56 protein-coding genes and 2 pseudogenes (1 of these 58 only partly in view) are annotated in these 56,252 nt (G+C 72.0%); 36 read left to right on the forward strand and 22 right to left on the reverse strand.

Annotated elements, in window-relative coordinates; all coding sequences use genetic code 11:
• Positions 1-447: 447 nt before the first annotated feature.
• On the reverse strand, positions 448-1,152 hold the full coding sequence (locus tag GBN72_RS31870) for a bifunctional DNA primase/polymerase (protein WP_151775460.1): 705 nt from the start codon (positions 1,150-1,152) through the stop codon (positions 448-450).
• 586 nt (positions 1,153-1,738) lie between these two features.
• Between GBN72_RS31870 and nsdA the strand changes: the two genes are divergently transcribed.
• From nsdA to ffh, 5 genes are all read left to right on the forward strand, one after another.
• Positions 1,739-3,205, forward strand: coding sequence for a transcriptional repressor NsdA (gene nsdA / locus GBN72_RS31875; protein ID WP_151775461.1), 1,467 nt, complete (start codon positions 1,739-1,741; stop codon positions 3,203-3,205).
• Between the two features lie 474 nt (positions 3,206-3,679).
• A complete protein-coding gene (locus GBN72_RS31880; RefSeq protein WP_151775462.1) occupies positions 3,680-5,005 on the forward strand; it encodes an ammonium transporter in 1,326 nt (441 codons plus the stop codon).
• The gene (locus GBN72_RS31885) at positions 5,002-5,340 is read left to right on the forward strand and encodes a P-II family nitrogen regulator (RefSeq protein WP_108954190.1); all 339 of its coding nucleotides are present in this window, start codon (positions 5,002-5,004) and stop codon (positions 5,338-5,340) included. The genes GBN72_RS31880 and GBN72_RS31885 overlap by 4 nt, the downstream gene beginning before the upstream one ends.
• Before the next feature lie 138 nt (positions 5,341-5,478).
• Entirely contained in the window at positions 5,479-7,944 is a 2,466-nt protein-coding gene (locus GBN72_RS31890) for a [protein-PII] uridylyltransferase (RefSeq protein WP_151775463.1), read from the forward strand.
• 337 nt (positions 7,945-8,281) lie between these two features.
• Complete coding sequence (ffh, locus tag GBN72_RS31895; protein WP_151775464.1) at positions 8,282-9,832, forward strand: signal recognition particle protein; 1,551 nt, start codon at positions 8,282-8,284, stop codon at positions 9,830-9,832.
• 84 nt (positions 9,833-9,916) lie between these two features.
• On the opposite strand, the gene GBN72_RS31900 is transcribed toward ffh, so the two are convergent.
• Entirely contained in the window at positions 9,917-10,768 is an 852-nt protein-coding gene (locus GBN72_RS31900) for an SAM-dependent methyltransferase (protein WP_151775465.1), read from the reverse strand.
• Between the two features lie 547 nt (positions 10,769-11,315).
• Between GBN72_RS31900 and GBN72_RS31905 the strand changes: the two genes are divergently transcribed.
• The 17 genes and pseudogenes from GBN72_RS31905 (at position 11,316) to GBN72_RS31990 (ending at position 25,190) form a co-directional block, all read left to right on the forward strand.
• The gene (locus GBN72_RS31905) at positions 11,316-11,915 is read left to right on the forward strand and encodes a hypothetical protein (RefSeq protein WP_151775466.1); all 600 of its coding nucleotides are present in this window, start codon (positions 11,316-11,318) and stop codon (positions 11,913-11,915) included.
• Positions 11,916-12,157: 242 nt separating this feature from the next.
• Positions 12,158-12,586: a 30S ribosomal protein S16 gene (gene rpsP / locus GBN72_RS31910; protein WP_151775467.1), complete on the forward strand. Its 429-nt coding sequence runs from the start codon at positions 12,158-12,160 to the stop codon at positions 12,584-12,586.
• Between the two features lie 2 nt (positions 12,587-12,588).
• Positions 12,589-12,828, forward strand: a complete 240-nt coding sequence (locus GBN72_RS31915) for an RNA-binding protein (RefSeq protein ID WP_151775468.1) — start codon at positions 12,589-12,591, stop codon at positions 12,826-12,828.
• A 178-nt stretch (positions 12,829-13,006) separates the two neighbouring features.
• Positions 13,007-13,666, forward strand: a complete 660-nt coding sequence (gene rimM / locus GBN72_RS31920; protein WP_151775469.1) for a ribosome maturation factor RimM — start codon at positions 13,007-13,009, stop codon at positions 13,664-13,666.
• The gene (trmD, locus tag GBN72_RS31925; protein WP_151775470.1) at positions 13,666-14,499 is read left to right on the forward strand and encodes a tRNA (guanosine(37)-N1)-methyltransferase TrmD; all 834 of its coding nucleotides are present in this window, start codon (positions 13,666-13,668) and stop codon (positions 14,497-14,499) included. The genes rimM and trmD overlap by 1 nt, the downstream gene beginning before the upstream one ends.
• Positions 14,500-14,635: 136 nt before the next feature.
• Positions 14,636-14,986, forward strand: coding sequence for a 50S ribosomal protein L19 (gene rplS / locus GBN72_RS31930; RefSeq protein ID WP_020138756.1), 351 nt, complete (start codon positions 14,636-14,638; stop codon positions 14,984-14,986).
• 45 nt (positions 14,987-15,031) lie between these two features.
• Positions 15,032-15,751, forward strand: coding sequence for a signal peptidase I (lepB, locus tag GBN72_RS31935; RefSeq protein ID WP_151775471.1), 720 nt, complete (start codon positions 15,032-15,034; stop codon positions 15,749-15,751).
• Positions 15,744-16,816, forward strand: a pseudogene (gene lepB, locus GBN72_RS31940) (signal peptidase I); the annotation flags it as partial. The gene lepB (GBN72_RS31935) and the pseudogene lepB (GBN72_RS31940), both read left to right, overlap by 8 nt.
• The gene (gene lepB / locus GBN72_RS31950) at positions 16,725-17,579 is read left to right on the forward strand and encodes a signal peptidase I (protein WP_164540999.1); all 855 of its coding nucleotides are present in this window, start codon (positions 16,725-16,727) and stop codon (positions 17,577-17,579) included. The pseudogene lepB (GBN72_RS31940) and the gene lepB (GBN72_RS31950), both read left to right, overlap by 92 nt.
• 334 nt (positions 17,580-17,913) lie before the next feature.
• Positions 17,914-18,696, forward strand: coding sequence for a signal peptidase I (lepB, locus tag GBN72_RS31955; RefSeq protein WP_151775474.1), 783 nt, complete (start codon positions 17,914-17,916; stop codon positions 18,694-18,696).
• Positions 18,689-19,183, forward strand: a complete 495-nt coding sequence (locus GBN72_RS31960) for an NUDIX hydrolase (protein ID WP_151775475.1) — start codon at positions 18,689-18,691, stop codon at positions 19,181-19,183. The genes lepB (GBN72_RS31955) and GBN72_RS31960 overlap by 8 nt, the downstream gene beginning before the upstream one ends.
• Before the next feature lie 56 nt (positions 19,184-19,239).
• Entirely contained in the window at positions 19,240-19,548 is a 309-nt protein-coding gene (locus GBN72_RS31965; RefSeq protein ID WP_108954178.1) for a DUF2469 domain-containing protein, read from the forward strand.
• 428 nt (positions 19,549-19,976) lie between these two features.
• Positions 19,977-20,357: pseudogene (locus GBN72_RS31970) on the forward strand (YraN family protein); the annotation flags it as partial.
• A 1-nt stretch (position 20,358) separates the two neighbouring features.
• On the forward strand, positions 20,359-21,978 hold the full coding sequence (locus tag GBN72_RS31975) for a YifB family Mg chelatase-like AAA ATPase (protein ID WP_151775476.1): 1,620 nt from the start codon (positions 20,359-20,361) through the stop codon (positions 21,976-21,978).
• 266 nt (positions 21,979-22,244) lie between these two features.
• On the forward strand, positions 22,245-23,423 hold the full coding sequence (dprA, locus tag GBN72_RS31980) for a DNA-processing protein DprA (protein WP_246213034.1): 1,179 nt from the start codon (positions 22,245-22,247) through the stop codon (positions 23,421-23,423).
• Positions 23,424-23,684: 261 nt separating this feature from the next.
• A complete protein-coding gene (whiG, locus tag GBN72_RS31985; protein ID WP_151775477.1) occupies positions 23,685-24,524 on the forward strand; it encodes an RNA polymerase sigma factor WhiG in 840 nt (279 codons plus the stop codon).
• A gap of 87 nt (positions 24,525-24,611) precedes the next feature.
• Entirely contained in the window at positions 24,612-25,190 is a 579-nt protein-coding gene (locus tag GBN72_RS31990; protein ID WP_151775478.1) for a TetR/AcrR family transcriptional regulator, read from the forward strand.
• Positions 25,191-25,951: 761 nt separating this feature from the next.
• On the opposite strand, the gene GBN72_RS31995 is transcribed toward GBN72_RS31990, so the two are convergent.
• Positions 25,952-26,608: a M23 family metallopeptidase gene (locus GBN72_RS31995; protein WP_151775479.1), complete on the reverse strand. Its 657-nt coding sequence runs from the start codon at positions 26,606-26,608 to the stop codon at positions 25,952-25,954.
• Positions 26,609-26,889: 281 nt separating this feature from the next.
• Here GBN72_RS31995 and rpsB point away from each other — a divergent pair, with 281 nt between their 5' ends.
• The 5 genes from rpsB (at position 26,890) to GBN72_RS32020 (ending at position 31,826) form a co-directional block, all read left to right on the forward strand.
• Positions 26,890-27,792: a 30S ribosomal protein S2 gene (gene rpsB / locus GBN72_RS32000; protein WP_151775480.1), complete on the forward strand. Its 903-nt coding sequence runs from the start codon at positions 26,890-26,892 to the stop codon at positions 27,790-27,792.
• Positions 27,793-27,980: 188 nt separating this feature from the next.
• Positions 27,981-28,817 (forward strand): translation elongation factor Ts, encoded by an 837-nt coding sequence (gene tsf / locus GBN72_RS32005; RefSeq protein WP_151775481.1) that lies wholly within the window; start codon positions 27,981-27,983, stop codon positions 28,815-28,817.
• Positions 28,818-29,008: 191 nt separating this feature from the next.
• Positions 29,009-29,767 carry a UMP kinase gene (pyrH, locus tag GBN72_RS32010; protein ID WP_151775482.1) on the forward strand — a complete coding sequence of 253 codons (759 nt, stop codon included), beginning with the start codon at positions 29,009-29,011 and terminating at the stop codon, positions 29,765-29,767.
• 188 nt (positions 29,768-29,955) lie between these two features.
• Complete coding sequence (gene frr, locus GBN72_RS32015) at positions 29,956-30,513, forward strand: ribosome recycling factor (RefSeq protein ID WP_151775483.1); 558 nt, start codon at positions 29,956-29,958, stop codon at positions 30,511-30,513.
• Complete coding sequence (locus GBN72_RS32020) at positions 30,513-31,826, forward strand: phosphatidate cytidylyltransferase (RefSeq protein ID WP_151775484.1); 1,314 nt, start codon at positions 30,513-30,515, stop codon at positions 31,824-31,826. Before frr ends, GBN72_RS32020 begins: the two co-directional genes overlap by 1 nt.
• Positions 31,827-32,351: 525 nt before the next feature.
• Here the strand turns inward: GBN72_RS32020 and GBN72_RS32025 are convergent.
• The 13 genes from GBN72_RS32025 to GBN72_RS32085 all read right to left on the reverse strand — a co-directional run bounded on the left by GBN72_RS32025 (position 32,352) and on the right by GBN72_RS32085 (position 40,352).
• Positions 32,352-33,614 carry a tyrosine-type recombinase/integrase gene (locus GBN72_RS32025; protein WP_151775485.1) on the reverse strand — a complete coding sequence of 421 codons (1,263 nt, stop codon included), beginning with the start codon at positions 33,612-33,614 and terminating at the stop codon, positions 32,352-32,354.
• Positions 33,614-33,811, reverse strand: coding sequence for a helix-turn-helix transcriptional regulator (locus GBN72_RS32030; RefSeq protein WP_055573517.1), 198 nt, complete (start codon positions 33,809-33,811; stop codon positions 33,614-33,616). The genes GBN72_RS32025 and GBN72_RS32030 overlap by 1 nt, the downstream gene beginning before the upstream one ends.
• A 2-nt stretch (positions 33,812-33,813) precedes the next feature.
• Positions 33,814-35,190, reverse strand: a complete 1,377-nt coding sequence (gene repSA / locus GBN72_RS32035; RefSeq protein ID WP_151775486.1) for a replication initiator protein RepSA — start codon at positions 35,188-35,190, stop codon at positions 33,814-33,816.
• Positions 35,183-35,368, reverse strand: a complete 186-nt coding sequence (locus GBN72_RS32040; protein ID WP_151775487.1) for a hypothetical protein — start codon at positions 35,366-35,368, stop codon at positions 35,183-35,185. The genes repSA and GBN72_RS32040 overlap by 8 nt, the downstream gene beginning before the upstream one ends.
• An 86-nt stretch (positions 35,369-35,454) precedes the next feature.
• Entirely contained in the window at positions 35,455-36,009 is a 555-nt protein-coding gene (locus tag GBN72_RS32045) for a GGDEF domain-containing protein (protein WP_151775488.1), read from the reverse strand.
• 89 nt (positions 36,010-36,098) lie between these two features.
• Positions 36,099-36,431, reverse strand: coding sequence for a SpdD-like protein (locus tag GBN72_RS32050; RefSeq protein ID WP_151775489.1), 333 nt, complete (start codon positions 36,429-36,431; stop codon positions 36,099-36,101).
• A 12-nt stretch (positions 36,432-36,443) separates the two neighbouring features.
• Complete coding sequence (locus GBN72_RS32055; protein WP_151775490.1) at positions 36,444-36,599, reverse strand: hypothetical protein; 156 nt, start codon at positions 36,597-36,599, stop codon at positions 36,444-36,446.
• Positions 36,600-36,612: 13 nt separating this feature from the next.
• The gene (locus GBN72_RS32060; RefSeq protein WP_151775491.1) at positions 36,613-36,804 is read right to left on the reverse strand and encodes a mobile element transfer protein; all 192 of its coding nucleotides are present in this window, start codon (positions 36,802-36,804) and stop codon (positions 36,613-36,615) included.
• A gap of 1 nt (position 36,805) precedes the next feature.
• Positions 36,806-37,000: a hypothetical protein gene (locus GBN72_RS32065; RefSeq protein WP_151775492.1), complete on the reverse strand. Its 195-nt coding sequence runs from the start codon at positions 36,998-37,000 to the stop codon at positions 36,806-36,808.
• 19 nt (positions 37,001-37,019) lie between these two features.
• Positions 37,020-37,703 (reverse strand): DUF2637 domain-containing protein, encoded by a 684-nt coding sequence (locus GBN72_RS32070; protein ID WP_151775493.1) that lies wholly within the window; start codon positions 37,701-37,703, stop codon positions 37,020-37,022.
• An 18-nt stretch (positions 37,704-37,721) separates the two neighbouring features.
• Entirely contained in the window at positions 37,722-39,077 is a 1,356-nt protein-coding gene (locus tag GBN72_RS32075) for an FtsK/SpoIIIE domain-containing protein (RefSeq protein ID WP_151775494.1), read from the reverse strand.
• A gap of 3 nt (positions 39,078-39,080) precedes the next feature.
• Positions 39,081-39,434 carry an SCO3933 family regulatory protein gene (locus GBN72_RS32080; RefSeq protein WP_151775495.1) on the reverse strand — a complete coding sequence of 118 codons (354 nt, stop codon included), beginning with the start codon at positions 39,432-39,434 and terminating at the stop codon, positions 39,081-39,083.
• A gap of 138 nt (positions 39,435-39,572) precedes the next feature.
• Positions 39,573-40,352 (reverse strand): GntR family transcriptional regulator, encoded by a 780-nt coding sequence (locus GBN72_RS32085; protein WP_151775496.1) that lies wholly within the window; start codon positions 40,350-40,352, stop codon positions 39,573-39,575.
• A gap of 18 nt (positions 40,353-40,370) precedes the next feature.
• Between GBN72_RS32085 and GBN72_RS32090 the strand changes: the two genes are divergently transcribed.
• The gene (locus tag GBN72_RS32090) at positions 40,371-40,835 is read left to right on the forward strand and encodes an NUDIX hydrolase (RefSeq protein ID WP_164541001.1); all 465 of its coding nucleotides are present in this window, start codon (positions 40,371-40,373) and stop codon (positions 40,833-40,835) included.
• A gap of 7 nt (positions 40,836-40,842) precedes the next feature.
• Positions 40,843-41,220 carry a hypothetical protein gene (locus GBN72_RS32095; protein ID WP_174887240.1) on the forward strand — a complete coding sequence of 126 codons (378 nt, stop codon included), beginning with the start codon at positions 40,843-40,845 and terminating at the stop codon, positions 41,218-41,220.
• A gap of 328 nt (positions 41,221-41,548) precedes the next feature.
• On the opposite strand, the gene GBN72_RS32100 is transcribed toward GBN72_RS32095, so the two are convergent.
• Complete coding sequence (locus GBN72_RS32100; protein ID WP_151775497.1) at positions 41,549-42,730, reverse strand: hypothetical protein; 1,182 nt, start codon at positions 42,728-42,730, stop codon at positions 41,549-41,551.
• Between the two features lie 375 nt (positions 42,731-43,105).
• On the opposite strand from GBN72_RS32100, the gene rlmN reads away from it, so the two are divergent.
• From rlmN to GBN72_RS32125, 5 genes are all read left to right on the forward strand, one after another.
• Positions 43,106-44,212: a dual-specificity RNA methyltransferase RlmN gene (rlmN, locus tag GBN72_RS32105; protein ID WP_151775498.1), complete on the forward strand. Its 1,107-nt coding sequence runs from the start codon at positions 43,106-43,108 to the stop codon at positions 44,210-44,212.
• A gap of 269 nt (positions 44,213-44,481) precedes the next feature.
• Positions 44,482-45,564: a thiamine ABC transporter substrate-binding protein gene (locus GBN72_RS32110; protein ID WP_151775499.1), complete on the forward strand. Its 1,083-nt coding sequence runs from the start codon at positions 44,482-44,484 to the stop codon at positions 45,562-45,564.
• On the forward strand, positions 45,543-47,219 hold the full coding sequence (locus tag GBN72_RS32115) for an ABC transporter permease (RefSeq protein WP_439959843.1): 1,677 nt from the start codon (positions 45,543-45,545) through the stop codon (positions 47,217-47,219). The genes GBN72_RS32110 and GBN72_RS32115 overlap by 22 nt, the downstream gene beginning before the upstream one ends.
• A 2-nt stretch (positions 47,220-47,221) precedes the next feature.
• Positions 47,222-48,289 (forward strand): ABC transporter ATP-binding protein, encoded by a 1,068-nt coding sequence (locus GBN72_RS32120; RefSeq protein ID WP_151775500.1) that lies wholly within the window; start codon positions 47,222-47,224, stop codon positions 48,287-48,289.
• A gap of 24 nt (positions 48,290-48,313) precedes the next feature.
• The gene (locus GBN72_RS32125; RefSeq protein WP_151775501.1) at positions 48,314-49,111 is read left to right on the forward strand and encodes a maleylpyruvate isomerase family mycothiol-dependent enzyme; all 798 of its coding nucleotides are present in this window, start codon (positions 48,314-48,316) and stop codon (positions 49,109-49,111) included.
• Between the two features lie 152 nt (positions 49,112-49,263).
• Here the strand turns inward: GBN72_RS32125 and GBN72_RS32135 are convergent, their stop codons facing one another.
• The 5 genes from GBN72_RS32135 to GBN72_RS32155 all read right to left on the reverse strand — a co-directional run bounded on the left by GBN72_RS32135 (position 49,264) and on the right by GBN72_RS32155 (position 54,045).
• Positions 49,264-49,671, reverse strand: coding sequence for a VOC family protein (locus tag GBN72_RS32135; RefSeq protein ID WP_151775502.1), 408 nt, complete (start codon positions 49,669-49,671; stop codon positions 49,264-49,266).
• Positions 49,672-49,799: 128 nt separating this feature from the next.
• On the reverse strand, positions 49,800-51,176 hold the full coding sequence (locus GBN72_RS32140; RefSeq protein ID WP_151775503.1) for a hypothetical protein: 1,377 nt from the start codon (positions 51,174-51,176) through the stop codon (positions 49,800-49,802).
• Complete coding sequence (locus GBN72_RS32145; RefSeq protein WP_151775504.1) at positions 51,158-51,898, reverse strand: ABC transporter ATP-binding protein; 741 nt, start codon at positions 51,896-51,898, stop codon at positions 51,158-51,160. Before GBN72_RS32145 ends, GBN72_RS32140 begins: the two co-directional genes overlap by 19 nt.
• A gap of 267 nt (positions 51,899-52,165) precedes the next feature.
• The gene (locus GBN72_RS32150) at positions 52,166-53,563 is read right to left on the reverse strand and encodes an aspartate aminotransferase family protein (RefSeq protein ID WP_151775505.1); all 1,398 of its coding nucleotides are present in this window, start codon (positions 53,561-53,563) and stop codon (positions 52,166-52,168) included.
• A complete protein-coding gene (locus tag GBN72_RS32155) occupies positions 53,548-54,045 on the reverse strand; it encodes an Lrp/AsnC family transcriptional regulator (RefSeq protein ID WP_151775573.1) in 498 nt (165 codons plus the stop codon). The genes GBN72_RS32150 and GBN72_RS32155 overlap by 16 nt, the downstream gene beginning before the upstream one ends.
• 207 nt (positions 54,046-54,252) lie before the next feature.
• Between GBN72_RS32155 and GBN72_RS32160 the strand changes: the two genes are divergently transcribed.
• Together GBN72_RS32160 and GBN72_RS32165 are read left to right on the forward strand one after the other, a co-directional pair.
• Entirely contained in the window at positions 54,253-55,692 is a 1,440-nt protein-coding gene (locus tag GBN72_RS32160; protein ID WP_151775506.1) for a gamma-aminobutyraldehyde dehydrogenase, read from the forward strand.
• A gap of 167 nt (positions 55,693-55,859) precedes the next feature.
• On the forward strand, positions 55,860-56,252 hold the 5' portion of the coding sequence (locus GBN72_RS32165; protein WP_151775507.1) for a hypothetical protein. Its footprint extends 204 nt past the window's final position; only the first 393 of its 597 coding nucleotides appear in the window; it begins with the start codon at positions 55,860-55,862; its stop codon lies off the right edge, out of view.

Consider the following 56,252-nt stretch of genomic DNA (forward strand, 5'->3'; position numbering starts at 1 on the left):
TGCGCCCGCCCGTGCCGCCCCCTGGGCGACCCAGCCGCCCGCAGAATGGTCGGGCAGAGCCCGCGGGGCGGCGGGGCAGGCGGCCGCGGGGCGGCGGGGCAGGCGGCCGCGGGGCGGCGGGGAAGGCGTCTGTAGAACGGTCGGGCAGGAGCCCGCGGGGCGGTGGAGCAGGAGCCCGCGGGCCGGCGGGGCAGGCGGCCGCGGGGCGGTGGGGAAGGCGTCTGCAGAACGGTTGGGCAGGCGCCCGCGGGGCGGTGGGGCATGTGTCCGCGGGAGGGGGCGAGATGCTTGCCGCGGTGAGGTCAGGTGTGTCTGGCACGGCCCGCTTGCGCGTGGTGGGGGCGGACCGCTCGCCGCCGAGGCCGGGGCCCGCGCGCGGGGCGGCCGGTCAGCCGCCTGCAGGAGGCTCGTGCTGGGCTGGAGGGAGGACCGGACGCCCGCGGGGCGCTACGGGCAGGGGGAGCGGTGGGCCGCGTAGGCGAGGGTGCCGAGGAGGAGCCGCGCGGCAGGCAACCCCGCGGCGGACTCCAACGCCGGATGCCGCAGCCACCGCACCGCCCCCCGCCCCCCACGGTCCGACGGCGGCGCCGTCACGTACGCCCCGGCCCCCAGCGCCCGCACCGCACCGGGCCGCGCCGCGGCGGCCCCCACGTCGTCCAGCCCCATCCGGTACAGCAGCTCCGGCAGCTCCGCGGCGGCCCCGGGGGCGACGAAGAACTGGGCACGCCCCTCGGGCGTGACCGTGACCGGCCCCACCGGCAGCCCCATCCGCTCCAGCCGCACCACGGCCAGCCGCCCGGCCGCCTCCGGCACCTCAAGGACGTCGAACGCCCGCCCGACGGGCAGCATCACGGCGGCTCCGGGGTGTTCGGCCCAGGCCCGGGTCACGTCGTCGAGGGTCGACCCGGCGCGAACCTCGGAGGCGAACTCCAGCGGATGCGCCCCCGGCGCGGCGCACTCGGCGCGCCCGCAGGAGCAGTCCCCGCCACCCGCCGCCACCCGCGCACCCGGCACGACGTCCCAGCCCCAGAGGCCGGTGAACTCGGCGACCGCGGTGCAGTCGGAGGAGCGGCCCCGTCGGCGCGCGCCGACGCGCGCCCCGGACCGCGTGCCGGAACGGATCTCCCGCATACCGCCGATCGTGAAGCCCATGCCCCCTCCAACGGGTCCGCCGCGTGGGTGGTTACGTGCCGGAGGCTCGCCATGACGTGTGGTGACGCTGCGTTGCGACTACCCGCCGTATCGTCCCGGCTCGCCCGGTTCGCGCCGCGCGTGGATGCGAACGAGGTGGCGCGTGCGGCTTCTCGCGCCCCCTGCGCGCATCGAGCTCCTATCCGGGAGCCCGGACAGGTTTCCGACGTCGCGGGTCAAGTGAATCGCGGGCAATGGCGCCAGAGTTCATCCGAAGGGGTGGCGAAAGGTGGCGTTTACCGAACCAGCGTGGCTGGAGCGGTGATCGGAAGGCTACGTTGAGTATGCAAGGCTTGTGGCACATGCCCGCTCGGGGTTGCCGGAAGCACCTTTCGATCGGCGCGTCGGGCGTATTGTCGGTGGAGTCCGGTGACGGAGAGTGACCGCAGGGTCCTTCTCGGAAGGCGTGCGGCGGCGAGGCTCCCGGAATGCGAGGGAATCCCGCCGAACCGAGGGACGGTCCGGCGGCGTTCTGGTAGGGCTGTTTGCAGACATGACAGGGCCTGAGCGGGTCCGACAGGTCTCAGGGATGGATGGGGGCGTTCCAGTGAGCGGCAACGGCGAAGGCGGGACGAACGCTGAGAAGCGCCCCAACGAGCTGCTCAACTCGTGGTTCGTGCGCAGTGGCTGGTCCAAGGGCGAACTGGCCCGCCAGGTGAACCGCCGCGCCCGTCAGCTCGGGGCCAACCACGTCTCCACCGACACCTCGCGGGTCCGCCGCTGGCTGGACGGCGAGAACCCGCGCGAGCCCATCCCGAGGATCCTCTCCGAACTGTTCTCCGAGCGTTTCGGCTGTGTCGTCGCCGTCGAGGACCTGGGCCTGCGCGCCGCCCACCAGGCGCCCTCCGTGGCCGGCGTCGACCTGCCCTGGACCGGCCCGCAGACGGTGGCGCTGCTCGGCGAGTTCTCCCGCAGCGACCTGATGCTGGCCCGCCGCGGCTTCCTCGGCACCTCGCTCGGCCTGGCGGCGGGGCCTTCGCTGATCGAGCCGATGCAGCGCTGGCTGGTGCCCTCCCCGGCCTCCCCCGTGGAGGCGCCCCCGCCCTCCACCCGGCGCGGCGGGCTCTCCGGGCCGGAGCTGGACCAGCTGGCGAGCACCGTCGAGATGTTCCGCCAGTGGGACGCCCAGTGCGGCGGAGGCCTGCGGCGCAAGGCGGTCGTCGGCCAGTTGCACGAGGTCACCGACCTGCTCCAGGAGAGCCACCCCGAGCCGACCGTCCGCCGCCTCTTCGGCTTCGCGGCCGAGCTCGCCGAGCTCGCCGGGTGGATGAGCTACGACGTGGGCCTCCAGCCCACCGCCCAGAAGTACTTCGTGCTGGCCCTGCACGCGGCCAAGGAGGCCGGGGACAAGCCGCTCGGCTCGTACATCCTCTCCTCGATGAGCCGGCAGATGATCCACCTCGGCCGGCCCGACGACGCCCTGGAACTCATCCACCTCGCCCAGTACGGCAGCCGCGACTGCGCGAGCCCCCGCACCCAGGCCATGCTGTATGCGATGGAGGGCCGCGCCTACGCCAACATGGGCCAGCCCGGCAAGTGCAAGCGCGCGGTCCGGATGGCGGAGGACACCTTCGCCGACGCGGCGGACTGGGACGAGCCGGACCCGGACTGGATCGGGTTCTTCACCGAGGCCGAGCTGCACGGCGAGAACTCGCACTCCTTCCGCGACCTCGCCTATGTGGCGGGCCGCAGCCCCATCTACGCCTCCATGGCGGAGCCGCTGATGTTGAAGGCCGTCGACCTCTTCGCCAAGGACCCAGACCACCAGCGCTCCTACGCGCTCAACCTGGTCGGCATGGCCACCGTGCACCTGCTGCAGAGCGAGCCGGAGCAGAGCGCCGTGATGCTGGGTCAGGCGATGAAGGTCGCCAAGAAGGTCCGCTCGGAGCGGGTCAACACCCGGATCCGCAAGACGGCCGACACGGCAGCGCGCGACTACAAGGAACTCCCCGCCGTCCGCGACATCACCCGGATGCTGGCGGAGGAACTCCCGGAGGCCGTCGAAGCGGTCTGACCGGCCCGTACGGCAGTTTGCGGCCGGCCGGTGCGGCATCCCGCCCACCGCCGCCCGCCCAGCGTCACCCCACCGCCCGCGCAGCGCCCCGCCGGTCCTCCGGCCCGCGGTGGGCACAGCACGACCCACCCCGTTCTCCGGCCGCGGCCGGCCCTCCCGAACTGCCCGACTCGGCTCCCCCGCCAGGTCATCGGAAGGCCGCCGCGGCCGGCTTGCATACGCGTCTTCCCCGGCGCGCGCTCCCCCCGCCGCGGGCCGCCGGAGCCCGAGGACGGCCGGGGCGAGCGGCACACCCAGTTCATGGACGCGTAACACGCACAGCTCCTTCGTCACCGGTGCGAAACAACGCGGGGGCATGGCCGAAACGGTGCTGCGTCAATCTCATGGCCAACGGCAGGGCGAACGACAGGCCCACCACCTCCCACTCCGCCCAGGTAGCCCGCACGGGCCGCGACCCACGACGAGGAGACGCCGATGGCACCAGCCATCACCTTTGCGGCTGACGAGATTTCGTCGGCCGACACAGGCTTCATGCTCATCTGTTCCGCCCTGGTGATGCTCATGACCCCGGGTCTGGCCTTCTTCTACGGAGGCATGGTCCGGGTCAAGAGCGCCCTGAACATGCTGATGATGTCCTTCATCAGCCTCGGGATCGTCACCGTCCTGTGGGTGCTGTACGGCTTCTCCCTCGCCTTCGGCACCGACACCGGCAGCCTCATCGGCTGGGACTCCGACTACGTCGGCCTCAGTGGCATCGACAAGGCCGAGGTCTGGAGCGGGTACACCATTCCCACCCTGGTGTTCGCCGTGTTCCAGCTGATGTTCGCCGTCCTCACCCCGGCCCTGATCAGCGGCGCCCTCGCCGACCGGGTCAAGTTCGCCGCCTGGTCCCTGTTCGTCGTGCTCTGGGTCAGCGTCGTCTACTTCCCGGTCGCCCACTGGGTCTGGGGCACCGGCGGCTGGGCCTTCGAGCTCGGAGTGATCGACTTCGCGGGCGGTACCGCCGTCCACATCAACGCGGGCGCCGCGGCACTCGGCGTGATCCTGGTCATCGGCAAGCGCGCCGGCTTCAAGAAGGACCCGATGCGGCCGCACAGCATGCCGCTGGTCATGCTCGGCGCCGGTCTCCTCTGGTTCGGCTGGTTCGGCTTCAACGCCGGCTCCTGGCTCGGCAACAGCGACGGCGTCGGCGCGCTGATGTTCGTCAACACCCAGGTCGCCACCGGCGCGGCCGTCCTCGCCTGGCTCGTCTACGAAAAGGTCCGCCACGGCGCGTGCACCACCCTGGGCGCCGCCTCCGGCGCGGTCGCCGGCCTGGTCGCCATCACCCCGGCGGGCGGCGCGGTCTCCCCGATCGGCGCCATCGCCATCGGTGTCATCGCCGGTGTGCTCTGCGCCATGGCCGTGGGCCTGAAGTACAAGCTGAACTACGACGACTCGCTCGACGTCGTCGGCGTCCACCTGGTCGGCGGTATCGTCGGCTCGCTGCTGATCGGCCTCTTCGCCACCGGCAAGGGCCAGTCCGAGGTGGCCGGCCTCTTCTACGGCGGCGGCCTGGACCAGCTCTGGAAGCAGGCGGCCGGTGTCTTCGGCGTCCTCGCCTACTCCCTGGTCGCCTCCGCCGTCCTCGCCCTGCTGATCCACAAGACCATCGGGATGAGGGTCGACGAGGAGCAGGAGATCTCCGGCATCGACCAGGCCGAGCACGCCGAGACCGCCTACGACTTCAGCGGCGTCGGCAGCAGCTCCGCCAAGCCCACCGTCCCCGCCCGTGCCGAGAGCAACAAGGTTGACGCATGAAGCTGATCACCGCGGTCGTCAAGCCGCACAAGCTCGACGAGATCAAGGAAGCCCTCCAGGCCTTCGGAGTGCACGGCCTCACCGTCACCGAGGCCAGCGGCTACGGCCGTCAGCGCGGCCACACCGAGGTCTACCGGGGCGCCGAGTACACCGTCGACCTGGTCCCCAAGATCCGCATAGAGGTTCTGGTGGACGACGCGGACGCCGACCAGCTCATCGAGGTCGTGGTCAGCGCCGCCCGCACCGGCAAGATCGGTGACGGCAAGGTCTGGGCGGTCCCCGTCGAGACAGCCGTCCGCGTGCGCACCGGCGAGCGCGGACCGGACGCCCTGTAAGGGATCCGCCGCACCGATCCGCCACGGGGCCCGTCGCACGGAATCCTCCGCGACGGGCCCCCGCAAGGGATCCGCACCGCGACGGACCCGCCGCAAGGGACGCCCCCGCAAGGCAGGCAGAGGAACAGGAGTCGCCGGGTGACGAGCACGGACACGCGTGAAGAGACCGAGGACTCGGGACCCGGCGGCTACGCGGCGGCCCGGCTGGGCCTCCTCCAGGAGGAGGCCCGGTCCGGGCCCTCCCGCCGCAGGACGCTCTCCCAGCTCACCGACCGCTGGCTGGCCGGCCTCTTCGCCGCCGCCGCGCCCGCCGCCCGCGGCCTGGCCCTGGTCGCCGTCGGCGGCTACGGCCGCGGGGAACTCTGCCCCCGGAGCGACCTCGACCTGCTGCTCCTGCACGACGGCTCCGACCCGGACGCCGTCGCCGCCGTGGCCGACCGCCTCTGGTACCCCGTCTGGGATCTCGGCCTCGCCCTCGACCACTCCGTCCGCACCCCCGCCGAGGCCGGCAAGACCGCTGCCGACGACCTCAAGGTCCAGCTCGGCCTGCTCGACGCCCGTCACCTGGCCGGCGACCTCACCCTCACCACCGGGCTGCGCACCGCCGTCCTCGCCGACTGGCGCAACCAGGCCCCCCGGCGCCTCCCCGAACTCCGCGACCTGTGCGCCGACCGCGCCCATCGCGCCGGCGAACTGCGGTTCCTCCTCGAACCCGACCTCAAGGAGGCCCACGGTGGCCTGCGCGACGCGACCGTGCTGCGCGCCGTCGCCGCCTCCTGGCTGGCGGACGCCCCGCGCGAGGGCCTGGACGCCGCCCGCCGCACCCTCCTCGACGTCCGCGACGCCCTCCACCTGACCACCGGGCGCGCCACCGACCGCCTCTCCCTCCAGGAACAGGACCAGGTCGCCGCCCGTCTCGGCCTGCTCGACGCCGACATCCTGCTGCGCCAGGTCTACGAGGCGGCCCGCGTCATCTCCTACGCCGGCGACGTCACCTGGCGCGAGGTCGGCCGGGTGCTGCGGGCCCGCTCCGCACGGCCCCGACTGCGCTCCCTGATCGGCGGCGGCCGGCCCGCGCCGGAACGCACCCCGCTCGCCGAGGGCGTCGTGGAACAGGACGGCGAGGTGGTGCTGGCCCGCGCCGCCCGCCCCGACCGCGACCCCGTCCTCCCGCTGCGCGCCGCCGCCGCGGCCGCCGAGGCGGGCCTGCCGCTGTCGCTGCACGCCGTACGGCGGCTGGCCGCCGACACCGCGCCGATGCCGGTGCCCTGGCCGGCCGAGGCACGCGAGCAACTGGTGACGCTGCTCGGCTCCGGGCCCGCCACCGTCGACGTGTGGGACGCCCTGGAGGCCGAAGGGCTGATCACCCGGCTGCTGCCCGACTGGGAACGCGTCCGCTGCCGTCCGCAGCGCAACGCCGTCCACCTCTGGACCGTCGACCGGCACCTGATCGAGACCGCGGTCCGGGCCTCGCGGAACATCCGTCGGGTCGGCCGCCCCGACCTGCTGCTGGTCGCCGCGCTGCTGCACGACATCGGCAAGGGCTGGCCGGGCGACCACTCGGTGGCCGGCGAGACCATCGTCAAGGACGTCGCCGCCCGGATCGGCTTCGACCGGCAGGACGTCGCCGTGCTGGCCGCGCTCGTCCGCCACCACCTGCTCCTGGTGGAGACCGCGACCCGGCGCGACCTCGACGACCCGGCCACCATCCAGCTCGTCGCCGACGCCGTCGGTTCGCCGGCCACGCTGGAACTGCTGCACGCCCTCACCGAGGCCGACGCCCTCGCCACCGGGCCTGCCGCCTGGTCGTCCTGGCGGGCCTCACTCGTCGCCGACCTGGTCCGGCGGGTCGCCGCCGCGCTGGCCGGCGACGCGCCCGCCGACCCGCCGGAGGCGGCCCCCACCGCAGAGCAGGAACGGCTCGCGGTCGAGGCGGTCGTCACCGGGGGGCCGGTCCTGGTGCTGCGGGCCCAGCCCGGCGAGGAGGACGCGGCGGAGGGGGCGAGCGCACCGGAACAGCCCGAACCGCTCGGCGTGGAACTGCGGATCGCGGTGCCCGAACGGGGCGGGGTGCTGCCCGCCGTGGCCGGTGTGCTCGCCATGCACCGGCTGACCGTGCGCACGGCGGAGCTGCGGCCGCTGGAACTGCCGGACATCGCCGCCGCCGGACCGTCCGTGCTGCTGCTCGACTGGCGGGTGGCCGCGGAGTACGGCGCCCTGCCGCAGGCCGCCCGGCTCCGCGCCGACCTGGTCCGGGCGCTGGACGGCTCGCTGGACATCGCGGCCCGGCTCGCCGAGCGGGACGCCGCCTACCCCCGACGGCGCGGCGGGGTCGCGGCGCCGCCGCGGGTGACGGTCGCGGGCGCGGCGTCCCGGCACGCCACGGTCATCGAGGTCCGCGCCCACGACGCGCCGGGGCTGCTGCACCGGATCGGCCGCGCGCTGGAGACGGCGGGCGTGCGGGTGCGCAGCGCGCACGTCAGCACGCTGGGGGCCAACGTGGTCGACAGCTTCTACGTCACCGACGCGAAGGGCGCGCCGCTGCCCGACGCGGAGGCGTCAGCGGTCGCCCAGGCCCTGGAGAGCACACTGCGGGAGGGCTGACACCCCCTGCCCTCCCCGGCCCGCCCGCGACGCCGCGGGAGGCCGGGGCATGCCGCAAGGGCGGGTCGGGGGGCACGGCGGTGCCGTCCGCCCGGGCCGTGCCCGCGGACGCCGAGGTGCGGGGTGAGGTGCGGGGCACCACGGTTCCCGGGGCCGGTGGAGTGGACCGCCGGGCCGCCGGTGCGGGGCGCGCACGGGCCGGCCGGTGCGCGGCGCGCGGCGACGTGAGGCCTCGCGGGCCGGGCCGTTCGCGACCGGCAGGGACCGGCAGCGGTCCGGGCCAGATACCCTGGACACCACATTCATCCGCCCCCGACACCGAGGACCGACGAGCGCCGTGTTCGATACCCTCTCCGACCGCCTCAGCGCGACTTTCAAAAACCTCCGCGGGAAAGGCCGGCTCACCGAGGCGGACATCGACGCCACGGCCCGCGAGATCCGTATCGCGCTCCTCGAGGCGGACGTCGCACTGCCGGTCGTGCGCTCCTTCATCAAGAGCGTCAAGGAGCGGGCCCTCGGTGCCGAGGTCTCGAAGGCCCTGAACCCCGCCCAGCAGGTCATCAAGATCGTCAACGACGAGCTGGTCACCATCCTCGGTGGCGAGACCCGCCGCCTGCGGTTCGCCAAGAACCCGCCGACCGTGATCATGCTCGCCGGCCTCCAGGGCGCCGGCAAGACCACCCTCGCGGGCAAGCTCGGCAAGTGGCTGAAGGACCAGGGACACTCCCCGCTTCTCGTCGCCGCCGACCTCCAGCGCCCCAACGCCGTGAACCAGCTCAGCGTGGTCGCCGAGCGCGCCGGTGTCGCCGTCTACGCGCCGGAGCCGGGCAACGGCGTCGGCGACCCGGTGAAGGTGGCCAAGGACTCCATCGACTTCGCGCGGACCAAGGTCCACGACATCGTGGTCGTGGACACCGCCGGCCGCCTCGGTATCGACGCCGAGATGATGCAGCAGGCCGCCGACATCCGGGACGCCGTCTCGCCCGACGAGATCCTCTTCGTCGTCGACGCGATGATCGGCCAGGACGCGGTGAACACCGCCGAGGCCTTCCGCGACGGCGTCGGCTTCGACGGCGTGGTGCTCTCCAAGCTCGACGGTGACGCCCGAGGCGGTGCCGCGCTGTCGATCGCCTCGATCACCGGCAAGCCGATCATGTTCGCGTCGAACGGTGAGAAGCTCGAGGACTTCGACGCCTTCCACCCTGACCGGATGGCCTCCCGCATCCTCGACATGGGTGACCTGCTCACCCTGATCGAGCAGGCGGAGAAGACGTTCGACCAGGCCGAGGCCGAGAAGATGGCCTCCAAGCTGGCCTCCAAGAAGGGCCAGGAGTTCACCCTCGACGACTTCCTGTCCCAGATGGAGCAGGTCAGGAAGATGGGGTCGATCTCCAAGCTTCTCGGCATGCTCCCGGGCATGGGTCAGATCAAGGACCAGATCAACAACCTCGACGAGCGTGAGGTCGACCGCACTGCCGCGATCATCAAGTCGATGACCCCGGCCGAGCGCACCGACCCGCTGATCATCAACGGATCCCGCCGGGCCCGTATCGCCCGGGGTTCGGGTGTCGAGGTCAGCGCGGTGAAGAACCTGATCGAGCGGTTCCTCGAAGCGCGCAAGATGATGTCGCGGATGGCCCAGGGCGGCGGCATGCCGGGCATGCCGGGGGTGCCCGGCATGGGCGGCGGTCCGGGCCGGCAGAAGAAGCAGCAGAAGAAGGCCAAGGGCAAGCAGCGCTCCGGCAACCCGATGAAGCGCCGGCAGCAGGAGCTGGAGGAGGCCCAGCGGCGCGAGGCCGCGGCGCAGGGCGGCAACGCCTTCGGCCTGCCCCAGCAGGGCTCCAAGGACTTCGAGCTCCCCGACGAGTTCAAGAAGTTCATGGGCTGACGAGGCCGTCCGACCGACGCCGAGCCGGGTGCGCCCCCACTGCGGGGGCCGCCCGGCTCTCGCGTCGCGCGGGGCGTGCCGGCGCTACCGGGTGCGGGCGACGAGATAGCGGAAGACGTTGGGCATCCAGACCGTGCCGTCCGCGCGGACGTAGGGGTGCAGGGCCTCGCGGAGTTCCTTGTCGACCTGGGTGTGGTCCGTGGCGGCCGCCGCCGCGTCGAAGAGGCCGGTCGACCACAGTCCCCGCACCGCGCTGTCGATCCCGGCGTAGCCGAACGGGCACGAGACCCGGCCGGAACCGTCGGGGACCAGACCGGCCCGCCGGGCGACGTCCTCCAGGTCGTCCCGGCCGGTCGGCCGCCAGTGTCCCGGGTGCGGGGAGGGCTCGGCCGGCCGAGCCGCGGCCCGCAGCACCGTCGCGGTGGCGCACCGCTCGGGGGGTCCCCACCCGGCCAGCACCACCGCCGCGCCCCGCCGCGCGAGCGGCGCGGCCTCCCGCAGCCGGGCCACCAGGGCGTCGTCGTCGCCGGTGAGGCAGCCGACCGGCTCCAGCGCGGTCACCACCGTGTACGCGTCCGTCCGGGCGGGCGCCCGTTCCGCCAGCCGGGTCACGCCGCCGCCCACGCCACCGCTCACCCCGTCGGCGTCCGCCGTCAGCCGTTCCCGTGCCAGGTTGAGCCGTTCGGGTGAGTCCGGTTCCACGCCGGTGACGTCGGCACCCCGCCCCGCCGCCATCAGCAGCGCCAGCCCGGAGCCGCAGCCCAGCCCCAGCAGTCGGGTGCCGGGGCCCACGCCCAGCCGCTCGTGGACGGCCTCGTAGAGCGGGACGAGCATGCGCTCCTGGATCTCGGACCAGTCGCGGGCCCGGGTCCGCGGGTCCGCCTCCCTGATGCGGGCCGCAAGGGGAGGGTGACGTCGTACGAGAGTGGATGTCATGTGGAGCGCCCCAATCGCCGAAGAGTTGCCGCCTGTCTGTCCGGCCGTCCGTGGTGGCCGTCGTGCGCGCAGCGCCGGCGCCGTGGTGTGCCCCGGCTTCCCCCCGTATGCCAGATAACTGCGTCGACGCCGCGCCGTCCAGGGCATGTGGACACCGCAATGCCGGATGCGGGCGTATACGGCGAGATTTCACATACCGGTAACCGCCGGGGCAACCGGAGACGGCCGTCGCGCGTCGTGAAAGGCGGGACATCCCGGGACGGGACCCCGGCGGCAGGACCCGGCGCTACGGGGTATAACCTCACGATCACGTCGGAATCGCGCCAACCTGTGGTGTGCGCGGGGGCGTGGGCGGCGCATCGTGCGCCGGTACCGCCGGGTGCGTACGTGCGACTACGTACCGGCTTGTGACGAGACGTCAGGCTTCTGCGCAGATCAGCGCACCCGTCCTCGTCCGGACGCATCAGACTGAACTGACGGGTACGTGCAAATTATTTGGGATGGCCCGGAATAGGAACACAGAGGGCTCCGGCGTCGTTGTCATTACGTGAGCACGACACCACCTGTTCTCGCCGCCGAGCTGGCGCAGGCATGGGCCGACATCCAACGGCACCATCCCGAGCTTCCTGACTTGGCCGCGCCCGAATCACTGATCGGGGAGTCGTCGTCCGCCTGCGGACACGAGCTCTCCTTCGAGCGACTCCTCCACGAGGCAGTCCATGGCATCGCCGCCGCCCGCGGTATCCGCGACACCTCGCGGGCCGGCCGCTACCACAACCGCAGGTTCCTGGCGATCGCCGAGGAGCTCGGGCTCGACCATCCGGAGGAGCCGCATCCCAGCAGCGGCTTCTCGCTGGTCACGCTCAAGCCCGACGCGAAGCGCCGGTACCGGCCCACGATCGACCGGCTGCAGCGTGCGCTCAAGGCGCACGACGCTGCGGTGGCGTCGGACACGGCCGGCACCTTCCGGGGACCCGCGGCCCGGCACGGGTCGTCGGGAGGAGGTGTGCGGGTCAAGGCCGTCTGCGACTGCGGACGCAACGTGCGCGTCGTTCCGTCCGTCCTGGCGCAGGCGCCGATCGTCTGCGGGGGCTGCGGGAAGCCCTTCCGGATTCCCGAGCCCGAGCCGCTGGCCGCGGCGAGCTGAGCGGCCGAGGCGGCGGAGGTGCCGCGCGGAGCCGGCGCATCGTGGACGCCGGCCCTGCGCGGCCCCCGTATGCCCCCGTTCGGATCCATGGCCGGTCGTGTGGCAGAATGGCCAGCTGTACTCGACAGTCGCACAGGACCCCTCTCTCCTCCGGCTGACGCGTCCATCGGGCACTCGGTGCCGCAACCCCACGCGGCTTCCCGTCGCGCCCCACCACGTCAATTCCAGGAGATTCCACTCCCGTGGCAGTCAAGATCAAGCTGAAGCGTCTGGGCAAGATCCGTTCGCCTCACTACCGCATCGTCGTCGCCGACAGCCGTACCCGCCGTGACGGCCGGGCGATCGAGGAGATCGGCAAGTACCACCCGACGTACAACCCGTCGGTGATGGAGGTCGACGCCGAGCGTGTCGCGTACTGGCTCTCCGTCGGCGCCCAGCCGACCGAGCCGGTTCTCGCCATCCTCAAGAAGACCGGCGACTGGCAGAAGTTCAAGGGCGAGCCCGCCCCGGCGCCGCTGCTGCAGCGTGCCGAGAAGCCCGCGCGTCCGTCCTTCGAGGCTCTCGGCGGTGACGACGAGGGCAAGGGCGAGGCCATCACCCAGAAGAAGAAGGCCGAGAAGAAGGACGAGGCCGCCGCCGAGTCCGCTCCGGCTGAGTCGACCGAGGCCTGAGCATGCTCGAGGAGGCTCTCGAGCACCTCGTGAAGGGCATCGTCGACAACCCTGACGATGTGCAGGTCGCCTCGCGCGACCTGCGTCGCGGACGCGTGCTCGAGGTCCGGGTCCACCCGGACGACCTCGGCAAGGTGATCGGCCGTAACGGTCGCACCGCACGCGCCCTGCGTACCGTCGTGGGCGCCATCGGCGGTCGCGGCATCCGCGTCGACCTGGTCGACGTGGACGACGTCCGCTGACACACGCAACACCGGCTCGGGCCGGGGACGGCCTCAGGGCCGTCCCCGGCCCGCGGTCGTTGCGCGACCCGCGTCGTCGCGCGGCCCAGGTCGTTCCCGTCCCCCGCGGCCGGTGTCGACGCACCCCGGGCACCACAGTTCCGGTCATCCGCAGTCCCCGATCAGGAGAGCAAGCACAGTGCAGCTGGTAGTCGCACGGATCGGCCGCGCCCACGGCATCAAGGGCGACGTCACCGTCGAGGTACGTACGGACGAGCCGGAGCTGCGGCTCGCGCCCGGCGCCGTCCTGGCCACCGACCCGCCCTCGGCCGGTCCCCTGACCATCGAGACGGGCCGGGTGCACAGCGGCCGGCTGCTCCTGCGCTTCGAGGGCGTGCGCGACCGCACCGGCGCCGAGGCGCTGCGCAACATCCTCCTGATCGCGGACGTCGACCCGGAGGAGCTGCCCGAGGAGGAGGACGAGTACTACGACCACCAGCTGATGGACCTGGACGTGGTGACCGTCGACGGCGCCGAGGTCGGGCGGATCACCGAGATCTCGCACCTGCCCTCGCAGGACCTGTTCGTGGTCGAGCGTCCTGACGGCAGCGAGGTCTACGTGCCGTTCGTGCAGGAGATCGTCGTGGAGATCGACCTGGAGGAGCAGCGTGCCGTCATCGATCCGCCGCCCGGCCTGATCGACGACCGCGCCGAGATCGCCTCGGCCCGCCAGGCCGCGGAGGAAGCGGCCGAGGCCGCCGGCACGGAGCCGGAGGATCCCGGCGCCGCGGATCCGGCCGAGGGGCGCGCCACCGACGGCGGCTCCTCCGACGACGAGCCGAAGCGGGACCAGGCCTGATGCGTCTCGACGTCGTCACCATCTTCCCGGAGTACCTGGAACCGCTGAACGTCTCGCTCGTGGGCAAGGCGCGCGCCCGCGGGCAGCTCCAGGTCGGCGTCCACGACCTGCGGGACTGGACCTACGACCGGCACAACACCGTCGACGACACCCCGTACGGCGGCGGCCCCGGCATGGTCATGAAGACCGAGCCTTGGGGCGACGCGCTCGACGAGATCCTCGCCGACGGCTACGAGGCCGGCGCCCGCGGACCGGTGCTGGTGGTCCCCACCCCCAGCGGACGCCCGTTCACCCAGGAACTCGCCGTCGAACTCTCCGAGCGGCCCTGGCTGGTCTTCACCCCGGCCCGCTACGAGGGCATCGACCGCCGGGTGATCGACGAGTACGCCACCCGCATGCCGGTGTACGAGGTGTCCATCGGCGACTACGTGCTGGCCGGCGGCGAGGCCGCCGTGCTGGTGGTCACCGAGGCGGTGGCCCGCCTGCTGCCGGGCGTGCTGGGCAACGCCGAGTCGCACCGCGACGACTCCTTCGCCCCGGGCGCCATGGCCAACCTGCTGGAGGGCCCCGTCCACACCAAGCCGCCCGTGTGGCGCGGACGCGGGATCCCCGAGGTGCTGCTCAGCGGCCACCACGGGAAGATCGCCCGCTGGCGCCGCGACGAGGCGCTGCGCCGCACCACCGCCCACCGGCCCGACCTGATCGAGCGCACCGCGCCCGCGGCCTTCGACAAGAAGGACCGCGAGATGCTCTCCATCCTCGGCTGGGCGCCCGATCCGGAGGGCGAGCGGTCCGGGCGGTTTTGGCGCCGCGTCGAAGACGTGGAAGAATAGGCGGCTGTTGTGCGTGGCCCGGCGCGCGCCCCTGCCACAGGGGGACACGACGCGGCGACCCGGTCACGGCGACGCTCTCTTGATGAAACCTAGTTCCCGTTGATGGCCTGTGGCATCAGCGAAGAAAGCAGACGAAATGTCTCACCTGCTCGACTCCGTCGACGCCGCGTCGCTGCGCAGCGACATCCCGGCCTTCCGCCCGGGTGACACCGTCAACGTCCACGTCCGCGTCATCGAGGGCAACCGCTCTCGTGTGCAGCAGTTCAAGGGCGTCGTCATCCGCCGCCAGGGCGCCGGTGTCCGCGAGACCTTCACGGTCCGCAAGGTCTCGTTCTCCGTCGGCGTCGAGCGCACCTTCCCGGTGCACACCCCGATCGTCGAGAAGATCGAGCTGGTCACCCGCGGTGACGTGCGTCGCGCCAAGCTGTACTACCTCCGTGAGCTGCGCGGCAAGGCCGCGAAGATCAAGGAGAAGCGCGACAACTGAGTTCGCGCCGGTGCGCCTGCGGGGGACGGATAGCATCTGCCCCCTATGGACACCGAAGCACAGCATCCGGAGCGCGACCGCTCCTCCCTTCCCGCCGCCGAGGAATCCCCTCGGCCGCGGGAGGGCGGGGAGCGGTCGCGCTTCGCTGTCGTCAGGGGCTTCCAGCGATCACGGGACTGGCTTCCGGGCGGCAGTTTCACGCTCACCGGGGTGGCCTGCGTCCTCTTCCTCCTGCTGACCACGCTGTTCGTGGCCCAGCCCTTCCAGATCCCCAGCTCGTCCATGGAGCCGGGCCTGCGGATCGGTGACCGGGTGCTGGTGAACAAGCTGGCGTACCGGCTCGGCGGCGGGCCCGCCCGCGGGGACGTGGTGGTCTTCGACGGCACCGAGCGGTTCGGCGACGGCCACTTCGTGAAACGGGTGGCGGGCGTCGGCGGTGACCGGGTGGTCTGCTGCGACCGGGACGGACGGCTGCGGATCAACGGCCGGTCGGTGGACGAGTCGGGTTTCCTGGACGGCGACGCCCCGTCGGCGGTCCCGTTCGACGTGGTGGTGCCCGACGGCAAGCTCTTCGTGCTGGGCGACCACCGCGCCGCGTCGAGCGACTCCAGGGACCACCTGGGCTCTCCGGGAGGGGGCATGGTGCCGGTGGAGGACGTCACCGGGCGGGCCGACTGGATCGTCTGGCCCGCCGGGAGGTGGACGCGGATCGAGCGGTCCGGCGCCTACGGCGGCGTGCCCGCGGGGGACGGGACGCATGGGTAGGCGGGGGCGTTCCCGGGAGGCGGACCGGGAGGGCGACGGCGTCGGGCGCCCGCCGGGTCGCGCGGAACGGCGCAGGCTGCGCCGCCGGGTGCAGCGCAGGCGGCGGCGGGCGGTCCTCAAGGAGATACCCCTGCTGGGCGGCGTGGCGCTGCTGATCGCGCTGCTGCTCAAGACCTTCCTGTTCCAGGCCTTCGTGATCCCCTCCGGGTCGATGGAACAGACCATCCGGATCGGCGACCGGGTGGTCGTGGACAAGCTTTCCCCGTGGTTCGGGTCGAAGCCGGAACGGGGCGACGTGGTGGTCTTCCGCGACCCCGGCGGCTGGCTCCGGCAGGAGGAGATCGCCGATCTCGCCGACGAGTCCGCGGTGACCCGGGGGATCAAGGACGGGCTGGCCTTCGTGGGCGTGCTGCCCTCGGCCGACGAGCAGGACCTGATCAAGCGGGTGATAGCCGTCGGCGGCGACCGGGTGGTCTGCTGCGACACCGACGGAAGACTGACCGTGAACGGCGTCCCGCTGGACGAGGAGGACTACCTGTATCCGGGTGACGAGGCCTCCGTGAAGCGGTTCGAGGTGACGGTGCCGAAGGGGAGCTTGTGGGTGATGGGAGACCACCGCTCGCAGTCCGCCGACTCCCGCGAGCACCAGGACGGGCAGTACGGCGGCGCCGTCTCCGAGGACCTGGTGGTGGGCCGGGCGGTCGCCGTGGCCTGGCCCGTCGGCCACTGGGCGCGTCTGAGCACCCCCGAGACCTTCTCGTCCGTCCGGCCGCCGGACGGGGGGTAGGCGCCGCGGGCCGCGGCTCGCATAGGGTGGCAGCACCCCGGGGCCGGCCGGTCGGCCGAGACGGACGACGGATGACGAATGACGGATTCCGGTAAGTCCCGAGCCCTGGGGAACTCCCGCTCGTTAAGGGAGTGGTGGGCCCGCGCCGGGCAGCGGGCGGGCGGCGGTACGGAGTGAGGAGTTCTTGTGGGGGATGCGGCGGTTGGCGCACGTTCCGGTGGCGGCGACGGGTGGCGGAGGCGTTCCGCGGAGCCGGACCCGCAGGACCGGGGCGAGGGTGTTGCGCCCGAGAGCGACCCCGAGGGGAGCGGCCCGGCCGACGGCGCCCCGGGTGAGGGCGGCGGCAGGGCGTCGGGGCGAGGCCGCTCCAACCAGCAGATGCGGTCGTTCTGGAAGGAGCTGCCGCTGCTCGTCGTGATCGCGCTGGTCCTGGCGCTGCTGATCAAGACGTTCCTGCTGCAGGCGTTCTCCATCCCCTCGGACTCCATGCAGAACACGCTGCAGCGCGGGGACCGGGTGCTGGTCGACAAACTGACCCCGTGGTTCGGCGCGGAGCCCGAGCGCGGCGAGGTGATCGTCTTCCACGACCCCGCCAACTGGCTGGCGGGCCAGCCGGTGGAGGAGCCCAACGCCTTCCAGAAGGTCCTGACCTGGGTCGGCCTGATGCCGTCCTCCGAGGAGCGCGACCTGATCAAGCGCGTGGTGGGCGTCGGCGGGGACACCGTGGAGTGCCGGGGCACCGGCAAGCTGGTGGTCAACGGCGTGGCGCTCGACGAGCCCTACGTCTTCCCGGGCAACACTCCCTGCAGCGCCGACGAGACCGGCCAGTTCAAGGTCAAGGTGCCCGAGGGCTACCTGTGGGTGATGGGCGACCACCGGCAGAACAGCCGGGACTCCCGCTACAACCAGGACGACCCCCACAAGGGCATGGTGCCCGTGGAGGACGTCGTCGGCCGGGCCGTGGTGAAGGCGTGGCCGATCAACCGCTGGGGCACCCTGCCCGTGCCGGAGACCTTCGACCAGCCCGCGCTGAACAAGTAGGGGACCGGGCACGGCCCGCGCCCGCGCTTCTCGGGCGGGAGCACGGCTCGCGCCTCCGGGTGACCCGCCCTCCCCCGGCCGGGCGGCCGGGGCCGCCGGGCCTTCCCGCCGAACGGCCCGTTCCTCCCGCGGTGGAGTCCTTCCCGCGGTGCGGGGGCGGGCCGTCGTCGTGTGCCGTCGACGGGTGCCGCTGTCGTGGCGGCCCGGTGGCCCGGTGCCGAGGGTGTCGTGGTGGCCCGGTGCCGCGGGCCTGCCGCCGTCGTCCGGGCCGTCGGCGCGGGCCGGTCGCCGGGGGGCTGCCAAGGTCTCGTACCGCCGGGTAGGGTGCGGGGCCATGGGCAGGGAGAGCGGTACCGAAACGGCCGTGACGAGGGGCGGCGACGGCGCCGGCGGCACGAGCGGCAGGCCGCCCGGCGGCCGGCTGGGGCAGCGGCTGTCGGGCCTGGTGGTCGCCCTGGGCACGGTGCTGTTCCTCGGCGGCTTCGGCTGGGCCGCCCTGGTCTACGTGCCGTTCACCGTGCCCACGCCGTCCATGCACCCCACCATCGCCGCCGGCGACCGGGTGCTCGCCGAACGGGTGGACGGCTCCGAGGTGCGACGCGGCGACGTCGTGGTCTTCGAGCAGGAGGAGTGGGCGGACGCCCCACTGATCAAGCGCGTGGTCGCGGTCGGCGGCGACACCGTCTCCTGCTGCGCCGGGGGCGGGCTCACCGTGAACGGCAAGCGGATCGACGAGCCGTACACCGGGGACGACCCGTTCGCGGCCATGGCCTCCTTCTCCGAGGTCACCGTTCCCGAAGGCCGGCTGTTCCTGCTGGGCGACGACCGCACCGGCTCCCTGGACTCCACCGCGCACCTCGCCGAGAAGGCCGCGGGCACCGTCTCCCGGAACGCGGTGAAGGGGCGCGTGGACGCCGTGGCGTGGCCGATGGACGGCATGCTGGAGCCCGCCACCGGCTTCCGGGCGGTCGGTGACGAACCCTCCGTGCCGGGTCCGCTGCGCACCCAGGTGACCCTGGCGGTGGCCGGGGCTCTGCTGATCTTCGCCGGAGCGGCCTACGGGCCCGTCGCGGGCCTACTGACCCGGCGGCGGGGAACAGCCCGGGCCGGTGGCTGAGGCGCCGACCGGGCGGGCCGTGCCGCGCTCCGTGGTGCGGGTCGTCGTGCTGGACCCCGACGACCGGATCCTGCTGCTGCGCGGCCACGGGGAGGGCGACCACTGGGCGATGCCCGGCGGGGGCGTCGAGCCCGGCGAGACGCCGGCCGGGGCCGCCCTGCGCGAGCTGGCCGAGGAGACCGGGATCACCGGCGTCGAGGCGGGCCCGCTGCTCTGGCGGCAGCGGGTGGTCTTCCGCCGGGCCGGTCGGCTGTGGGACAGCGACGAGTGGTACTGCCTGGTCAGGGGTGATCGGAGCGGGGCCGGCCGGATCGGGCCGGTCGTTCTGGAACGCCCGACTTTCGCCGAAGCGCGGTGGTGGACGTGTGGGGAACTCGGGCGGTCGCATGAGACGGTGTATCCCAGGGGACTCGCCGGGCTGCTGCGCAGGCTGCTCGACGAAGGTCCCCCCGCCGGGCCGGAGACCCTTGCGCCGGAAATCGCCTAGGGGCTCGTGGGACTGACGCACAATGGTGGGACCGCACGGCTGAAGGGGAACATGCCATGAGCGCCGAGGACCTCGAGAAGTACGAGACCGAGATGGAGCTGAAGCTCTACCGGGAGTACCGAGACGTCGTCGGACTGTTCACCTACGTGATCGAGACCGAACGCCGGTTCTATCTCACCAACGACTACGACATGCAGGTGCACTCCGTCCAGGGCGAGGTCTTCTTCGAGGTCACCATGGCCGACGCCTGGGTCTGGGACATGTACCGGCCGGCCCGCTTCGTCAAGAAGGTACGTGTCCTCACCTTCAAGGACGTGAACATCGAGGAGCTCAACAAGACGGATCTGGAGCTCCCGGGCGGCTGACCTGTGGACAACCGCCGAGCGCGGGCGCGAAGCCTCACCCGAAAGGGTGAGGCTTCTTTCGTGTCGCGGACGTTCCTCCACCAAGATCCACACGGTTCTCCGCACCGGCCCATCGTGGGCTCCGGAGGTGGTGCCGGATGGGCGCACGACGTACGGACGGACAGGCGGTCCGCGGGGTGGACCGGGGAGAGGAGCGGGGACCGGAGCCGGGGCGCAGCCGCCCGGATCCGGGACGAGGTTCCGAGCCGCGGCAGGGCCCGGGGCCGGGTCGAGATGGTGAGCCGGGGCGAGGCGGGGAGCGAGGCCGAGGGGCACCGTCCGAGCGGGACCGGCGCTCCGGGCCGGGCCAGGGTCCCGGGCCGGAGCGGACTCCCGGGCCGGGCGGCGGGCATGGGACGGGCAGGCGCGGGAGCGGCGCGACCGCCCGTGGTGGCGGGGCGCGCGGAGCGCTCGGAGCATGGGGTGAGGCACTGGCCGCGCGGCGTCTGACCGAGGCCGGGATGACGGTGCTGGACCGCAACTGGCGGGGTGGCCGCACGGGCGAGATCGACATCGTCGCGCGGGACGGCGACGCGGTGGTGGTGTGCGAGGTGAAGACCCGCCGTGCGCCGGTGGCCGGAGAGGCCGTCTTCGAGCATCCGATGGCGGCCGTGACACCCGCCAAGGCCGCCAGGTTGCGTGGTCTGGCCGAACGGTGGGTCCAGGAACACGGCGGAGCGCCACCGGGCGGGGTGCGCATCGACCTGGTCGGCGTGCTGCTGCCGCGCCGTGGCGCGCCCCTGGTCGAGCACGTGCGGGGGGTGGCCTGAGATGGGCTTCGCGCGCACCTGCTCGGTGGCGCTGGTCGGCGCCGAGGGCGTAATGGTCGAGGTGCAGGCCGACCTGGAACCGGGCGTCGCCGCGTTCACGCTGGTGGGCCTGCCCGACAAGAGCCTCAGCGAGAGCCGTGACCGGGTGCGGGCGGCGGTGGTCAACTCGGGGGCGGCCTGGCCGCAGAAGAAGCTCACCGTGGGCCTCAGCCCGGCCTCTGTGCCCAAGGGAGGCAGTGGGTTCGACCTGGCCGTCGCCTGTGCCGTGCTGGGCGCGGCGGAACTGATCGACCCCGGTGTGCTGGCCGAGCTCGTGATGATCGGCGAGCTGGGGCTGGACGGGCGGGTCCGGCCGGTGCGGGGGGTCCTGCCGGTGGTGCTGGCCGCCGCCGAGGCCGGATACCAGCAGGTGGTCGTCCCCGAGTGCGCGGCGACGGAGGCGGGTCTGGTGCCCGGTGTCTCGGTGCTGGGCGTCCGCAGCCTGCGGCAGCTGATCGCCGTGCTGACGGACGCGCCGGTGCCGGAGGAGGAGACGGCGGCGGAGGGCCGTCCGGACCCGATGCTGGCCGGTCTGCGGCTGCCCGGCGCCGCGGCGGCCGTGGGGGTGTCCGCCGGAGCCCCCTGCGAGCAGGAGTACGACCTGGCCGACGTCGCGGGAGGGCTGCGGGCGAGGGCCGCCCTGGAGGTGGCCGCCGCCGGAGGGCACCATCTGTTCCTCTCCGGGCCGCCGGGGACCGGCAAGACCATGCTGGCCGAGCGGCTGCCGACGCTGCTGCCGCCACTGGGGCGCCAGGAGTCCCTGGAGGTCACGGCCGTCCACTCGGTGGCCGGACTGCTGCCGCCGGGCCGGCCGCTGATCGACCGGCCGCCCTACTGCGCCCCGCACCACTCGGCCACCATGCAGGCTCTGGTGGGCGGCGGCAAGGGAACCGCGCGGCCCGGCGCCGTGTCGCTGGCCCATCGGGGAGTCCTCTTCCTCGACGAGGCGCCGGAATTCAGCAGGACGGCGCTGGACGCGCTTCGGCAGCCCCTGGAGTCCGGGCACGTGGTGATCGCGCGGAGCGAGGGAGTGGTGCGGTTTCCGGCCAAATGCCTGATGGTGCTGGCCGCGAACCCCTGCCCCTGCGGGCGGTTCTCCCGCCATGACGAGGCCTGTGAGTGCTCGCCCCACTCGGTGCGGCGCTACCAGGCGCGGATCTCCGGGCCCCTGCTGGACCGGGTCGACCTCCGGGTGGAGGTCGGGCCGGTCACCCGCTCGGAGCTGGCCGCGCGAGGAACCGGCGGGGAGTCCTCGGCGACCGTCGCCGCCCGCGTGCGGGCCGCGCGGGCCCGGGCCTCGGCCCGGCTGGCCGGGACGCCCTGGCGGACCAACTGCGAGGTTCCCGGCCGGGAACTACGGGGCCGCTGGCAGGCCGCTCCGGGCGCCATGGAGCGCGCGGAGCGTCTCCTGGAGCGCGGCACGCTCACCGCGCGGGGCCTGGACCGGGTGCTGCGGGTGGCCTGGACGGTGGCCGACCTGGTGGGCCACGACCGCCCCGACGCCCAGGACGTCGCCTTCGCGGTCGAACTGCGTACCGGGTGCCAGCTGGGCGCCGCCATGACGATCGGGGAGCTGGTGTGAACGGGGAGGCGGTGCCGCCGCCGCACCGCGGGAAGGCGGAGGCGGGGGCCGGCGAGCAACTCGCCCTCTGCGGGGCCGGGGCCGCGGCCGGGGCGGAGACCGGGATCGGGACGGGGACCGTTGCCGGGACCGGGACCGGGACCGAGGCCGGAGCCGGGACCGGGGCTGGGGCCGCGGCAGGGTTCGGAGCCGGGGCTGAGGCCGAGGCCGGGTCCCTGACTCCGCAGGTCCCGCCGACCGCCCGGGTGGAGGTGCCCGGACCGGAGGTGTCCAGACCGGAGGCGCCCGGACCGGAGGCGCCCGGGCCGGAGGAAAGGGTGGCGCGGGCCTGGCTCACCCGGGTGCTGGAGCCCGGTGACGAAGTGGGTGGACGCTGGGTACGGGAGCTCGGGCCCGCGGACCTGGTCCGGCGGCTGCGGGCGGGTGACCGGCCCCTCGCCGGGGTCAGGGCCGGACGCTGGGCCGGACTGTGCGCGCGGGCGGCCGCCGCCGACCCGGGGCGCGACCTCGCCGCCGCGGCGGAGAACGGGGCGAGATTCGTTGTGCCCGGCGAGCCCGAGTGGCCCAGCCAGCTCGACGACCTGGGCGACGCCCGGCCGATCGGCCTGTGGATCCGCGGACGGCCCAGTCTGCGGATGTGGGCGCTCCGGTCGGTCGCCGTGGTCGGCGCCCGCGCCTGCACCCCGTACGGCGCCCACGTCGCGGCCGGGCTGGCCGCCGAACTCGCGGAGCGGGGCTGGGTGGTGGTCTCCGGCGGGGCGTACGGGATCGACGGGGCCGCGCACCGGGGCGCGCTGGGGGCGGGTGGGGCCACCGTGGCCGTGCTGGCCTGCGGGGTGGACCGGCCCTACCCGCGCGGACACGCCAGGCTGTTCGGCAGGATCGCGGAACAGGGCCTCGTCATCGGGGAGTTGCCCCCGGGCGACCACCCCACGCCGTCCCGCTTCGTGCTCCGCAACCGGGTGATCGCCGCGCTCACCCGGGGCACGGTGGTCGTCGAGGCCGCGCGCCGCAGCGGATCGCTGTCCACGGCCCGGGCGGCGCGTCGGCTCGGCCGCTTCACCATGGGGGTCCCCGGCCCGGTCACCAGTGGGCTCTCCACCGGCGTGCACCAGCTGCTGCGGGAGGAGGCGGTACTGGTGACCGACGCCGCAGAGGTCGTCGAACTGGTGGGGGCGATGGGGGAGCTGAAGGAGACACCGGAAGGCCCGTTCCTGCCCCGTGACCTGCTGCGGGCCGACGTCCGCCGGGTCCTGGACGCGCTGCCCGCCCGGGGTGTCGCCCCGGTCGCGGAGATCGCCCGGGAGGCGGCCACCACGCCGGACGACGCGGTCGCCAGGCTCTATGAACTCCGCTCGCTCGGTCATGTCGAACGACACGGCGACGGATGGCAGTTGACACGCCATGCGGTGATGTCGGCGCGCGCCGGCGCCGGGCCGCCGTGAGGAGAGCGCTCGGCCGTCCGGGTGGTCCCCGACGCCCTTGCGGATACCCGGAGTTGGGCCTTCCGGGTGGTCACGCCGGGTGAGGGCCAGGGCTCCGGACGGCCGCCGGACGGGTGCCAGAGGAACGTATCTGCGGATAGATACCGGTTCGTCCTTCACGGACTGCGATGCTCCAGTCGCGCTACGCTCACGAGGATCCCCGGCGCTCAGGTGCGCCGGAGCGCGAGACCGGTACCACGGCAGAACGGCACAAGGCGACGAATGCCCCAGCACACCTCCGGGCCCGACCGGGCGGCGGCGGTCACCCCCGCGGCCCGGGGCAGCGTGCGGCCTCCCGCTCCCTCGACCGTCGACGAGCTGTGGCGGACCTACAAGGCGACCGGGGACGAGCGGCTGCGGGAACAGCTCATCCTGCACTACTCGCCCCTGGTCAAATACGTCGCCGGCCGGGTGAGCGTGGGGCTGCCGTCCAACGTCGAGCAGGCCGACTTCGTCTCCTCCGGTGTCTTCGGGCTGATCGACGCCATCGAGAAGTTCGACGTCGAGCGGGAGATCAAGTTCGAGACGTACGCGATCACCCGGATCCGGGGCGCGATGATCGACGAGCTGCGGGCCCTGGACTGGATCCCGCGCTCCGTGCGGCAGAAGGCGCGGAACGTGGAGCGCGCCTACGCCACGCTGGAGGCGCGCCTGAGGCGGACTCCGGCCGAGGCCGAGGTGGCCGGGGAGATGGGCATCACCGTCGAGGAACTGCACGCCGTCTTCAGCCAGCTCTCGCTCGCCAACGTGGTCGCCCTGGAGGAGGTCCTGCACGGGGGCGGCGAGGGCGGCGGCCGGATGAGCCTGATGGAGACCCTGGAGGACACCGCCGCCGACGACCCGGTCGAGGTGGCCGAGGACCGTGAGCTGCGGCGTCTGCTGGCGCGGGCCATCAACATGCTGCCGGACCGCGAGAAGACGGTGGTCACGCTGTACTACTACGAGGGCCTGACCCTCGCGGAGATCGGCAACGTGCTCGGGGTGACGGAGAGCCGGGTCAGCCAGATCCACACCAAGTCGGTGCTGCAGCTCAGGGCCAAGCTGGCGAGTTTCGGGCGCTGACGGTTCCCCCGGAGCGGGTGGGTGGGCGGCGCCTTCACCGCCGTCCCTCCGTAGAGTGGTGATGTGCCAAGGATTCGAGCGGCCTCGGTGGCCGAGCACAGGTCGATGCAGCGGGCCGCACTGCTGGACGCCGCGCGGTCCCTGCTGTCCGAGGGCGGTACGGAGGCGCTGACCTTCCCCGCGCTCGCCGAACGGACGGGGCTGGCGCGGTCGTCCGTCTACGAGTACTTCCGCTCCCGTGCGGCGGTGGTCGAGGAACTCTGCGAGGTCGACTTCCCCGTCTGGGCGGCCGAGGTCGAGGCCGCGATGGCGGCGGTGGAGGGCCCGGCCGGGAAGGTCGAGGCCTATGTGCGGCAGCAGCTCGCGCTGGTCGGGGACCGGCGGCACCGGGCGGTCGTGGCCATCTCCGCGGGGGAGCTGGACGAAGGGGCCCGGGAGAAGATCCGCGCCGCGCACGGTGGGCTGGTGACGATGCTGGGCGGCGCCCTGCGGGAACTGGGCCACCGGCAGCCGCGGCTCGCGGCGATGCTGCTGCAGGGGGTCGTGGACGCGGCGGTCCGGCGGATCGAGCTGGGAGCGGCGGAGGATCCGGAGGAGATCACCGCCGCGGCGGTGGACATGGCCCTGCGAGGCGTCCTGGGCGCGGACGCGGCCCCCGACGCCTGAGCCCTCGACCTCCCGGCCGCCGATACCTGCACCGCGACGCCTGATCCCTCGACGGTCGACCCCCGACGCCTGTGCCTGCGATGCCTGGGTTCCCCGGGTCCGAGCCCCGGTGCCTGTGCCGGCGTTGTCCGAGCTCCCGGGTTCGGGTCCCGATGCCTGCGCCTGTGATGCCTGGGTTCTCAGGTCCGAGCGCCCGTGCCTGTGCCTGCGTTGTCCGAGCTCCCGGGTTCGGGTCCCGATGCCTGCGCCTGCGATGCGTGGGTTCTCCAGGTCCGAGCCCGGGCGCAGGCGCCTGCGATGCGTGGGTTCTCAGAATCCGAGGCGCCGACGCCTGCGCCTCAACCGCCGCGCCCGCGACCCTCGGCCCCTCGATGCCTGCGCCGGCAGGGCGTTGGATTCTCAGAGCCTGCGTACTCGAGGCGTGAGTCTCCGACGCCCGCGCCGTGGACCGCCGTGGACCGCGCGCCGCGCCCTCCGCGCCGAGCCCCTGCGCTCGCGCGGCCTCGCGGCCACCGGGGTCAAGTCGGCCCTGCCAGGCCGAGGAGGGGCCCGGCAGGGCCGTGGCGCGGACCGCCCGCCGCGTACGTGAGGACCGCACCCGCCGTGTCCACTCCCGGCGCTCTCCGCTTCGCTCGAACAGGTGAGGTCCGCCCTCCTCCGGACCGGGCCCGGGGGCGGGCCCGCCCCCGTCGCCCAGCGGCACGACTGCCGGCGTCGGGTCGGCCGGCCGGCCGGTCGGTCGGCCGGTCGGTCGGCAGCCCTCAGGGCCATGCCTTCGGCAGCGGGAGGTCCGTGGGGACGGGGAGGAGGCGCGGTGGGTGAGGGGCGAGGAGCCAGGGAGGCAGGAGGCCGAGGGGGTCGAGGTAGGCCCTGCCGCGGCGCAGACCCCAGTGGAGGCACGTGGCATCGGGGCAGTGGGTGCCGGTGGTGAGGGCGCCGAGGGGTGCGCCGGCGGTGACCTCGTCGCCCTTGCGGACGGTGGACGCCACGGGCTGGAAGGTGGTCCGCAGCGGTGGATCCCCCGTGCCCGAGAGCTCCACGGAGACCACGCCCCGGCCCGCCACCCGCCCGGCGAAGGAGACCCGCCCCGCCGCCACCGAACGGACCTCCGCGCCGACGGCCGCCGCCAGGTCCACCCCGCGGTGCCCGGGCCCGTACGCCGACGCCGGTGGCTCCCATCCCCGCAGCACGGTGGGCCGCGCCCCCGTCGGCCACACCCGCGCGAGGTGCGGCACCTCCTCCGGCGCCACCGGGGGCGGGTCCTGCGAGCCGCCTGCCGCGGGCGACGCGGACAACCCCGGAGCCGGCGGATCCGCAGGGGGCGGATCGGGCGCGGCGGCCGCCCCCAGCACCGCCCCGGCCAGGGCGCACAAGGTCCATCCGGCTCGGCCGGCCTTCCGCGTTCGCTTTTCTCGCATGCCCGAACCGTGCCGCGAATCGGCCGGAAACCGGCCACGCCTGTGGACTACTCGCCGGTTGTGGACGGCGGCGTCACTCGGGGCCCCGGCGGTCCCGTACACTTTCTGAGGCGATCCGGGTCACCGGGTCGACTTCGCACGCCTCGATGAGGACCCCGGCGCGAGCCGGTGGTCCGGGTCGGCGCCCCTCGGTCCTTCATGGCTGGGCGTCGTACACGGGCGTCAGGCGCGGATGCCGTCCGGTGTCCGCGGCACAACCGAGAATCTCAAGGAGAACGGCCATGGCCGTCGTCACGATGCGGGAGCTGCTGGAGAGCGGCGTCCACTTCGGTCACCAGACCCGTCGCTGGAACCCGAAGATGAAGCGCTTCATCTTCACCGAGCGCAACGGCATCTACATCATCGACCTGCTCCAGTCGCTGTCGTACATCGACCGCGCCTACGAGTTCGTCAAGGAGACCGTCGCCCACGGCGGCACGGTCATGTTCGTCGGCACGAAGAAGCAGGCGCAGGAGGCCATCGCCGAGCAGGCGACCCGCGTCGGCATGCCTTACGTCAACCAGCGCTGGCTGGGCGGCATGCTCACCAACTTCTCGACCGTCTACAAGCGTCTGCAGCGCCTCAAGGAGCTCGAGCAGATCGACTTCGAGGACGTCGCCGCGTCCGGTCTGACCAAGAAGGAGCTCCTGGTCCTCTCCCGCGAGAAGGCCAAGCTGGAGAAGACCCTCGGCGGTATCCGCGAGATGCAGAAGGTGCCCAGCGCCGTCTGGATCGTGGACACCAAGAAGGAGCACATCGCGGTCGGCGAGGCCCGGAAGCTCAACATCCCGGTCGTCGCCATCCTCGACACCAACTGCGACCCCGACGAGGTCGACTACAAGATCCCGGGCAACGACGACGCGATCCGCTCCGTCACCCTGCTCACCCGCGTGATCGCCGACGCCGTGGCGGAGGGCCTGATGGCCCGCTCCGGCGCCGCCGAGAACAAGGGCGAGAAGGCCGCCGGTGAGCCGCTGGCCGAGTGGGAGCGCGACCTGCTCGAGGGCGACAAGAAGACCGACGTCGAGGCCGAGAAGCCGGCTGAGGCCGAGGCCGCCGCCGAGGCCCCGGCCGCCGAGGCCCCCGCGGCCGAGGAGGCGCCCGCCGCCGAGGCCGAGAAGCCCGCCGAGGGCGAGCAGGCCTGACGCCCGGTCCCCGGACCGCCAGGTCCGGGGCGGCGATGCCCGTACGGCTGATCGTGTGACCACACGGCGGGCGGCGCCCTCCGCGCCGCCCGCCGTGTCGGTGGATCCGCGATCCGTGATCCACGATTGGCCGTCCGGGCCCGTAGATCTTCCATTCGCACTCGTACTCCGAGAAGAGAAGCACAGACATGGCGAACTACACCGCCGCCGACGTCAAGAAGCTGCGTGAGCTCACCGGCGCCGGCATGATGGACTGCAAGAAGGCTCTGGACGAGGCCAGCGGCGACGTGGACGCGGCCGTCGAGGCGCTCCGCATCAAGGGCCAGAAGGGCGTCGCCAAGCGCGAGGGCCGTTCCGCCGAGAACGGTGCCGTCGTCGAGATCATCGCCGACGACAACTCCGCCGGCGTCATCGTCGAGCTGAAGTGCGAGACGGACTTCGTCGCCAAGGGCGAGAAGTTCCAGGCCGTGGCCAACGCCATCGCCGAGCACGTCGTGAAGACCTCCCCGGCCGACATCGACGCCCTGCTCGCCTCCGAGATCGAGGCCGGCAAGACCGTCCAGGCGTTCGTGGACGAGGCCAACGCGAACCTGGGCGAGAAGATCGTCCTGGACCGCTTCGCCCAGTTCAAGGACGGCTTCGTCCTGGCGTACATGCACCGCACCATGCCGGACCTGCCCCCGCAGATCGGTGTCCTCGTCGAGCTCGACAAGGAGAACGCCGACGTCGCGAAGGGTATCGCCCAGCACATCGCCGCGTTCGCGCCGCAGTGGCTCTCCAAGGAGGACGTGCCGGCCGACGTCGTCGAGAAGGAGCGTCGCATCGCCGAGGAGACCACCCGCGCCGAGGGCAAGCCCGAGGCCGCGATCGCCAAGATCGTCGAGGGTCGCGTCAACGGCTTCTTCAAGGACGCCACCCTGCTGGGCCAGCCGTACGCGCTGGACAACAAGAAGTCCGTCCAGAAGGTTCTGGACGAGGCCGGTGTCACCCTGAAGCGCTTCGCGCGCATCAAGGTCGGCCTCTGAGTCAGTACCGTGATCGGCGGATCCGACCGCTAAGGTCGGAAGCAGTCGTCCGGGTACGCCGCCGCGCACTCGCGCGCGGCGGGCGACAACAGATCTGACGAGGGAGGCCATTGCCGCATGGGATGCGAACCACAACCCACCGGCAATGGCCTTCTTCGTGTGTGTGCACTGCAAACGAAGTGAGACTCCCCATGACCACGAAGGCCGAGAAGAGCGACGACGGCAAAGAACGCGGCCGGTATCTGCTGAAGCTGTCCGGCGAGGCGTTCGCCGGCGGCGGCGGACTCGGCGTCGACCCGGACGTGGTGCATGCCATCGCGCGCGAGATCGCCGCCGTGGTCCGTGACGGAGCGGAGATCGCCGTCGTCATCGGCGGCGGCAACTTCTTCCGCGGCGCGGAGCTGCAGCAGCGCGGCATGGACCGCGCCCGATCCGACTACATGGGCATGCTCGGCACGGTGATGAACTGCCTCGCCCTCCAGGACTTCCTGGAGAAGGAGGGCATCGACTCGCGCGTGCAGACCGCCATCACGATGGGCCAGGTCGCCGAGCCCTACATCCCGCTGAGGGCCGTGCGCCACCTGGAGAAGGGCCGTGTGGTCATCTTCGGCGCCGGTATGGGCATGCCGTACTTCTCCACCGACACCACCGCCGCCCAGCGCGCCCTGGAGATCGACGCCGAGGCCCTGCTGATGGGCAAGAACGGCGTCGACGGGGTCTACGACTCCGACCCCCGCACCAACCCGTCCGCGGTCAAGTTCGACTCGCTGGGCTACGGCGAGGTCATCACCCGCGACCTCAAGGTCGCCGACATGACCGCGATCACGCTGTGCCGCGACAACGACCTGCCGATCCTCGTCTTCGAACTCCTGGCGGAGGGCAATATCGCCAGGGCCGTCAATGGTGAGAAGATCGGCACGCTCGTGGGCGACCCGGGCCGCCGGGACTGACCGGTGTACCAGCCCACCCGGCCGACGCCGGGTGGGCGCCCCGTGCCCCGGTCCGGACGTGACCTGGCCGGGGGATGGACAATGTCCTGCCGGTCCGGAACCGTGCAGGCAGAAGACGCGACGCAACCGTCCGCCGGCGCGCACAGGAGCGGCGGACGGGCCTACTTCAAGACACGCAGGAGCAAGTGGTGATCGAAGAGACCCTCCTCGAGGCCGAGGAGAAGATGGAGAAGGCCGTCGTGGTCGCCAAGGAGGACTTCGCCGCGATCCGCACCGGTCGTGCGCACCCGGCGATGTTCAACAAGATCGTGGCCGACTACTACGGCGCGCTGACGCCGATCAACCAGCTGGCCTCGTTCTCCGTGCCGGAGCCGCGCATGGCCGTGGTGACCCCGTTCGACAAGACCGCCCTGCGCAACATCGAGCAGGCGATCCGGGACTCCGACCTCGGCGTGAACCCGAGCAACGACGGCAACATCATCCGCGTGACGTTCCCCGAGCTCACCGAGGAGCGCCGCCGCGACTACATCAAGGTCGCCAAGACCAAGGGCGAGGACGCCAAGGTCTCGATCCGTTCCGTGCGCCGCAAGGCCAAGGACGCCATCGACAAGCTGGTGAAGGACGGCGAGGTCGGCGAGGACGAGGGCCGTCGCGCCGAGAAGGAACTCGACGACACCACCGCCAAGTACGTCGCCCAGGTGGACGAGCTGCTCAAGCACAAGGAAGCGGAGCTGCTCGAAGTCTGATGAACGACTCTTCCTGGGGGGCGCCGCCGCAGGCAGGACACGGGTGGCCGTCCGAGCACGAGCAGAGGTATGGAACGCCCGGCGGCCCCGTCCAGGGAGCTGTTCCGACGGGTCCGGCGTACGATGCGCATGCGGCACTCGCGCCGCGTGACGCGTATGCGACGCCGGTGGCGCAGGATGCCTACGGAGATGTCCGCGGGCCGTCCGGGGCGCCCGGCGCGGCCGGGTTCTCCGGGGCGCCCGGGCCGCACGGTGACCACGGGCAGCCCTACGGCGTGTCCGTGCAGGAGGGCGCCGCGTCCGCGCTGCACGGGTCCGTGCGGCATGTGCCCGTGCAGCACGGGGCACCTGTGCAGCACGGTGCATTCGTGCCGCAGGGTGACGCCGTCCAGCACACCCGCCCGATGCCCGTCGTCAGCGAGAAGCCGCAGGAGCCCATGTCCGACGCCTCCCAGCCCTCCCCGGCCCCTCGCGGGCCGGAGGAACCGCGGCAGCGCAAGAAGAAGAGCGCGGGACGCGACCTGGGCGCCGCGATAGGCGTCGGCGTCGGTCTCGGCGTGCTTGTCCTGGTCGCGCTGTTCGTGGTGAAGGCCGTGTTCGTCGGCGTCGTCGTGGCGGCCGTGGGCGTCGGCCTGTGGGAACTCACCTCCCGGCTCGCCGAACGCAAGGGCATCAAGGCGCCGCTGGTGCCCCTGGTCGTCGGCGGTGCGGCGATGGTGATCGCCGGCTACGCGGCGGGTCCGCAGGGAGCCTGGCTGGCGACCGCGTTCACCGCCCTCGCGGTGATGGTGTGGCGGATGACCTCGCCCCCGCAGGACTACCTGCGGGACGTGACCGCCGGCCTGTTCGCCACCTTCTACGTGCCGTTCCTGGCGACGTTCGTCACCCTGATGCTGGCCGCGGACGACGGCCCGGAGCGGGTGCTGACCTTCGTCCTGCTGACGATCGTCAGCGACACCGGCGCCTACGCCGTCGGATGGCGGTTCGGTACCCACAAGCTGGCGCCCCGCATCAGCCCCGGCAAGACCCGGGAGGGCCTGCTGGGCGCCATGGGCTTCTCCATGGTCGCGGGCGTCCTGTGCATGACGCTGCTGGTGGACGGCGGCGCCTGGTGGCAGGGCCTGCTGATGGGCCTCGCCGTCGCGGTCAGCGCCACGCTGGGCGACCTCGGCGAGTCGATGATCAAGCGGGACCTGGGCATCAAGGACATGGGCGCGCTGCTGCCGGGTCACGGCGGGATCATGGACCGCCTGGACTCCCTGCTCCCCACGGCCCCCGTGGTGTGGCTCCTGCTGGAGATCTTCGTCGGCTGACCCCCGCTCGACGCCGTCATACCGAAGCCCCGCTCCTCCGCCCCTCAGGCACGGACGAGCGGGGCTTCGGCGCTTCTCCTGGTCATGCTATTTCCGCGTCATGGCAACAGGGGGAACAGGGGCAACAGGGGAGGCAGGGGCGACGGCGGAGCCGGGAAGGCTGGGGGGCGGACGGCCGGTACCACGGCGAGCTGCCCTGCCAGTGGTGCGGAGCGCTGCTCGACCAGGAGGGCCGCCGCCGGGTACGCCGGTACTGCCGCTGGACCCACCGGTGGAAGCGGTACGGCGCCGCCGTCACGTCGGTGGTGCTGGGGCTGTTCTGAACTCCCGAGGCCCTCGTGGCCCCGGGGCCCCCTCGGAGGGCGAGACCTGCGTCACCATGGCCGACCCACACGGACCGGCGGGCCACCGTTTTCGATCTGCCACACTGGTAACGCCATGCCTAAGCCCGGAGAACTGGCAGCAGGCGGGCAGCAACAAGCCCCCTACCAGCGCGTTTGGCGCGGACAGGGGGCCTGGTTCAGCTCACTGGGCCGTCTCTGGGCCGTCAGGCTCACGCGGGGCCGGCAGAAGCACCCGATCCACGGCCTTCCTCGTGCGCTCCTGGCTGGACGGCATGAGGTGTGCGTACACGCGCAGAGTCAGCCCAGGGTCGGCGTGCCCCAGGTACTCGCTCACGGCCTTTACGCTCTCGCCGGCGTCCAGGAGCAGCGAGGCGTAGAAGTGCCTCAGCGCGTGCATCCCGTGCTCGCGAGCAGACTGGTGCCTACCGTCCTCCCCGGCTTCCGCTATCAGTCCGGCCGATGCGAGGGCGGGCTTCCACTCCTGGATGTTGAAGTTGCTCCGCCAGACGAGCCCGCCCGCGGTGTTCGTGAACAGGAGTCGGGCGGATACCTTCGGGCCGTCCGGCTTGCGCCACGGCAAGGTGATCTCCACCGGCTTGAAGGCGTCCATGTGAGCCCGCAGAGCCTCGGCCACCGTCGGCGGCAACGGGACGTCCCGCTCCTTGTTGCACTTCGGCGGAGCGAACACGGCCTTGCCCCGGATCAGCTTCACCTGCCGGACCACACGGAGGAGGCCGCCGTCGAAGTCGAGGGCATCCTCCGCAAGCCCCACAATCTCCCCCTGACGAAGCCCGCACCCGGCACCCACGTCCACCATGGGCCGGTAGCGCTGGGGGAGCGCTGCACGGACCGCCCGAACCTGGGCGGGCAGCCACGGCACGACACGGCGTTGCTCGGCGGCCGGCGGGCGGACGGACTTCGCGGAGCACGGGTTCCGGGGCAACAGCCCGTCGTCGACAGCCGCACTGAGGACGGCCCGTACGTCGCCGTAGATGTTCCGCGCGTAGCCGCCACTCACGGCCGGGTCGTTCTCCAGCTCGCTCACCAGGCCCCGGATGTGCTCCGGGCGGAACGAGTCCAGCGGCCGGGAGCCGATCAGCCGGAACGCGTGCAGGCGCAACCGCTGCTCCATCACGACCTGACTTGCCGGGTCGATGCCGTGCGTCGTGAGCCACTTCTCGGCGTAGCCCTTGAAGGTGATCCGAGCCGCACGCGGGTCGATGTACCGGCCGCGGGTCATGTCCGAGGCGATGTCGGTCAGCCACTGCTCGGCGAGGCGCTTTTGTCGGTCCGGGAAGCTCTTGGACTTCTCCGTGCCGTCGGGGCCCACGTACCGGGCGCGGTAGCGCAGGCCGGAGCCGTGCCGGTCGGTCTTGACCCTGACGGTCTTGCCGTCCGGGCCGGTCTCGGTCCGGTACCAGCGGTCTTGTACGTGCCCGGCCATCAGGCGGCCTCCCCGAGCTGGGAGTCGACCCAGGCCCGCACGTCGGTCGGGTCGAAGCGGAGGTGCCGGCCGACGCGGAAGCCGCGGGGACCGGTGCGCTTGCGGCGCCACTGGTAGACCGTCTCGACGCTGGGCAGCTCGAACATCTCGACCAGGTCCTCGGGGGTCAGGAACCGGTTCGGCAGCTCTGAGGCCATGGTCAGATCTCCCTTTCGTCGGCGAGCTGGTCGCGTAGTGCTTCGCGGGCGGTTTCGCGGTTGAGCTGGAGGCCGCGGGCGATGGTGGCGGCAAGGACGGATTCACCGGGGGTGTGGCCGTGTCCGGCGTACTGCCAGTCGGCGAGGACTAGGACGGTGTCCGGCTCGGCGTCCTCGAGGCCGAGGGCGGCGTGCTCCTGGGCGGCGCGGTAGTCGGCGCGCGCCTGGCGCAGGATGCCGAGGGTGGTGGAGTAGCGGCGGGACTTGGTGGAGAAGTGGCCGCGGAAGCCGAGCATGTGCGCCCAGGCCCACAGCCGCCGCTCCGGATAGAGCGGGTCGAGTGTCTTGCAGGCTTCGATCAGGCGGCGGGTGTGGTCGGGCACGGCGTGCCGGTCGAGTTCGGAGAGCTCCCCGATGCGGCGGTCGAGGGTACCGGTGTTCTCGGCAGCCTTGGTGGCGTACTTGGCGACGTAGGAGGCGACGGCCTGTTCGGTGATGTCCGAGCCGTCGCCGAACGCCTTGACCGGTCGGACGTCGAGCTGGGTGCCCCAGCGGAAGGTCCGGGCCGGTTGGTCGGCGGCGGCCGGGACGGAGACCGAGGTGTAGGAGTGTGCGGCAGCGGCCCTGATCGCGTCGGCGAGCAGCTGCACGGTTGCCCAAGACGGCGGTGGGGTGTCCGGGCCGTCGGGTCCGTCGAGGCGGATCACGGCGTGGAAATGGAGGGCGCCGCGCTTTTGGAACTCGGCGACCTTGCCGTAGGACAGCCGGGCGCGTTCTTTCAGCTCGCGTTGGGTGAGGCCGGCGCGGGCGGCGATCTCGCGGCGGAGCCGGTTGGTGAAGCGCTGCCAGAGTTGCCCGGCGTGGTTGTTGAACAGCACCGCGCCCGCGTAGTCGTACGTTGTCGGGTCGAGGGCGGTGCCCAGGACGGGATCGTCCTCCTGGTGGTGGGTGCCGCAACGGCAGACGCCGCGGTCGGGCCGGTTGTGCACCGGGCCGAACGAGGGTGCGGTGAGGGTGGCGAAGACGCGGGGGTGGTCGCGGACGGTGGCAGGGATGTCGCGGCGGTCGTCACCGGCGAGCCCGGCGCGGATGAGGTGGTAGGTGTCGCCCGCGTAGGTCCAGGCACAGGACGGGCAGCGGGAGGCGCGGCGGTTGCCGCAGGCCAGACGGAGCCGTCCGCCCGGCTCACTCTTGGTGGAGTAGTGGTGCAGGGTCTCGCCGCTGGTCTTGTCCTTGTGGAGCACCCAGCCGGTCAGGTGGATCGGGTCGGCGCAGCCGCCGGTGCGGCGGATCTGTTCTTCCCAGCGGTGGTAGTCGGACGCCGAAGCCACCCTCAGCAGGTCGCCGAGGGTGGTCGGGTCGAGCAGCGTCTCAGGCACGAATGCCCTCCTGGACGCGGCGGGCGGGAACGGTGCCGGCGCCGCGGCAGGCCGGGCAGTCGACGGTGATGATGCGCAGGTGACCGTTTGCGTCACGGCCGCCGATGGTGACGGCGGCGGAGGCGATGCCGTCGCAGGCCGGGCAGATCCTCGGCGCGGGCGGGGTGTGCTGGGCCATGATGGGGGTTCCTTTCGATTGCGGTTGGAAGGAACGGCCCCGGGTGGCGGCGTGCTTTGGCGGCTTGTGCGCCACCCGGCGGCCGGTCAGCGAGAGACGTGCAAGCCGCCCCGGCGACTACGGCCCTTGGCCGCGTACATGGCCGCGTCGGCGGCGGCGAGGGCATCCGTCAGAGCAGGCACCGACAGCTCGGCGAGGCGGCAGGCACCTACCGAGGCGGCCAGCGGCAGCGACGTCCCGGCGTAGGTCAGCGGCCGGTGCAGTGCGGCGGTGAGCGCGTCCAGGTCGGCGACGGTCACGTCCTGGACGACGGCGACGAACTCGTCCCCGCCCAGACGGCCCGCGATGCCGTGGCGTCCGCACCAGGCCCGGAGCCGGTCGGCGGTCGCGACGAGGGCGGCGTCCCCGGCGGCGTGGCCATGGGTGTCGTTGAGAGTCTTGAAGTGGTCGAGGTCGACCAGGAGCACGGCCGCGGTCGGGTGCCGGCGGATGAGGTGTTCGGCGCGGGCGGTCCATCCGGCGCGGGTGTGCAGAGCGGTGAGCGGGTCGCGGCGGGCAGAGGAGAGCCGATGAGTGAGGAGGCTCCCGTGCACGGCCCAGCCGAGTAACGGCACGAGGCTGGCGGCTGTCTGCAGGTCCATGACGTTCCCCTTCAGCGATGGCGGTTGGGAAGTGCGGGTCCTGGTGGCGGCGGCGTGCTTGGCGGCTTGTGCGTCGCCCCCAGGACCGGTCAGCGGCGCTTGGCGTCGGAAGCGAGGAGCGAGCGCAGGACGACGGCGCAGACGGCGACCGAGGCCGCGGTGACGGCGACCGCCAGGAGCATGGAGACCAGGACGGTGCCGACGACCAGGACCACGGCGGTGCCGCCGCCGACGAGGGCGAGCGCGGTGCCGGGGGTGAGCTGGACCGTGGGCCGGGTTGAGACCGGAACCGGGACCGGGGCGGCGGGTGCCGGCGGCGGGGCCGGGGTGCACGGGGTGATGGTGGTCGGCTCGACGACGACCGCGGGCGGGGTGACCTGGCCGGTGGGCTGGGGCATGGCCGGGAGCTTGGGCCGGAACATGAGCGGATCTCCTTAACGGACGGCGGTGTCGATGACCGGGGCGAGGAGGCTGTCGGCGAGGAGGTAGCCGCCCAGCAGGAGCACGGCGACGAGCCACCAGGGCGGGCGGATGAGCTTGACGCCGAGTGCGCCGACGATGGTCAGGGCGAGCCAGAGCGGGACGTCCATGGCGGTTGGCCTCCTAGCGGACTTTGCAGCGGTGGGTGCGGGCGGCGAGCTGGGCGGCGGACTGGCTGGAGTAGTCGGCGGACCAGCCGCAGTCGTCGGAGCTGCACACGGCGGCGTGCTTGGTCTGGCCGTTGCGGTCGCGGTGGGTGCCGATCTGCACCGGTCCGATCCGCAGCACGGAGTGGAAGAAGTCGCGGGCAGGCATGTCAGTCGGTCTCCTCTCGGATCAGGGCTGGGTCGGGGAAGGCGGCGCGAATGTCGGCAGCGGTGGCCGGGGAGGTGGTGCGGCGGGCGGCTTCCTCGGCGAGCAGGTGGGCGAGGTACGGCCGGTTGGTGGTGGTCATTTCGCGGGCGGCGTCGAGGTGGTCGGCGGCGGTCAGGTCGGCCGGGTCGCGGTTCATGACGGGGTTTCCTTTCAGGTCAGGTGAGCTGGGCGGCGATGGCGTCGGCCAGGTGCGGCGGGACGCCGAGGCGGGCGCGCAGGGTGTCGATGTCGATCCGGGTACCGGTGCGGGTGTGGTGGTCGGCGGCGATCTTGCGGGCGTGGTCGACCAGCGCAGCCGGGACCGGCACAGCCGGGCGGAGGCCCGCGGTGGGCAGGGCCGGGGTCTCCTCGGGCGCCGGGACCGCGACGGGCTCGGGCACCGGGTCCGACTCAGTGACGGCGACCGGTTCGCGCTCCACTTCCGGCTCGGGCTCCGGGGGCGAGGCGGCGGGTGCCGGCGCGTCCGGTTCCCCGCTGGTGGGTGAGTGAGCGAGGAGGGTGCCGCCCATGAAGGCCAGGGCGGGCCAGGCGGCGACCAGGATGCGCAGCCAGTCCGGGACGTCTCCGAGGTCGAGGAGTCCGGCGGTGGCGATGTTGGCACCGAGGGAGGCCACGAGAGCGATCAGGAACCAGCACCAGGCCAACCGGGACGGGCCGTCCGAGCGCAGCCGACGCCAGGCGGCGACCAGGAGCAGGTCCACCGAGACCGGATACGCCCATGCCTTCCAGCCGTCCTGCCCGGCAGCGGCGGCCAGGTCGTGCAGGTGGGCGAAGGACAGGGCACCGGCGATGACGGCCTGGACCAGGACGGCATCCACGCGCAGCGGCAAACGGGGCATGGCAAACCTCCAGGAAGGTCAGGCGGCGGCCGGGGCCGACTCGACTGCTGGGGTCGGAACCGGGGCGAGGGTGCCGAGAGCCGGGCGGAACGGCGCGAGAGCGGGAACGTCCGGAGTCAGGTCGGCGTGCCGGTTGCAGACGTTCACGGCTTGCCGCAGTGAGGTGTGCGGGGCCCGAATCCGAGCCCATCCGCCGCTCGAATCGCCGGTGACGGCGACGCCGGGGGTCTCGGTGGGGATCTGGATCGCGGCCAGTACGGCATCCGGGGCGATGTCGCCGAAGGCCATGGTTGCCGAGGACTCGTCGTTGACGCGGTGCGCGGTGCGGCCGGTGAGCTGGGCGCGGAGCATGGTGATGCCCTTGCCGAGTTCGGAGCCGAAGCGCTGCCCACAGATCTCCAGATAGATGCCGGCCGCACGACCGAGCTGGGCGAGCCGGGCCAGGGCGGTGATGATCCGGTCCCGTCGCTTCTCCTCCTCCTTGCTGGCGAACAGAGCGAGTTCGGCGACCTCGTCGACCAGGACCACGATCGGCACCGGTCGCAGGTCCTCGCGCAGGTCCCAGATGTCGGCGGCGATCTCCGCATCCGGCACGTCAGCGGTGATCCGCTGCTCGGCCCGGATGAGCTGGTAGACGTCCTGCATGTGGGACACGAGCGCGTCGAGGAGTTCGGCGGCGATGTCGGGGTTGTCGGCGAGCGCGGAGAACCGGCGAGCCAGCGGGAACAGCTCGACACCCTGCTTGCAGTCGATCCCGACCAGGGCGACCCGGTGCGGGGCGAGTGCCGCCACGAGGTTGCGCTGATAGACCGACTTCCCGGACTCCGTGGCACCGAGAGTGAGCGCATGCGGCACGGTGCGGTAGTCGCGGTAGTGGACGGCTCCGTCCTCCCGTAGGGCGACCGGGACCCGCATCGGCCGGGTGTCGACGAGGGCAGGCATCTGCACCCGCTTGAGCACGTCGTAGCCGGTCATCCGCAGCTCGACCACACCTGAGCGCAGCTCACGGGAGGTGACCCCGTACATGGCGAACGAGTGCCGCAGGCGATCACACGAGGCCGCCACGTCGAAGGCGTCCTGACCGGGGCGGAGCTTGAGCCGGAGCACCAGGCCGGTCCGGGTCACCCGCACCCGCAGGATGCGCGGAGCACGAGGACCGGGAACAGGCCGGTTGGTCATCCGGGCCAGGGACAGCCGCCAGCGGGGGGCCGGGACCGTCAGGCCGCAGGCGTCCATGACCGAGCCGTAGCGGACCAGGACCCGCAACGCGGCGAAGGTGACCCCGAAGGTCAGCCAGTACCAGGCGGGACGCCGCCACCGCAGGAGACCCGCAGCGGCGACGACCAGCACCAGGGCGACTAACAGCCACGTCATGACTCAGGCCGCCTTCGAGGCAGAAGCACCGGTGGCGAGCGAGGTCACCGCGACCGCGCGGAAGGCGATCCCGTGCCGCTTCTGGCCGTTGAACTCGTTCTCCCACGCCGAGGCGACCAGGCCGGTCAGCGCGACCGGGGTGCCCATGGTCAGGTCCTCGGAGACGCCGGGCTGCGGGACGGTGAGCTTGAGGATCTCGACCTCGTCGGGCGTGGAGAACATGACCTCCACGGTCATCAGCGTGACGCCGTCCTTGTCGGTGGCGATCTCACCGGTCCGGCGGTCCTTGACCTTGGGCTGCGGGGCCTTGGCGACCATCACGGTCGCGTTGGTGGTGTCCACGGGGATCTGACGCACAAAGATCACTCCTCTAGAAGTGTGCGACTCCGTCACTCATGTATAGGAGTGACATGAAGAAGAGTGCATGACTCCTATACATGAGTCAACCCGCCGAGACGAAGAAGTCTCGGCGGGCTGCGGGGAGTTGAGGTGGTGTCAGTCCGCGGCGGGGATGCGGTACTCGAAGATGAACTGGTCAGCGGCCATGAGGGTGTCGCACACCTCGACCACGCGACCGGCTTCGGTGACGGCGTTCCGCAGCAGGTGGATGACCGGGGAGCCGGGGCTGAGGGCGAGTTCGGAGGCTTCGGCCTTGGCCGCCGGCCGAGCCTGAAGCGTCTCCACGAACTCGGTGAAGATGTGGCCGTCGTCCTCCAGGCGGGCGTAGATGCCACCCGGGCCGGGGTTCTCGGAGAACAGCTCGGGGATGTCCTTGACCACGTCCCAAGGAAGGTAGGAGGTGGCGGTCTCCACCGGGACGCCGTTGCGGAAGTAGAGGCGGCGTCGCGCGAGGACCTGGGTGCCGGCGGAGATGTCGAGGCGTTCCGCGATCTCCTCCGGGGCCTCCATGGGGCCGATGTAGAGGACGCTCACCTTGGCGGTCGCGCCGGATCGGGCCGACTCGGCGAGGTAGGCCGCCTTGCCCCCTCGGCGGTGCGAGGCGCGGAAGCGGTCGGAGGAGCGGAGCCGCACGGGCGGCCGGTCCTTCACGATCGAGCCCTTGCCGTGCCGGGTCTCCACGAGCCCGCTCGCCCGGACCTCGACCATCGCTTTGCGGATGGTGCCGCCGGCCACGCCGTAGCGATCGACCAACTCGGATTCACTCGGCACCAGGTCGCCAGGCTTGAGCACCCCGGCGCGGATCTGCTGGACGATCTCCTCGGCGATTTGGACGTACCTCGGTACGGCCCTCCCACCTCCTACGGCTGTTCCCATAGTCCTTCTCACTCTCCTATGCTCCTGTACATGAGTAACAGCGCCCCGGAAGGCCAGTCAACGCCGATGCACTCCGTGTCCGTCGCCGGAGTGGTGATCCGCGATGACGGCCGACTGCTGGCCATTCGCCGGGCAGACAACGGTCACTGGGAACTTCCCGGCGGTGTACTCGAACTCGAGGAGACCCCCGAGGCAGGGGTACGACGCGAAGTCTGGGAAGAGACCGGCGTTCACGTCGAGGTGGACCAACTGACTGGGGTCTACAAGAACACGACCCGGGGCATCGTTGCCCTGGTGTTCCGCTGCAAGCCCGCGGGCGGCGCCGAGCGAACGTCGAGTGAGTCGACGGCCGTCGAGTGGCTGACGCCCGACGAGGTCACGGAGTACATGGCCGAGGTCTACTCGATCCGGCTCCTGGACGCCCTCGATGGGGCGGGCCCTCATGTGCGGAGCCACGACGGCCGACAGCTTCTCACCCGGTAGGAACACAGTGCCGGCATCCGACGCGTCTGGACGCGCCCCGAAGCATGCGAGCGAGCTGAACGACGTCTACGAGCTTCTCGACGCGATCCGCTTGCGTCCAGGGATGTGGGTGCGTGGCGGCTCCCTGCTGCACCTCGATTCGATGCTGGTGGGCTACCGCATCGCACTGAACCTGCGCGATGTCGATGACGACTGGCCCTTCTGGAGTCCTGGCAAGCCGGGTCCCTTCAGCGACTGGCTGTGGCAGCGGCTCGGACGGCACAGTTCGCTGAGCTGGGCCGCCGAGATCGAGCGCGAGGCGCAGGCAGCCGATCAGTCAGCCATGGACCTGTTCTTCAGCCTGTTCGACGAATACCGAGCGGAGCGCAGCCAGACGGCGCGGTAAGAGTTTCTCTACTTCATCAAGGCCCGCGCACGGCGCGGGCGCGCGCCGCCTCTGCGGCGCGGCCTGCCTCCTGTCTTCGCCCCGGCTGGCCGCGCCCGGCGGCGCGCTCGGCGGCTGCGGGCATGAAGTGGGGAGAACCCCTCTGTGGCTGGGGCGGTCGGCTCCACGGCTTTAGGCAGCCACTTTGGGGCGAGCCTCGAAGATCATGGCCCCAACGTCGTGCTTTACGGGCAGGTCCACTGACTGCCCGACTCGCCATCAGCTTACGGGGCCATGATCACTCGCCCCAAAGCAGCTCCAGCCCAAAGCCGCTCCGCCGACCTCTGCCTCAATCGTCGCCGCTGGGTCTATCCAGCCACGGGTAGCCGTCAATCCATCCCACAACCGCCGAGGATTCTGAGTCGGATATTTCGCCACCGGTTTTGGTTACCGAGATGGAGAGAGCGTTCGGCGACCGGCCGATGTGCATGTGGCAAGGTTTTTCGAGGTCGAGGCCGTGATTCTCCGGCAACGGCTTCAATCCTTCATGGCCCTCCGCGAAGTCTGACATTGCTACTCCTGCCGCTATCTCGGTGGAGTGCAGGTGGAGCCGCTCGGCTGCGCTGGTGGCGTCACGCGCCAATACTTCCAGATATCGTGGCAAAAACGATTCGTGGACCACGTCAAAGTACCGGACATTGCCAGTGATCCGGGCTCGTTGTCGATCTAGCTGATCAGGGAGGGTGGGCTCAAGATGCCCGACTCGAACCCAGGGGAGTGCCATTAGCTCTTGTTCTCCCGCGTGGAGGAACGTCCCCACCATAGGCGCCCGAACCACAGCTAGGTTGACGATAATTTTTGGAAAGACCAGAACGCTGTTTGGTTGGGGTTGGTTGAGGGAGTGCAGGTGATCGGCTGCCTTGAGGAGGGGCAGAGTGATTCCTCGGTAAGCTTCCTCGCCTGTTAGCTCCAATTTCGCACCGCGCCTAACTGCCTTAGCGAGAGAAATTGCATAAGGTGCCGGAGCGTTGAAAAAGGGCAGTTCATGTAGAGCGAGAGCGTCACTGGCGCTCATCCAAATGGAGAAATCCTCATTTTGCCGGATGCCGCCGAGTTCGCCTTCCGGGAAGACGCGGATATCCGTGGAGTTAAGTCCTCCGAATTCCGGGAATGTGCTGCGACTGGTTGGAGGGGAGTGACGAAGGAAGAAAATGTAGGGCAATTCGCTCTGCTTGCATTCAACGACCAAGCTGAGACTTGCTCTGATCTTGGACTCAGGGTGCTCGTATCCATGCCTAAAAACGGTATTCACGAAGAGGTCGACTGACCTGGTCTCTCCTGACTCGCGGTCAACGTAAGCCCACTCTTCTTGAATCTCTAGCTGTCCCGCATCGCGCAACGAGGATTCGCGAAATACTTCCGCGATCACGGCTTGGAATGGGTACCCAGACTTCGATATAACGTCACGAATTTTTCCTACGGTCACGCCAGAAAAAAGCTGAGCAAAGGGGGGCGTTGCGTTTTCGGCCATGTCTCCTCCAGGGACAGTCCGTGCATGATATTCCAGGAAGTAGTGCTTCGTGGTGCCTTTTGGAGAAGGATGGCGACGGCTGCCTGTCGTGCTGTCCTGCGCCCTATTGCTATGTCTGTCCGCAAGGTGTGGGGTGCCTAGGTGCGCCCCGTACCTTGGTGAGAGGGCTGTCGTTGCGGTGAGGCGCTCTGACGCGCTGCCCAACTGCCGAGAGGTGTGACTCGATGAGTAGCTGACTGCCGACGAGTGGCTTCTGCCGGGCCGTCTCTGGGCCGTCCGAGGTCACTCAGTGGTGACGGATGGCAATCACTGACGACAGTCCTGGAGGGCAACAGCAGCAGGTCACGGAAGTTGATCTGCGACACTGGTACAGCCATGCCTAAGCCCGGAGAACTCACTTTCGTCGCCCCGCGCGGAGCCAAGAAGCCGCCGCGGCACCTCGCCGACCTCACGCCCGCCGAGCGCAAGGAAGCGGTGGCCGCGATCGGCGAGAAGCCGTTCCGCGCCAAGCAGCTCTCGACGCACTACTTCGCGCGGTACGCGCACGACCCGGAGCAGTGGACGGACATCCCCGCCGCCTCGCGGGCCAAGCTCCAGGAGGCGCTGCTCCCGGAGCTGATGACGCCGCTGCGGCACCTGTCCACCGACGAGGGCACCACCCGCAAGACGCTCTGGAAGATGTTCGACGGCACGCTCGTCGAGTCGGTGCTGATGCGCTACCCGGACCGGGTGACCATGTGCATCAGCTCCCAGGCCGGCTGCGGCATGAACTGCCCGTTCTGCGCCACCGGCCAGGCCGGGCTGGACCGGAACCTGTCCACCGCGGAGATCGTCCACCAGATCGTGGACGGCATGCGGGCCCTGCGCGACGGGGAGATCCCCGGCGGCCCCGCGCGGCTCAGCAACATCGTGTTCATGGGCATGGGCGAGCCGCTCGCCAACTACAACCGGGTGGTCGGCGCCATCCGCCGGCTCACCGACCCGGAGCCCGACGGGCTGGGCCTGTCCCAGCGCGGCATCACCGTCTCCACGGTCGGCCTGGTCCCCGCCATCAACCGGTTCTCCGACGAGGGCTTCAAGTGCCGCCTGGCGATCTCGCTGCACGCCCCGGACGACGAGCTGCGCGACACCCTGGTCCCGGTGAACACGCGCTGGAAGGTGCGTGAGGTGCTGGACGCGGGCTGGGAGTACGCCGCCAGGTCCGGGCGGCGCCTGTCCATCGAGTACGCGCTGATCCGCGACATCAACGACCAGGCCTGGCGCGGCGACCGGCTGGGCCGGCTGCTCAAGGGCAAGCCCGCGCACGTGAACCTGATCCCGCTGAACCCGACGCCGGGCTCCAAGTGGACCGCCTCGCGGCCCGAGGACGAGAAGGCGTTCGTCGAGGCGATCGCCTCGCACGGGGTGCCCGTGACGGTCCGCGACACCCGAGGCCAGGAGATCGACGGGGCCTGTGGCCAGCTGGCCGCCACCGAGCGGTAATCTGACCTCGTCGTACGCGGGACCTACCGTCGTACGCAGTACCTACATACGCAGTACCCGAATACGCAGTACCTACATACGCATAGTGATATCCGACAGGGGAGCGCTGCAGCGCTGAGAGTGCGGTACCGACCGCAGACCCTCTGAACCTCGCCCAGGTCATTCTGGGTAGGGAGTTCGGTCAACTCGAGCTGTTGCGCCCTGCCCGGGGACCGTCGTGGTCCCCGGGCAGGGCCGCGTCTCTTCCTGGTCAGCCAGGAGGAAATACCGTGCACATCCGCCAGAAGCCCGCCGCCGCGACGGCGGCCGTCCTCGCCCTCGCCCTCTCCGCGTGCGGCTCCGGTGGTTCCGGTTCCGGGGACGAGCCGCAGGCGTCCGGAGGGAAGACCGTCACCCTGGTCAGCCACGACTCGTGGGCCGCCTCCAAGGAGGTGATCGCCGCCTTCGAGAAGGAGAGCGGGTTCAAGGTCAAGGTCCTCGAGGACGGCGACGCCGGACAGGCGCTCAACAAGGCCGTTCTCACCAAGGACCACCCGCAGGGCGACGTCCTGTTCGGCGTGGACAACACGCTCCTCTCACGCGCCCTCGACAACGAGGTCTTCGAGCCCTACCGGGCCGGGGAGTCGGCGAAGATCGGCGAGGAGTTCAAGGTCGAGGGCGACGCCGCCACCCCGGTCACCACCGGCGACGTCTGCGTCAACTACGACAAGGCGTACTTCGACGAGAAGGGCCTCCAGCCGCCGAAGACCCTCGACGACCTGGTCAAGCCCGAGTACAAGAACCTGCTGGTCACCGAGAACGCCGGCACCTCCTCGCCCGGTCTCGGCTTCCTGCTGGGCACCGCCGCCGAGTACGGCGACAAGGGCTGGCAGGACTACTGGAAGAAGCTCAAGGCCAACGGCCTCAAGGTGGTCAGCGGCTGGGAGCAGGCCTACAACGAGGAGTTCTCCGGCTCCGCGGGCGGCAAGCAGGCGGGCGGCGAACGGCCGCTGGTCGTCTCCTACGCCTCCTCCCCGCCCGTCGAGGTGATCTACGCCGACCCGCAGCCGGAGGAGGCGCCGACCGGTGTGGCCACCGGGACCTGCTTCCGCCAGGTCGAGTACGCGGGCCTGCTGAAGAACGCGAAGAACCCCGAGGGCGGCAAGGCGCTGCTGGACTTCCTGGTCTCCAAGCGGTTCCAGGAGGACCTGCCGCTCAACATGTTCGTCAACCCGGTCCGCGCGGACGCCGAACTGCCGGAGGCGTTCACCGAGCACGGCGCGGTGGCCGAGGACCCGAAGACGCTGGCGCCCGAGAAGATCGCCGCCAACCGTGACCAGTGGGTCGACGCGTGGACCTCGCTCGTCCTGTGACGACCACCGCCACCCGGGGCAGGCTGCGGAGCGACGCGGCGCGGCTCGGCCTGATGGCCGTGCCGGTCGCGTTCTTCGCGGTCTTCTTCGCCTACCCCGTCGTCGCCATCGTCCTGCGCGGACTGCGCGGCGAGGACGGGGTCTGGCGGCTCGCGGAGGCCGCGCGGACGCTGGCACGGCCGGAGGTACGCGACGTCCTCTGGTTCACGCTGTGGCAGGCGCTGGCCTCGACGGCGCTCACCCTGGTGATCGCGCTGCCCGCCGCCTACGTCTTCGCCCGGCTGCGGTTCCCGGGCCGGGAGCTGCTGCGGGCCGTCGTCACCGTGCCGTTCGTGCTGCCGACGGTGGTGGCCGGCGCCGCCTTCCTCGCGGTGATCGGCCGTGGCGGACTCTTCGACGAGCTGTGGGGCGTCCGGCTGGACGGCACCGTGTGGGCGATCCTGCTCGCGCACGTCTTCGTCAACTTCGCGGTGGTCGTGCGCACGGTCGGCGGGCTGTGGGCGCAGCTCGACCCGGGGCAGGAGGAGGCCGCCCGGATGCTGGGCGCCTCGCGCTTCGCCGCGTGGCGGACGGTGACCCTGCCGGCGCTGGGTCCGGCGATCGCCGCCGCGGCACTGATGATCTTCCTGTTCACCTTCACCTCGTTCGGCATCGTGCAGGTGCTGGGCGGTCCCGGCGTCTCCACGCTGGAGACCGAGATCTACCGCAGGACCGCCGACCTGCTGGACCTCACCACCGCCGCCGTGCTCAGCCTGGTGCAGTTCGCCGCCGTCGGCGGGGTGCTCGCCGTGCACGCCTGGACGGTGCGGCGGCGGGAGGCCACGCTGCGGCTGGTCGATCCCGCCACCACCGCCCGCCCGCCGCGCGGCGCAGGGCAGTGGTTGCTGATCGCCGGGGTGCTGCTGGTGACGGCCGTGCTGATCGTGCTGCCGCCGGCGGTCCTGGTGCAGCGTTCCTTCTCGGCCGGGCTCGGCTACTACCGGGCGCTCACCGAGGAGGACGGCGGGGCCTTCCTGGCCGCGCCGGTCGAGGCGGTGGGGAACTCGCTGGAGTACGCGCTGGCCGCCACCGCGATCGCCGTGGTGATCGGCGGCCTGGCCGCGGCCGCGCTGGCCCGGCGGGACGCCGGACGGTGGGTGCGCGGGTTCGACGCGCTGCTGATGCTGCCGCTGGGCGTCTCCGCGGTGACCGTGGGCTTCGGCTTCCTGATCGCGCTGGACGAGCCGCCGCTGGACCTGCGGGCCACCTGGATCCTGGTCCCGCTGGCGCAGGCCCTGGTCGGCGTGCCGTTCGTGGTGCGGACCATGCTGCCGGTGCTGCGGGCCGTCGACCACCGGCTGCGGGAGGCCGCCGCCGTGCTCGGCGCCTCGCCGTGGCGGGTGTGGCGGGAGGTGGACCTGCCGATGGTGCGGCGGGCGCTGCTGATCGCCGCCGGGTTCGCCTTCGCCGTCTCACTGGGGGAGTTCGGGGCGACGGTGTTCATCGCGCGGCCCGACAACCCGACCCTTCCGGTCGCCGTGGCCAAGCTGATCGGGCGGCCCGGAGACCTCAACTACGGCCAGGCCATGGCCCTTTCGGTGATCTTGATGGTGGTGTGCGCGGTGGCGTTGCTGGTGCTGGAGCGGCTGCGCGGCGACCGGACGGGAGAGTTCTGACGATGCTGCTCAGCCTGGAGGGTGCGACGGTCCGGTTCGGCGGGGGTGCCGCCCTGGACGCGGTGGATCTGGCGGTCGCCGAGCACGAGATCGTCTGCGTGCTCGGCCCCAGCGGCAGCGGCAAGTCGACGTTGCTGCGCGCCGTCGCGGGGCTCCAGCCGACGGACGCCGGACGGGTGCTGCTGGACGGCCGCGACCAGGCGCGGGTTCCCGCACACCGGCGGGGCGTGGGCCTGATGTTCCAGGACCACCAGCTCTTCCCGCAGCGCGACGTGGCCGGGAACGTGGCGTTCGGGCTGCGGATGCGCGGCGTGGGCCGCGGTGAACAGGCCGAGCGGGTCGCGGAGTTGCTGGAACTGGTCGGTCTGCCCGGTGCCGGGCGGCGGGCCGTGGGCACGCTCTCCGGCGGCGAGCAGCAGCGCGTCGCCCTGGCCCGCGCGCTGGCGCCCAGCCCTCGGCTGCTGATGCTGGACGAGCCGCTCGGCCAGCTCGACCGCACCCTGCGGGAGCGGCTGGTCGTCGAACTACGCGACCTCTTCGGCAGGTTGGGGACCACGGTGCTGGCCGTCACGCACGACCAGGGCGAGGCCTTCGCGCTCGCCGACCGGGTGGTGGTGATGCGCGACGGGCGGATCGCCCAGTCCGGCACCCCCCTGGAGGTCTGGCAGCGGCCCGCGGACGCCTTCGTCGCCCGGTTCCTCGGCTTCGAGAACGTCGCGCGGGCGACGGTCACCGGGACGGTCGCGGACACCCCGTGGGGCAGGGCGCCGGTGCCCGAGGGCTCCGCGCAGGGCGAACGGACCGTGCTGGTGCGGCCGTCGGGCGTCCGGGTGGCGTCCGGGGACGCGTCCGGAGCCGGTGAGGGGACCGGGACCGGGGACGGGTCCGGGGGAGTGCTGCGGTGCCTGGTGGCGGGGCGTACCTTCCAGGGCGCCCAGGTCTCGCTGCGGCTGCGCCCCGAGGGGAGGGCGCCGGAGCTGGAGGCCGTGTGCCCGCTGCGGGACGCGCCCGCGCCGGGCGACACCGTGGGCGTCTCCTTCGACGCCGGGGAAATCGTGGTGCTGGACTGACCCGCAGGGCTTAGGGTGCGCGTGATGATCACTCTTACGTATGCGGACCACATCGCTCACACCGAGCGGCAGGTGACCCTGCTGAGGTCGCTCCTGACCTCGGACACCGACCTCACCGCGACGGTGCCCACCTGCCCGGACTGGACCCTGGAGGAGCTGGTCCGGCACGTCGGCGGAGCGCTGCGCTGGGCGGCGCTGCTGGTGTCGGAACGGGCCACCGGGAACATCCCCGACGAGCAGGTCCCGCTCCTCGACGGCCCGGCGGAGCGGGGCGACGCCGCGGCGCTGGACACGTGGTTCGGGGAGTCCGGCCGGCTGCTGGCCGAGGCGCTGCGCGCGGCGGCGCCCGACACCCCGGTGTGGTCCTGGTACCAGGACCACACCGCCGGGTTCTGGGCCCGCCGGATGTGCAACGAGCTGGCCGTCCACCGCGCGGACGCGGCACTGGCCGCGGGCCGGCCCTACGAGGTGGCGCCGGAGGTGGCCGCCGACACGATCGAGGAGTGGCTGGAGATCGTCCGGTTCGCACAGCAGGACCCGGACGACAAGGACGCCGCCGAACTCCGGCGCGGCGGGCTCACCCTCCACCTGCACGCCACCGACGCGCCCGCCGGGCTCGACGCCGAGTGGCTGATCGAGCTCGCCGACGGCGGTCTCGCCTGGCGCCGGGAGCACACCAAGGCCGACGTGGCGCTCCGCGGGCCGCTGGCCGAGGTCATGATGGCCTTCCACCGCCGGCAGGCGCCGGACGCGGGCGGGCTGGATGTGCTGGGCGACCGGCGGCTGCTGGACTTCTGGCTGGAGCGCACCAAGTGGGGCTGACCGGCCCGGCCACCGCCCCGCGCTGACCGGCCCACCGCCGGTCCCGCGCCGGCCGGACCTGCGCCGGCCGGCCCCGCGCCGGCCGGTCCGCCCGCCGAAGCGGGCCGGCGGGACCCCGCCGACGGGTCCGGCGCGGTCCCGCCCGGCGGTGCTCAGCCCTCGATGGTCGCCGGGTCCATCCAGGCGACCTCGAAGGTGTGACCGTCGAGGTCCTCGAAGGCACGGCCGTACATGAAGCCCAGGTCCTGCTTCTCGCGCGGCTCGACCGCGCCCAGGGCGAGTGCCCGGTCGACCAGCTCGTCGACCTTCTCGCGGCTCTCGGCGCTCAGCGCGACCAGCACCTCGCTGGTCCGGGTGGAGTCGGCGATCTCCTTGGTGGTGAACTGCGCGTACTTCTCGTGCGAGAGCAGCATCACGATGATGTGTTCGGAGATGACCACCGAAGCGGTGGTCTCGTCGGAGAACTGCGGGTTGATGGTGTAGCCGAGTTCGCTGAAGAACTTCTTCGAGGCGTCGATGTCGCGGACGGGCAGGTTCACGAAGATCATCTGCTGGTACATGGGAAGCCTTCTTCCGTACGTCGTTCGAACGTGGTGCGGATGTAGGGAAGACCGCCGAAGGGCGCCGAACTCATCGCGGTTCCGGCGCCCTTCTTCGACGGGTTGCCCACCCGCCGCGATCAGTGGTGTCAGCCGCCCGGGGTGAGGGAGGCCAGCTCGGCCACCGTCACGGTGAGCGGTCCGAAGACGGCGAGCAGGACGCCCGCGCGCAGGGCGGCGCAGGCGCGCAGGGTGGTGGCCGGGGCGCCGACCCGCAGCAGCGCGAGCATGGTGTCGGCGCGCAGCTGCCGCACCTCGATCCCGGCCGTGACCAGGGTGGCCGCCGCGCAGCCGGCCACCAGGACGGCGCCCAGCACACCCAGCGGGCCGAGGACCGGACCGCCCAGGTCGTACCGGAGGACCAGCGCGTAGGCCAGCGCGGCGACCGCCGCGACCACGCCCAGCGGGCGGCCGATGCGCGAGGCCTCCGCCATCAGCACCCGCCCCGCCAGCAGCCGGACCGCGCCCGGCCGGACGGCCTGGAGGGCCCTGCCGCACAGGTGGGTCAGGCCCGGCCCGATCAGCGCCAGCCCCAGCGCGGCCAGCGCCCATCCGGCGAGCAGACCCGCGGGAACCAGCGACAGGTCGGGGGTGAGGGCGACGCCCGCACGGTTCGCGTAGCCGGCGACGCCCAGACCGGTGACCAGGACGGCGACACCCCAGGGCAACCCGTCGGGGACGGCGGTGAGCCGCGCCGGTGCGGCACCGGCGACCGGAGCCGTGGCCGGGGCGGTCGCCGTGGCGGTGCCGGTGGTGGTGCCGGCGGTGGCGGTGTCGGCGTCCAAGCCGGTGTCCGTGACGACATCGGTGACCACATCGGTGACGACGTCGGTGTCGACCCCGGTGCCGACGCCGGTGGCGGGGGCCGTCCTGCCCCCGGCACCCGTGTCCGCGTCGTGTTCCCGGCGGCGGGCGTCGGCGATGTGGCGGCGGGCCGCACCGCGCAGGCCGCCCGCCTCCCGGGGGCGCAGGGCCAGCGCGGTCGCCGCGGAGGCGATCAGCGGGACCAGGGTGAGCAGGGTGAGGGCGGCCGGAAGCGGCAGGGGCCGGCCGGCCGCGAGAAGCGCGGCCGCCCCGCCGTCGAACGGCATCCCGGTGAGGTCGCCGCGCAGGTGGAGGAAGAACAGCAGCGCCAGGAGCGAACCGAGGAGGCAGCTGAGCGCCGTGGTGACCGCGGAGACGGCCATCAGACGGCCGGGACCGAGGCCGATCGCCGACAGCCCCGGCCGTGGACGGGTCCCCGGATCGGTGCGGGCCACCGCCACGGCGAAGTAGACGGTGGCGGCCAGCGGCGCGGCGCACCAGGCCAGGCGGACGGTGGCGGCGCCCGGGGCCTCGGGGTGGGCCAGGGCGTGGCCGAGGGAGGACAGCAGCAGGAACCCGGTGCCGCCGGAGGCCGCCGCGACCATCAGCCGGCGGAGCTGGACGGCGGTGCCGGAGCGGCGGCCTAGACGGAGAGCGAGCACGCGGCGCGCCCCTCCGTGCCGGCAGCCGGGGGCAGCTGCGCGTTGCTGACGCGGCGTCCGTCGAGGAGATGGACGACGCGGTCGGCCAGGGCGGCCGCCTCCAGGTCGCCGGTGGCCAGCACCACCGTGATGTCGTGCGAGCGGGCCGCGGCCATCAGGGTCCGCAGCACGTGTACCCGGTCGGCGCGGTGCAGGGGGGCGGTGGGCTCGTCGGCGAACAGCACGGTGGGCGACGGCGCGAGAGCACGGGCGATCGCCACCCGCTGGCGCTGCGCCTGGTCGAGCTCGAGGGGGTTCCGGCGGGCGACGGAGCCGACGTCGAGGCGTTCCAGCCAGTCGACGGCCCGCTCCTTCGCCCGGCGGCGGCCCATGCCGCGCAGCATCAGCGGCAGGGCGGCGTTCTCCCAGACGTTCAGCTCCGCGACGAGCCCGGGCTCGGGGCCGACCCAGGCGAACCGCTCGCGGCGCAGGCGTTCGCGGCCCAGCGGGCCCAAGGTGTGCACGGGCGTGTTGTTGAACCAGACCTCCCCCTTGGTCGGCGTCAGCGTGCCCGACAGGCAGCGCAGCAAGGTCGTCTTGCCGCTGCCGCGGGGGCCGCCGACGGCGAGGATCTCGCCGTCCCCGACACCCAGCGACACGCCGTTCAGCCCGGGCGTGCGGTCGCGATGCGTGAAGTGCAGGGCACGGGCCCAGAGCACGTCGTTGTCCGGCGGGGCCTCCACGGGCGTCACCTCGGTTCAGATCGCGTTTTCATCCTGCGTGTCCCCCGTCCGGGGGAACGAAGGCAGACCCGATCGGTCACTGGGCACGCTAGGTAGAACCGGGCGGCGGCCGTGCGAGGCCGCGGCCTGCGAGTGCCGTGTCTCACCCGTCCGGCCCCGGGCGGCGACGGATTTGTCACACGGTCAGCTCATCCGCCTGGGATGGGGAGCTGGTGGGCCGGGCGGAGAGGTGAGGGGCCGCCCGGCCCGGCCGCGGGGGGACCGGCGTCAGAGCTTGGTCCATGCCTCCGTGAGCGTCGCGCGGAGGATCTGCTCGATCTCGTCGAAGGTGCCCTGGTCCGAGATCAGCGGCGGCGCCAGCTGGACCACCGGGTCGCCGCGGTCGTCGGCCCGGCAGTAGAGGCCGTTCTCGAAGAGCTTCTTCGAGACGAACCCGTAGAGGATCCGCTCGGTCTCCTCCGCGTCGAAGGTCTCCTTGGTGTTCTTGTCCTTGACCAACTCGATCCCGTAGAAGAACCCGTTGCCGCGCACGTCGCCCACGATCGGCAGGTCGTGCAGCCTGCGCAGTGTGCCGAGGAACGCCGCCTCGTGGTCCAGCACGTGCTGGTTGAGCTTCTCCGACTCGAAGATGTCCAGGTTGGCCATCGCCACCGCCGCGGAGACCGGGTGGCCGCCGAAGGTGTAGCCGTGCAGGAAGACGTTGTCGCCCCGGTAGAACGGCTCGGCGATCCGGTCCGAGACGATGCAGGCTCCTATCGGGGAGTAGCCCGAGGTCATCCCCTTGGCGCAGGTGATCATGTCCGGCTGGTAGCCGAACTTCTCGCAGCCGAACATGGTGCCCAGGCGGCCGAAGGCGCAGATGACCTCGTCGGACACGAGCAGCACGTCGTAGGTGTCGCAGATCTCGCGGACCCGTCGGAAGTACCCGGGCGGCGGCGGGAAGCAGCCGCCCGCGTTCTGCACCGGCTCCAGGAAGACCGCGGCGACCGTGTCGGGGCCCTCGAAGAGGATCTGCTGCTCGATCTGGTCGGCGGCCCAGCGGCCGAACGCCTCCGGGTCGTCGCCGTGGACGGGGGCGCGGTAGATGTTGGTGTTGGACACCTTGTGCGCGCCCGGCACCAGCGGCTCGAACGGCGCCTTCAGGGCGGGCAGCCCGGTGATCGAGAGGGCGCCCTGCGGGGTGCCGTGGTAGGCGGTGGCGCGGGAGATCACCTTGTACTTGGTGGGCTTCCCGGTCAGCTTGAAGTACTGCTTGGCCAGCTTCCAGGCGGTCTCCACCGCCTCCCCGCCGCCGGTGGTGAAGAAGACCTTGTTCAGGTCGCCCGGGGCGTGGTGCGCCAGCCGCTCGGCCAGCTCGACCGCCTTCGGGTGGGCGTAGGACCAGACGGGGAAGAACGCCAGCTCCCGCGCCTGCCGGGCCGCGGTCTCGGCCAGCTCGGCGCGGCCGTGGCCCGCCTGGACCACGAACAGGCCCGCGAGGCCGTCCAGGTACCGCTTTCCGGTGTCGTCGTAGATGTGGACGCCCTCGCCCCGCACGATCGTCGGCACGGGAGCGTTCTCGTACGACGACATGCGGGTGAAGTGCATCCAGAGATGGTCGTAGGCGGACCTGCTCCGATCGTTGCTGCTGGGATCCTGGCTGTTCACGGTTATCGCGTTCCCCACATGTATGTCTGCTTCTTGAGCTTGAGGTAGACGAAACTCTCGGTGGAGCGCACTCCGGGGACGGCGCGTATCCGGCGGTTGATCACTTCGAGCATGTGGTCGTCGTCCTCGCAGACGATCTCCACGATCAGGTCGAAGGAGCCCGCGGTCATCACCACGTACTCGGCCTCGTCCATGGCGCCGACCGCCTCGGCCACCGCCTCCACGTCGCCCTCGACGTGGACGCCGACCATGGCCTGACGGCGGAACCCCACGGTGAGCGGGTCGGTCACCGCCACGATCTGCATCACGCCTTGGTCCAGCAGCTTCTGCACCCGCTGCCGCACGGCCGCCTCGGAGAGGCCCACCGCCTTGCCGATCGCGGCGTACGGGCGCCTGCCGTCCTCCTGGAGCTGCTCGATGATCGCGAGGGAGACGGAGTCCAGGTGCGGGGCGCCGTTGCTCGGGTCTGCGTTTCGACTGGCCACGCCGCCACTCTGCACGACCGATCGGTTGTCCGGCAAGAGCGAATCGATGAAATCCGTCGTCCGTCAGCCATTCGGCTGCGGATTTCGCAGGAAACACCGGGGTGGGGGTGTCGTAAACGCCGGTGCCCGGACTAGGGTGGGCGTCTCAAGTAACGAGACGTTCCGCACGGCGCCCGTGGGGGACGCCCGTACAGGACACCCGCACTGATCAGGAGGCCGGCAGTGAGCACCGAACTGCGTCGTCTGCGCAACTACATCGACGGTGAGTTCCGGGACGCCGCCGACGGACGCACCACCGAGGTGGTCGACCCGACGACGGGCGAGGTCTACGCCACCGCCCCGCTGTCCGCGCAGGCCGATGTCGACGCGGCCATGGCGGCCGCCGCGGCGGCCTTCCCGGCATGGCGCGACACCACGCCCGCCGAGCGGCAGAGGGCCCTCCTGAAGATCGCCGACGCCGTCGAGGAGCGCGCCGAGGAACTCATCGCGGCCGAGGTGAGGAACACCGGCAAGCCGGTCGGGCTCACCCGCACCGAGGAGATCCCGCCGATGGTCGACCAGATCCGCTTCTTCGCGGGTGCGGCCCGGATGCTCGAGGGCCGCTCGGCGGGCGAGTACATGGAGGGACTGACCTCCATCGTCCGCCGCGAGCCGGTCGGCGTCTGCGCGCAGGTCGCGCCCTGGAACTACCCGATGATGATGGCCGTCTGGAAGTTCGCCCCGGCCATCGCCGCGGGCAACACCGTGGTCCTCAAGCCGTCCGACACCACGCCGGAGTCCACCACGCTGCTCGCCGAGATCCTCGGCGGGATCCTGCCCAAGGGCGTCTTCAACGTCGTCTGCGGCGACCGCGAGACCGGCCGGACGATGGTCGAGCACCCCACCCCCGCCATGGCCTCCATCACCGGCTCGGTCCGCGCCGGCATGCAGGTCGCCGGCTCCGCGGCCAAGGACCTCAAGCGGGTCCACCTCGAACTCGGCGGCAAGGCGCCGGTCGTGGTCTTCGAGGACGTCGACATCGACAAGGCGGTCTCCGCCATCGCCGAGGCCGGCTACTTCAACGCCGGCCAGGACTGCACCGCCGCCACCCGGGTGCTGGTCCACGAGTCGGTGCACGACGAGTTCGTCGCCGCCCTCGCCAAGACCGCGGCCGCCACGAGGACCGGGCAGCCCGATGACGAGGACGTGCTCTACGGTCCGCTGAACAACGCCCACCAGCTCGCCCAGGTCTCCGGCTTCGTCGACCGCCTCCCGGCCCACGCCAAGGTCGAGGCCGGCGGTCACCGGGTGGGCGACAAGGGCTACTTCTACGCCCCGACCGTGGTCTCCGGCCTGAAGCAGGACGACGAGATCATCCAGCAGGAGGTCTTCGGCCCGGTCATCACCGTCCAGTCCTTCGCCGACGAGGCGCAGGCCCTGGAGTACGCCAACGGCGTCGACTACGCGCTGGCCTCCTCGGTGTGGACCCGCGACCACGCGCGGGCCATGCGGATGTCGAAGGCGCTGGACTTCGGCTGCGTCTGGATCAACACCCACATCCCGCTGGTCGCCGAGATGCCGCACGGCGGGTTCAAGAAGTCCGGCTACGGCAAGGACCTCTCCGGCTACGGCTTCGAGGACTACACCCGCGTCAAGCACGTGATGACGTCGCTGGAGGGCTGACGGCGGCGGACGCGGCAGCACGACGACGGGGCCCCGGGCGGTGGTTGGACCGCCCGGGGCCCCGTCCGTGTGTCCGGGGCCGGTGCCGCGGGCCGGTGCCGAGGGCCGCCGCGGAGCACCCGGGGCACGTATTTGAACATGTTCAAGAATGGTGTACGCTGCTCCGTGTGAGCGACAGAGCCGCCCTGCTGAAGGGCATTCGCGCGTGGTTGCTGTTCTTCGTGGTGTGTCTCGTGCTGAGCGGGATCACCGCCTTTCCCCTGGTGCACGAGCTGCGCTGGGCGCAGGAGGCCCTGTCCGTGCTCCCGGCGCCGGACGGGCTGGTGGAGTGGATCGCCCGGGTCCGCCGCGGACTGGACGAGGCGGACGCCTCGTACCCGTTCCTGCTGTACGGGACGGACTGGCTGGCCTTCGCCCACCTGGTGATCGCGGTGGCCTTCTGGGGGCCCTACCGGGACCCGGTGCGCAACATCTGGGTGATCGAGTTCGGCATGATCGCCTGCGCGGGGGTCATTCCGCTGGCGCTGATCTGCGGGCCGATCCGGGGCATCCCGGTCTTC

The sequence above is a fragment of the Streptomyces abyssomicinicus genome, from assembly GCF_008974245.1.
GTDB lineage: Bacteria > Actinomycetota > Actinomycetes > Streptomycetales > Streptomycetaceae > Streptomyces > Streptomyces abyssomicinicus.

Excerpts from the sequence above, each read along its gene's own strand:
- GBN72_RS31870 (WP_151775460.1), bottom strand. The coding sequence starts at position 1,152 with ATGGGCTTCACGATCGGCGGTATGCGGGAGATCCGTTCCGGCACGCGG.
- GBN72_RS31880 (WP_151775462.1), top strand. The coding sequence starts at position 3,680 with ATGGCACCAGCCATCACCTTTGCGGCTGACGAGATTTCGTCGGCCGAC.
- GBN72_RS31885 (WP_108954190.1), top strand. The coding sequence starts at position 5,002 with ATGAAGCTGATCACCGCGGTCGTCAAGCCGCACAAGCTCGACGAGATC.
- GBN72_RS31900 (WP_151775465.1), bottom strand. The coding sequence starts at position 10,768 with ATGACATCCACTCTCGTACGACGTCACCCTCCCCTTGCGGCCCGCATC.
- GBN72_RS31915 (WP_151775468.1), top strand. The coding sequence starts at position 12,589 with ATGCTCGAGGAGGCTCTCGAGCACCTCGTGAAGGGCATCGTCGACAAC.
- trmD (WP_151775470.1), top strand. The coding sequence starts at position 13,666 with ATGCGTCTCGACGTCGTCACCATCTTCCCGGAGTACCTGGAACCGCTG.
- rplS (WP_020138756.1), top strand. The coding sequence starts at position 14,636 with ATGTCTCACCTGCTCGACTCCGTCGACGCCGCGTCGCTGCGCAGCGAC.
- lepB (WP_151775471.1), top strand. The coding sequence starts at position 15,032 with ATGGACACCGAAGCACAGCATCCGGAGCGCGACCGCTCCTCCCTTCCC.
- lepB (WP_151775474.1), top strand. The coding sequence starts at position 17,914 with ATGGGCAGGGAGAGCGGTACCGAAACGGCCGTGACGAGGGGCGGCGAC.
- GBN72_RS31965 (WP_108954178.1), top strand. The coding sequence starts at position 19,240 with ATGAGCGCCGAGGACCTCGAGAAGTACGAGACCGAGATGGAGCTGAAG.
- GBN72_RS31975 (WP_151775476.1), top strand. The coding sequence starts at position 20,359 with ATGGGCTTCGCGCGCACCTGCTCGGTGGCGCTGGTCGGCGCCGAGGGC.
- whiG (WP_151775477.1), top strand. The coding sequence starts at position 23,685 with ATGCCCCAGCACACCTCCGGGCCCGACCGGGCGGCGGCGGTCACCCCC.
- GBN72_RS31995 (WP_151775479.1), bottom strand. The coding sequence starts at position 26,608 with ATGCGAGAAAAGCGAACGCGGAAGGCCGGCCGAGCCGGATGGACCTTG.
- rpsB (WP_151775480.1), top strand. The coding sequence starts at position 26,890 with ATGGCCGTCGTCACGATGCGGGAGCTGCTGGAGAGCGGCGTCCACTTC.
- tsf (WP_151775481.1), top strand. The coding sequence starts at position 27,981 with ATGGCGAACTACACCGCCGCCGACGTCAAGAAGCTGCGTGAGCTCACC.
- pyrH (WP_151775482.1), top strand. The coding sequence starts at position 29,009 with ATGACCACGAAGGCCGAGAAGAGCGACGACGGCAAAGAACGCGGCCGG.
- GBN72_RS32020 (WP_151775484.1), top strand. The coding sequence starts at position 30,513 with ATGAACGACTCTTCCTGGGGGGCGCCGCCGCAGGCAGGACACGGGTGG.
- GBN72_RS32025 (WP_151775485.1), bottom strand. The coding sequence starts at position 33,614 with ATGGCCGGGCACGTACAAGACCGCTGGTACCGGACCGAGACCGGCCCG.
- GBN72_RS32030 (WP_055573517.1), bottom strand. The coding sequence starts at position 33,811 with ATGGCCTCAGAGCTGCCGAACCGGTTCCTGACCCCCGAGGACCTGGTC.
- GBN72_RS32040 (WP_151775487.1), bottom strand. The coding sequence starts at position 35,368 with ATGGCCCAGCACACCCCGCCCGCGCCGAGGATCTGCCCGGCCTGCGAC.
- GBN72_RS32045 (WP_151775488.1), bottom strand. The coding sequence starts at position 36,009 with ATGGACCTGCAGACAGCCGCCAGCCTCGTGCCGTTACTCGGCTGGGCC.
- GBN72_RS32050 (WP_151775489.1), bottom strand. The coding sequence starts at position 36,431 with ATGTTCCGGCCCAAGCTCCCGGCCATGCCCCAGCCCACCGGCCAGGTC.
- GBN72_RS32055 (WP_151775490.1), bottom strand. The coding sequence starts at position 36,599 with ATGGACGTCCCGCTCTGGCTCGCCCTGACCATCGTCGGCGCACTCGGC.
- GBN72_RS32060 (WP_151775491.1), bottom strand. The coding sequence starts at position 36,804 with ATGCCTGCCCGCGACTTCTTCCACTCCGTGCTGCGGATCGGACCGGTG.
- GBN72_RS32065 (WP_151775492.1), bottom strand. The coding sequence starts at position 37,000 with ATGAACCGCGACCCGGCCGACCTGACCGCCGCCGACCACCTCGACGCC.
- GBN72_RS32070 (WP_151775493.1), bottom strand. The coding sequence starts at position 37,703 with ATGCCCCGTTTGCCGCTGCGCGTGGATGCCGTCCTGGTCCAGGCCGTC.
- GBN72_RS32075 (WP_151775494.1), bottom strand. The coding sequence starts at position 39,077 with ATGACGTGGCTGTTAGTCGCCCTGGTGCTGGTCGTCGCCGCTGCGGGT.
- GBN72_RS32085 (WP_151775496.1), bottom strand. The coding sequence starts at position 40,352 with ATGGGAACAGCCGTAGGAGGTGGGAGGGCCGTACCGAGGTACGTCCAA.
- GBN72_RS32090 (WP_164541001.1), top strand. The coding sequence starts at position 40,371 with ATGCTCCTGTACATGAGTAACAGCGCCCCGGAAGGCCAGTCAACGCCG.
- GBN72_RS32100 (WP_151775497.1), bottom strand. The coding sequence starts at position 42,730 with ATGGCCGAAAACGCAACGCCCCCCTTTGCTCAGCTTTTTTCTGGCGTG.
- rlmN (WP_151775498.1), top strand. The coding sequence starts at position 43,106 with ATGCCTAAGCCCGGAGAACTCACTTTCGTCGCCCCGCGCGGAGCCAAG.
- GBN72_RS32120 (WP_151775500.1), top strand. The coding sequence starts at position 47,222 with ATGCTGCTCAGCCTGGAGGGTGCGACGGTCCGGTTCGGCGGGGGTGCC.
- GBN72_RS32125 (WP_151775501.1), top strand. The coding sequence starts at position 48,314 with ATGATCACTCTTACGTATGCGGACCACATCGCTCACACCGAGCGGCAG.
- GBN72_RS32135 (WP_151775502.1), bottom strand. The coding sequence starts at position 49,671 with ATGTACCAGCAGATGATCTTCGTGAACCTGCCCGTCCGCGACATCGAC.